The organism is Pannonibacter sp. CBAS1226 (genome assembly GCF_055685825.1).
Genome location: NZ_JBVOUO010000018.1, coordinates 1 through 42,177, shown reverse-complemented (window position 1 = coordinate 42,177; position 42,177 = coordinate 1). Strand labels below are relative to the sequence as shown.

Annotated in this window: 38 protein-coding genes, 1 tRNA gene, 1 pseudogene and 1 CRISPR repeat array; of the genes and pseudogenes, 18 read left to right on the top strand and 22 right to left on the bottom strand. The window is 61.9% G+C overall.

Going from position 1 to position 42,177, the window contains the following annotated elements; genetic code table 11:
- Nucleotides 1-99 precede the first annotated feature (99 nt).
- The 3 genes and pseudogenes from AC0CMF_RS24405 to pheT all read left to right on the top strand — a co-directional run.
- A pseudogene (locus AC0CMF_RS24405) lies at nucleotides 100-396 on the top strand (branched-chain amino acid ABC transporter permease); the annotation flags it as partial.
- Between the two features lie 484 nt (nucleotides 397-880).
- Complete coding sequence (gene pheS, locus AC0CMF_RS24400; RefSeq protein WP_374630624.1) at nucleotides 881-1,963, top strand: phenylalanine--tRNA ligase subunit alpha; 1,083 nt, start codon at nucleotides 881-883, stop codon at nucleotides 1,961-1,963.
- A gap of 72 nt (nucleotides 1,964-2,035) precedes the next feature.
- Nucleotides 2,036-4,453, top strand: a complete 2,418-nt coding sequence (gene pheT, locus AC0CMF_RS24395) for a phenylalanine--tRNA ligase subunit beta (protein ID WP_374630625.1) — start codon at nucleotides 2,036-2,038, stop codon at nucleotides 4,451-4,453.
- Nucleotides 4,454-4,543: 90 nt separating this feature from the next.
- Here the strand turns inward: pheT and AC0CMF_RS24390 are convergent, their stop codons facing one another.
- From AC0CMF_RS24390 to AC0CMF_RS24380, 3 genes are all read right to left on the bottom strand, one after another.
- Complete coding sequence (locus tag AC0CMF_RS24390; protein WP_058898073.1) at nucleotides 4,544-5,302, bottom strand: ABC transporter ATP-binding protein; 759 nt, start codon at nucleotides 5,300-5,302, stop codon at nucleotides 4,544-4,546.
- Entirely contained in the window at nucleotides 5,296-6,363 is a 1,068-nt protein-coding gene (locus tag AC0CMF_RS24385; protein ID WP_050474541.1) for a FecCD family ABC transporter permease, read from the bottom strand. The genes AC0CMF_RS24390 and AC0CMF_RS24385 overlap by 7 nt, the downstream gene beginning before the upstream one ends.
- Nucleotides 6,364-6,440: 77 nt before the next feature.
- Nucleotides 6,441-7,574, bottom strand: coding sequence for an ABC transporter substrate-binding protein (locus AC0CMF_RS24380; protein WP_058898074.1), 1,134 nt, complete (start codon nucleotides 7,572-7,574; stop codon nucleotides 6,441-6,443).
- Between the two features lie 119 nt (nucleotides 7,575-7,693).
- Between AC0CMF_RS24380 and AC0CMF_RS24375 the strand changes: the two genes are divergently transcribed.
- Nucleotides 7,694-8,503: a class I SAM-dependent methyltransferase gene (locus AC0CMF_RS24375; RefSeq protein ID WP_094463478.1), complete on the top strand. Its 810-nt coding sequence runs from the start codon at nucleotides 7,694-7,696 to the stop codon at nucleotides 8,501-8,503.
- Nucleotides 8,504-8,567: 64 nt separating this feature from the next.
- On the opposite strand, the gene pabB is transcribed toward AC0CMF_RS24375, so the two are convergent.
- The 6 genes from pabB to AC0CMF_RS24345 all read right to left on the bottom strand — a co-directional run bounded on the left by pabB (nucleotide 8,568) and on the right by AC0CMF_RS24345 (nucleotide 15,014).
- Nucleotides 8,568-10,358, bottom strand: coding sequence for an aminodeoxychorismate synthase component I (pabB, locus tag AC0CMF_RS24370; protein WP_374630630.1), 1,791 nt, complete (start codon nucleotides 10,356-10,358; stop codon nucleotides 8,568-8,570).
- 138 nt (nucleotides 10,359-10,496) lie between these two features.
- Nucleotides 10,497-11,471 (bottom strand): zinc metalloprotease HtpX, encoded by a 975-nt coding sequence (locus tag AC0CMF_RS24365; protein WP_374630632.1) that lies wholly within the window; start codon nucleotides 11,469-11,471, stop codon nucleotides 10,497-10,499.
- 70 nt (nucleotides 11,472-11,541) lie between these two features.
- Nucleotides 11,542-13,056: a methyl-accepting chemotaxis protein gene (locus AC0CMF_RS24360; protein WP_374630634.1), complete on the bottom strand. Its 1,515-nt coding sequence runs from the start codon at nucleotides 13,054-13,056 to the stop codon at nucleotides 11,542-11,544.
- Nucleotides 13,057-13,298: 242 nt separating this feature from the next.
- On the bottom strand, nucleotides 13,299-13,943 hold the full coding sequence (locus tag AC0CMF_RS24355; protein WP_374630636.1) for a hypothetical protein: 645 nt from the start codon (nucleotides 13,941-13,943) through the stop codon (nucleotides 13,299-13,301).
- Nucleotides 13,943-14,629: a peptide-methionine (S)-S-oxide reductase MsrA gene (gene msrA, locus AC0CMF_RS24350; protein ID WP_374630638.1), complete on the bottom strand. Its 687-nt coding sequence runs from the start codon at nucleotides 14,627-14,629 to the stop codon at nucleotides 13,943-13,945. Before msrA ends, AC0CMF_RS24355 begins: the two co-directional genes overlap by 1 nt.
- A gap of 64 nt (nucleotides 14,630-14,693) precedes the next feature.
- Nucleotides 14,694-15,014 carry a hypothetical protein gene (locus tag AC0CMF_RS24345; protein WP_058898081.1) on the bottom strand — a complete coding sequence of 107 codons (321 nt, stop codon included), beginning with the start codon at nucleotides 15,012-15,014 and terminating at the stop codon, nucleotides 14,694-14,696.
- Between the two features lie 357 nt (nucleotides 15,015-15,371).
- On the opposite strand from AC0CMF_RS24345, the gene AC0CMF_RS24340 reads away from it, so the two are divergent.
- The 6 genes from AC0CMF_RS24340 to AC0CMF_RS24315 all read left to right on the top strand — a co-directional run bounded on the left by AC0CMF_RS24340 (nucleotide 15,372) and on the right by AC0CMF_RS24315 (nucleotide 20,225).
- Nucleotides 15,372-15,461 (top strand) — tRNA-Ser (locus AC0CMF_RS24340).
- A gap of 363 nt (nucleotides 15,462-15,824) precedes the next feature.
- Complete coding sequence (locus AC0CMF_RS24335) at nucleotides 15,825-16,442, top strand: hypothetical protein (protein WP_374630640.1); 618 nt, start codon at nucleotides 15,825-15,827, stop codon at nucleotides 16,440-16,442.
- 360 nt (nucleotides 16,443-16,802) lie between these two features.
- Nucleotides 16,803-17,573 carry a helix-turn-helix transcriptional regulator gene (locus AC0CMF_RS24330; RefSeq protein ID WP_058898083.1) on the top strand — a complete coding sequence of 257 codons (771 nt, stop codon included), beginning with the start codon at nucleotides 16,803-16,805 and terminating at the stop codon, nucleotides 17,571-17,573.
- Between the two features lie 970 nt (nucleotides 17,574-18,543).
- Nucleotides 18,544-18,891 carry a hypothetical protein gene (locus tag AC0CMF_RS24325; RefSeq protein ID WP_163001189.1) on the top strand — a complete coding sequence of 116 codons (348 nt, stop codon included), beginning with the start codon at nucleotides 18,544-18,546 and terminating at the stop codon, nucleotides 18,889-18,891.
- 9 nt (nucleotides 18,892-18,900) lie between these two features.
- Entirely contained in the window at nucleotides 18,901-19,179 is a 279-nt protein-coding gene (locus AC0CMF_RS24320) for a hypothetical protein (protein WP_163001188.1), read from the top strand.
- 470 nt (nucleotides 19,180-19,649) lie between these two features.
- Nucleotides 19,650-20,225: a hypothetical protein gene (locus tag AC0CMF_RS24315; RefSeq protein WP_374630643.1), complete on the top strand. Its 576-nt coding sequence runs from the start codon at nucleotides 19,650-19,652 to the stop codon at nucleotides 20,223-20,225.
- A 28-nt stretch (nucleotides 20,226-20,253) separates the two neighbouring features.
- On the opposite strand, the gene AC0CMF_RS24310 is transcribed toward AC0CMF_RS24315, so the two are convergent.
- The 3 genes from AC0CMF_RS24310 to AC0CMF_RS24300 form a co-directional block, all read right to left on the bottom strand.
- Entirely contained in the window at nucleotides 20,254-20,520 is a 267-nt protein-coding gene (locus AC0CMF_RS24310) for an MFS transporter (protein WP_374630645.1), read from the bottom strand.
- The gene (locus AC0CMF_RS24305) at nucleotides 20,517-20,699 is read right to left on the bottom strand and encodes a hypothetical protein (protein ID WP_374630647.1); all 183 of its coding nucleotides are present in this window, start codon (nucleotides 20,697-20,699) and stop codon (nucleotides 20,517-20,519) included. Before AC0CMF_RS24305 ends, AC0CMF_RS24310 begins: the two co-directional genes overlap by 4 nt.
- A gap of 128 nt (nucleotides 20,700-20,827) precedes the next feature.
- A complete protein-coding gene (locus AC0CMF_RS24300) occupies nucleotides 20,828-21,775 on the bottom strand; it encodes an alpha/beta fold hydrolase (protein ID WP_122519182.1) in 948 nt (315 codons plus the stop codon).
- Nucleotides 21,776-21,852: 77 nt separating this feature from the next.
- Here AC0CMF_RS24300 and AC0CMF_RS24295 point away from each other — a divergent pair, with 77 nt between their 5' ends.
- Nucleotides 21,853-22,443 carry a TetR/AcrR family transcriptional regulator gene (locus AC0CMF_RS24295; RefSeq protein WP_374630649.1) on the top strand — a complete coding sequence of 197 codons (591 nt, stop codon included), beginning with the start codon at nucleotides 21,853-21,855 and terminating at the stop codon, nucleotides 22,441-22,443.
- 631 nt (nucleotides 22,444-23,074) lie between these two features.
- Here the strand turns inward: AC0CMF_RS24295 and AC0CMF_RS24290 are convergent.
- The 4 genes from AC0CMF_RS24290 to AC0CMF_RS24275 all read right to left on the bottom strand — a co-directional run bounded on the left by AC0CMF_RS24290 (nucleotide 23,075) and on the right by AC0CMF_RS24275 (nucleotide 25,389).
- Entirely contained in the window at nucleotides 23,075-23,902 is an 828-nt protein-coding gene (locus tag AC0CMF_RS24290; protein WP_374630650.1) for an APH(3') family aminoglycoside O-phosphotransferase, read from the bottom strand.
- A gap of 134 nt (nucleotides 23,903-24,036) precedes the next feature.
- Nucleotides 24,037-24,480 (bottom strand): VOC family protein, encoded by a 444-nt coding sequence (locus tag AC0CMF_RS24285; RefSeq protein WP_374630652.1) that lies wholly within the window; start codon nucleotides 24,478-24,480, stop codon nucleotides 24,037-24,039.
- A 41-nt stretch (nucleotides 24,481-24,521) separates the two neighbouring features.
- The gene (locus AC0CMF_RS24280; protein WP_374630654.1) at nucleotides 24,522-25,073 is read right to left on the bottom strand and encodes an SRPBCC family protein; all 552 of its coding nucleotides are present in this window, start codon (nucleotides 25,071-25,073) and stop codon (nucleotides 24,522-24,524) included.
- Nucleotides 25,074-25,077: 4 nt separating this feature from the next.
- Complete coding sequence (locus AC0CMF_RS24275) at nucleotides 25,078-25,389, bottom strand: ArsR/SmtB family transcription factor (RefSeq protein ID WP_058900546.1); 312 nt, start codon at nucleotides 25,387-25,389, stop codon at nucleotides 25,078-25,080.
- 366 nt (nucleotides 25,390-25,755) lie between these two features.
- On the opposite strand from AC0CMF_RS24275, the gene AC0CMF_RS24270 reads away from it, so the two are divergent.
- Nucleotides 25,756-26,013 carry an SDR family oxidoreductase gene (locus tag AC0CMF_RS24270; protein WP_206110527.1) on the top strand — a complete coding sequence of 86 codons (258 nt, stop codon included), beginning with the start codon at nucleotides 25,756-25,758 and terminating at the stop codon, nucleotides 26,011-26,013.
- Between the two features lie 328 nt (nucleotides 26,014-26,341).
- Here the strand turns inward: AC0CMF_RS24270 and AC0CMF_RS24265 are convergent, their stop codons facing one another.
- Both AC0CMF_RS24265 and AC0CMF_RS24260 read right to left on the bottom strand, forming a co-directional pair.
- On the bottom strand, nucleotides 26,342-26,740 hold the full coding sequence (locus AC0CMF_RS24265; protein ID WP_374630655.1) for a DUF6220 domain-containing protein: 399 nt from the start codon (nucleotides 26,738-26,740) through the stop codon (nucleotides 26,342-26,344).
- A gap of 3 nt (nucleotides 26,741-26,743) precedes the next feature.
- A complete protein-coding gene (locus tag AC0CMF_RS24260; RefSeq protein WP_374630657.1) occupies nucleotides 26,744-27,346 on the bottom strand; it encodes an NAD(P)H-dependent oxidoreductase in 603 nt (200 codons plus the stop codon).
- A 91-nt stretch (nucleotides 27,347-27,437) separates the two neighbouring features.
- On the opposite strand from AC0CMF_RS24260, the gene AC0CMF_RS24255 reads away from it, so the two are divergent.
- Nucleotides 27,438-28,346, top strand: a complete 909-nt coding sequence (locus AC0CMF_RS24255) for a LysR substrate-binding domain-containing protein (protein ID WP_472482506.1) — start codon at nucleotides 27,438-27,440, stop codon at nucleotides 28,344-28,346.
- A gap of 47 nt (nucleotides 28,347-28,393) precedes the next feature.
- Here AC0CMF_RS24255 and AC0CMF_RS24250 read toward each other — a convergent pair whose 3' ends face one another.
- From AC0CMF_RS24250 to AC0CMF_RS24235, 4 genes are all read right to left on the bottom strand, one after another.
- Entirely contained in the window at nucleotides 28,394-29,119 is a 726-nt protein-coding gene (locus AC0CMF_RS24250; RefSeq protein ID WP_472482505.1) for a hypothetical protein, read from the bottom strand.
- 279 nt (nucleotides 29,120-29,398) lie between these two features.
- Nucleotides 29,399-31,300: a TRAP transporter permease gene (locus AC0CMF_RS24245; protein ID WP_472482504.1), complete on the bottom strand. Its 1,902-nt coding sequence runs from the start codon at nucleotides 31,298-31,300 to the stop codon at nucleotides 29,399-29,401.
- 70 nt (nucleotides 31,301-31,370) lie between these two features.
- Nucleotides 31,371-32,369 carry a TAXI family TRAP transporter solute-binding subunit gene (locus AC0CMF_RS24240; protein WP_472482503.1) on the bottom strand — a complete coding sequence of 333 codons (999 nt, stop codon included), beginning with the start codon at nucleotides 32,367-32,369 and terminating at the stop codon, nucleotides 31,371-31,373.
- A 63-nt stretch (nucleotides 32,370-32,432) separates the two neighbouring features.
- Nucleotides 32,433-33,383 (bottom strand): dihydrodipicolinate synthase family protein, encoded by a 951-nt coding sequence (locus AC0CMF_RS24235; RefSeq protein ID WP_163001187.1) that lies wholly within the window; start codon nucleotides 33,381-33,383, stop codon nucleotides 32,433-32,435.
- Nucleotides 33,384-33,531: 148 nt separating this feature from the next.
- On the opposite strand from AC0CMF_RS24235, the gene AC0CMF_RS24230 reads away from it, so the two are divergent.
- The 5 genes from AC0CMF_RS24230 (at nucleotide 33,532) to AC0CMF_RS24210 (ending at nucleotide 41,869) form a co-directional block, all read left to right on the top strand.
- Entirely contained in the window at nucleotides 33,532-34,572 is a 1,041-nt protein-coding gene (locus AC0CMF_RS24230; RefSeq protein WP_058898099.1) for a LacI family DNA-binding transcriptional regulator, read from the top strand.
- A gap of 258 nt (nucleotides 34,573-34,830) precedes the next feature.
- Nucleotides 34,831-38,124 carry a type II CRISPR RNA-guided endonuclease Cas9 gene (gene cas9, locus AC0CMF_RS24225; RefSeq protein ID WP_472482502.1) on the top strand — a complete coding sequence of 1,098 codons (3,294 nt, stop codon included), beginning with the start codon at nucleotides 34,831-34,833 and terminating at the stop codon, nucleotides 38,122-38,124.
- A gap of 54 nt (nucleotides 38,125-38,178) precedes the next feature.
- On the top strand, nucleotides 38,179-39,138 hold the full coding sequence (gene cas1 / locus AC0CMF_RS24220) for a type II CRISPR-associated endonuclease Cas1 (protein ID WP_374630661.1): 960 nt from the start codon (nucleotides 38,179-38,181) through the stop codon (nucleotides 39,136-39,138).
- Nucleotides 39,135-39,500: a CRISPR-associated endonuclease Cas2 gene (gene cas2 / locus AC0CMF_RS24215; RefSeq protein WP_058898102.1), complete on the top strand. Its 366-nt coding sequence runs from the start codon at nucleotides 39,135-39,137 to the stop codon at nucleotides 39,498-39,500. The genes cas1 and cas2 overlap by 4 nt, the downstream gene beginning before the upstream one ends.
- 71 nt (nucleotides 39,501-39,571) lie before the next feature.
- A CRISPR array of direct repeats spans nucleotides 39,572-40,333; the repeat unit is 36 nt; unit sequence AGCTTATCAGTTCAGAAATCGCGGTCCAGCCGGAAC.
- A gap of 429 nt (nucleotides 40,334-40,762) precedes the next feature.
- The gene (locus AC0CMF_RS24210; protein ID WP_050475448.1) at nucleotides 40,763-41,869 is read left to right on the top strand and encodes a type 2 periplasmic-binding domain-containing protein; all 1,107 of its coding nucleotides are present in this window, start codon (nucleotides 40,763-40,765) and stop codon (nucleotides 41,867-41,869) included.
- Nucleotides 41,870-42,177: the final 308 nt, after the last annotated feature.

The window sequence follows — 42,177 nt, the reverse complement described above, 5'->3', positions numbered from 1 at the left end:
CCTTTGTATACTTACCCGCGAACTCTCGGAGGGCAGGCGGTCAAGGCTCCTGCGTTACGGGCCACTACGAAAGCGGCTTGGCCTTGAGTGATGAGGCCAGTTTCTCCGGATGCTGCCTTCTCTGCCAATGACTGGACGGCCTTCGTCATCTTCATCGTCGTCATCGGCGGCGTTGGCACGATCGAGGAGCCGATTATCGGCACGCTGATCTATTTCGCCTTGCGCGAAACACTCGCCGATCTGGGCACGGTCTATCTCATTGCCCTTGGAGCCGTTGCTATCGTCATCATGCTGAAAGCACCCACGGGCGTCTGGGGTCTCATTCGCAGACGCCGCGGCCTGGAGCTGTTTCCCATCAGCCGCCGTGTGCAGGGGCTGATGGGAAAGCGGAGCTGACCAGCCTGTCTATGCCTTTGTGCTGCCCATCAGGACAAGCCTGCTCACACACCACGGCCTGTGCGGGTACCGGAATGGCTCCGGCCGCCAACAGGCTTGCCATCGGGCGGCGGGCACGTATACTCGCGCTGCTTCCAAACCGGACTGCGGGATAAACGGCCGTGACACTGGCACCTTGCATCGCAAACATGACTGGCACCGCGCATGAGCTTTGCGCGCGCCGTTTTGCCGTGCGCCGTCTCCGCAACACCGCCGCGCAGGGCTCCGCCTGCGGACGATTTAGCCGCTCGGCCTGAGCCGGGCGCACGCAGCTTTTTCGCACCTGCCCAGCTTCCGGCCGCCATCAGGCCTGCCGCCCGCCACATCCCTGTGGCTTGGCTGTGGCATCGCCTGCCTTTTCTGCTAAAAGACCCGCAATCCTTGCATTCGCCTCAAGCCCGTGGCCCGCTCCGGCGGCCACAGCCAACCAACGACCGAAGAGCTCATGTCCGATATCGACAGCCTGTACTCCGAGATCTCCGCAGCCATTGCTGCGGCGGCAACCGAGGCCGCCCTTGAGGAGGTGCGCATTGCCGCCCTCGGCAAGAAGGGCAGCATCTCCGAACTGATGAAGACGCTGGGCTCAATGAGCCCGGAAGAGCGCCAGAGCAAGGGCCCGGCGCTGAACAGCCTGAAGACCCGCGTCACCGACGAAATCGCCGCCCGCAAGGAGGTGCTGAAGGAAGCTGCCCTTGAGGCGCGCCTGGCCAGCGAGCGGGTGGACGTGACCCTGCCGCTGCGGGCCGCCCCTGCCGAAACGGGCCGCGTGCATCCGATCGCGCAGGTGATCGACGAGCTGACCGCCATCTTCGCCGACATGGGCTTTGCCGTTGCCGAAGGCCCGGACATCGAGACGGACGAGCTGAACTTCACCGCGCTGAACTTCCCGCTCGGCCACCCGGCCCGCGACATGCACGACACGTTCTTCTTCAACCCGAAGGAAAACGGCGAACGGCTGCTGCTGCGCACGCACACCTCGCCGGTGCAGATCCGCACCATGCGCACGCAGACCCCGCCGATCCGCGTCATCATCCCGGGCCGCACCTACCGCTGCGACAGTGACCAGACCCACACGCCGATGTTCCATCAGGTGGAAGGCCTCGTCATCGACAAGGGCAGCCACATGGGCCACCTGAAGTGGATCCTCGAAGAATTCTGCAAGGCCTTCTTCGAGGTGAACGACATCAAGATGCGCTTCCGCCCGTCGTTCTTCCCCTTCACCGAGCCGTCCATGGAAGTGGACATCCAGTGCGACCGCTCCGGTGCTGAAGTGAAGTTCGGCGAAGGCAACGACTGGCTGGAAATCCTCGGCTGCGGCATGGTGCATCCCAATGTCATCCGCAACTGCGGGCTGGATCCGGACGAGTATCAGGGCTTTGCCTGGGGCATGGGCATCGACCGCATCGCCATGCTGAAATACGGCATGCCGGACCTGCGCGCCTTTTTCGATGCCGATGTGCGCTGGCTGAAGCACTACGGCTTCCGCCCCCTCGACCTGCCGACCCTGTTCGGCGGCCTGTCGAGCTGAGACCTGATTTTCTGACTGCGCCGGGCGCCCCTTCGGGCGGCAGCCGGGCGGCAACAAGATGAGATTGCACCGATGAAATTCACCCTGTCCTGGCTCAAGGAGCATCTGGAGACCGAGGCAACGCTGGACGAGATCGTCGAGCGCCTGACCATGATCGGTCTCGAAGTCGAGGAAGTCACCGACCCGGCGGCAAAGCTCGCGCCCTTCCGCATTGCCAAGGTCGTCTCCGCCGAGCAGCACCCGAACGCGGACCGCCTGCGCGTGCTGAAGGTGGACAATGGCTCCGGCACCCTAATGCAGGTGGTCTGCGGCGCGCCCAATGCCCGCACCGGCCTTGTCGGCGTGCTGGGCCTGCCCGGCGACTATGTGCCCGGCCTCGATGTCACCCTCTCCGTCGGCAAGATCCGCGACGTGGAAAGCTTCGGCATGATGTGCTCCGAGCGCGAACTCGAGCTGTCGGAAGAGCACAACGGCATCATCGACCTGCCGGAAGATGCGCCGGTCGGCATGTCCTATGCCGATTACCTCGGCCTCAATGATCCGGTGATCGAGATCGGCCTGACGCCGAACCGTCCGGACTGCACGGGCGTCTATGGCATTGCCCGCGATCTGGCAGCGGCCGGCCTTGGCAAGCTGAAGGAGCGCAAGATCACCCCGGTGCGCGGCAGCTTCCCCTGCCCCACGAACGTGACGCTCGACTTCGGCGATACGGAAGCCCTGTGCAAGGCCTTCGGCCTGCGGCTGGTGCGCGGCGTGAAGAACGGCCCCTCGCCGAAGTGGATGCAGGACCGGCTGAAGGCCATCGGTCTGCGCCCGATCAACGCGCTGGTGGACATCACCAACTACATGACCTTTGATCAGGCCCGTCCGTTGCATGTGTTCGACGCGGCCAAGGTTGCGGGCAATCTGGTGGTGCGCCGGGCGAAGGAGGGAGAGGAAATCCTCGGCCTCAACGGCAAGACCTATCAGCTCGACGGCAGCATGTGCGTCATCGCCGATGACAAGGGCGTCGAATCCCTGGGCGGCATTCTGGGCGGCGAGCATTCCGGCTGTGACGAGACCACCGTGGACGTGCTGATCGAATCGGCCCTTTGGGACGAGAACGGCATTGCCCGCACGGGCCGCAAGCTCGGCGTCAACACCGATGCGCGCTACCGCTTCGAGCGCGGCGTTGATCCAGACTTCATGATCCCCGGCCTTGAGATGGCGACGCAGCTGGTGCTCGACCTGTGCGGCGGCGAGGCGTCCGAACTCGTCACCACCGGCACCGTGCCGGAGAACGTGCGCATCATCGAATTCCCCTATGCGGAAGTGAAGCGCCTGACCGGGCTGGAGATTTCCAAGGTGGAAATCAACATGATCCTGAAGGCTCTCGGCTTCTGGGCCACCGGCCAAGGCGATGTGGTGCGCGTTGCCCCGCCGAGCTGGCGTCCGGACATCGAAGGCAAGGCGGACCTTGCCGAGGAAGTGGTGCGCATTGTCGGCCTCGACCGAGTGGCCCCGGTACCGCTGCCGCGCTCCGGCTCTGTCGGCGCCAAGGTTCTGACCACCGGCCAGATCCGCCGCTCCCGCGCCCGCCGCACGCTGGCCGCGCGCGGCATGGACGAGGCGGTCACATGGTCCTTCATCTCCAGGGATCAGGCGGAAGCCTTCGGCGGCGGCAATCCGGCGCTGGAACTGGCCAACCCGATTTCGGCAGACCTTTCCAACATGCGCCCCAGCCTGCTGCCGGGCCTCATCGCCGCTGCCCAGCGCAATGCCGACCGCGGCTTTGCCGATGTGGCGCTGTTCGAGGTCGGTCAGGTGTTCATCGATGACACGCCGGAAGACCAGCGCATGGTGGCTGCCGGCATCCGCCGCGGCACGGCCAAGATGACCGGCGGCGGCCGCCACTGGACGGGTGCCGCCGGGAGCGTTGACGTGTTCGATGCCAAGGCCGACGCAGAAGCCGTGCTCGCCGCCATCGGCGCGCCGGTGGACAAGCTGCAGGTCTTCACCGATGCCCCGGGCTGGTTCCATCCGGGCCGCTCTGGCGCGCTGAAGCTGGGTCCGAAGGTGGCGCTGGCCGTGTTCGGCGAAATCCACCCGCGCACCCTCGGCCTGATGGATGCGGAAGGCCCGATGGTCGGCTTCGAGATCCATTTCGACGCCGTGCCGGAATCCAAGGCCAAGGCAACGCGCTCCAAGGGCGCGCTGGATGTGGCCGACCTGATGCCGGTGCGCCGCGACTTTGCTTTCGTGGTGAGCGCGGATGTGAGTGCCGACAAGCTGCTGAAGGCGGCAAAGGGTGCTGACAAGGTGCTGATCAGCGACGTGACGCTGTTCGACATCTACGAAGGCGCAGGCGTCGGCGAAGGCAAGAAGTCGCTCGCCATCGACGTGACCCTGCAGCCCAAGGCCAAGACGCTGACGGAAGAGGAAATCGAGGCCGTGGCGAAGAAGATCGTCGCTGCCGTCGAAAAGGCAACCGGCGGCACGCTGCGCGGCTGACCGGGATAGTCCCTGAGATAAAAGACCCCGCCGGAGACCGCTCCGGCGGGGTCTTTGTTTTGAATTTAGCCAGCTAAATGAGCCTGGTTTTCACGCCACCAATGCCGCATCCACAATGATCTGCGGGCGGCCCTGGGTGCAGGGTTCGATCCGGGCTTCCACCTTGTAAATCTCGCGCAGCATGGCTGGGGTGATGACCTCCTGAACTGCGCCGCTGGCAACCAGCGTGCCTTTGGCAACCACCATGGCGTGGTCGCAGTAGCGCATGGCATGGTTGAGGTCGTGCAGCGCAATGAGCACGGCCATGCCGTCGCGAGCGGCAAGGTTCTTCATGAACTGCAGCACCTCGATCTGGCGGAAGAGATCCAGCGCCGACGTGGGCTCGTCCATCAGAAGCACGCGCGGCTTGCGAACCAGCGCCTGGGCGATGGCCACCAGCTGGCGCTGACCGCCGGAAAGCTGGCCAAGATCCCGGAACGCCAGGTCGGTAATCTTGAGCGCGTGCAGCACCCGGTCGATTTCCGCCAGTTCGCCCGCCTCGACCTTCCAGGTTCCGCCCTGCTTGGCGGCAAGAAGGACGGATTCATAGACCGTCAGCACCGCATTGGCACCCGTATCCTGCGGCATGTAGCAGACCGGCTGGTCCAGATTGTCCGCACCGCTCACGTGCACCACACCCTCTCCCTTGAGGAGCCCGGCAATGCGCTTGAACAGCGTGGACTTTCCCGCCGCGTTGGGGCCGATGACCGCTGTCAGTGCGCCGCCGTTGATGTCGCCCGTGGTGATATCCGAGAAAACGGTGGCCCGGCCGTATTTCGCGCCGAGCGTTTCAAGCCTGACGCTTACCATGCCTTCCTCCTGTTGGTGAAAATGAGGGAGAAGAAGAAGGGAACGCCAACCAGCGCCGTGATCACGCCGATGGGCAGGATCGCCCCCGGCAGCAGCACCTTGGAGACGACCGAGGTGGCCGACAGCAGCAGCGCGCCGCACAGGATCGAGGCGGGCAGGAAGAAGCGCTGGTCCTCCCCCACCACCATCCGGGCGATATGCGGTCCAACGAGACCGACAAAACCGATGGTGCCCACGAAGGACACCGGGATCGCAGCCAGCAAGCTGACCAGCAACAGCGTCTCCAGCCGGAGGCGCTTGACGTTGACGCCGAAGGAGGCAGCCTTGTCATCACCAAGGCGCAGGGCCGTCAGCGCCCAGGCCTGACGGGCGAAGAGCGGCGCACAGAAAAGGAGAACAGCCCCCGTGACCGCCACCTTGCTCCAGGTCGCCTTGGTGAGCGAGCCCATGGTCCAGAAGACGACCGCCGCAAGCGCCTGCTCGGACGCAAGATACTGCATGAGCGCCAGAAGCGCATTGAAGGTGAAGACCAGCGCGATGCCGAGCAGGATGATGGTTTCCACCGTCACGCCGCGCAGGTTCGAGGCACCATAGATGAACAGCGAGGCCAGCATCGCCATCAGAAAGGCATTGATGGGCACCATGTAGTGCAGCGCCGCCGGAAAGATCGCAACCCCGCCCACCAGCGCCAGCGCTGCGCCGAAACCGGCAGCGGCGGAGATGCCCAGCGTGAAGGGACTGGCCAGCGGATTGGCGAGGATCGTCTGCATCTGCGCCCCTGCCAGCGACAGGCAGCCGCCGACGGTCACCGCCATCAGCGCGATCGGCATACGGATGTCCCAGATGACGACCCGGAGCTGATCGGACACGGTGGACGGGCTGACGATGGCGGAGATCACCTCGCCAACGGTGTAGCGGGCGGGCCCAAGGCCCATGTCGAGGGCAAGGCTGAGAAGCAGAGCGCCCAGCATGGCTCCGAGAAACAGAAGGCGCCGGGCGGCAAGAGCGCGGTACTGCGCGCTGCCTCCGGCCGCAAGCTCTTCATCCACCATGACTGCCATGGATGACACTCCCTCAAGAATGCGGCCCGGCGCCGCGCAGGATGCAGGGGCGCCGGGCATGAGACGGGTGCGGGCGGTTATCCGGCGGACTTCAGCGAGGCGAAATAGCCCGGACGGTAGTCCACCGGCAGGAAGCGGTCATGCAGTTCCTTGAAGGTTGCATCCGCATCAAGATCCTTGAACAGCTCCGGATGCAGCCACTTGGCCATCTGCTGAACAGCCACGAACTGATAGGGGCTGTTGTAGAACTGGTGCCAGATGGCGTGGACATTGCCGTCCTGGACGGCCTTGATCCCGGTGAAGGCCGGGCGCTGCATCAGGTTGCCCAGCTTGCGCACGGCCTCCGTCTGGTCCGCACCCGGACCGACGCCGACCCAGCTGCCGCCCGGGACGTAAAGCTCCCAGTTGGAGCCGGTGACGATGATCTGGTCCGGGTTCGACGCAATGATCTGTTCCGGATTGACGGTGCCGAAGGTGCCCGGGATGAACTCGGTGCCCATGTTCACGCCGCCGGCCAGTTCCACCATCTTGCCGAAGTTCTCGTTGCCGAAGGACATGCAGCAGTCTTCGCTGTAGCCCCCCGCGCGTTCGACGAAGACAAGCGGCTTTTTCAGATCAGCCGCCTTCTCCAGCGTCTCGGTGACCTTGGCAATCTGCGCCTGTCGGAAGGCCACGAACTCCTCGGCCCGTGCTTCCTTGCCCAGCAGCTGGCCGATGATATGCATGGATGCATCGGTGTTCTGCATCGGCTTCTCACGGAAGTCGACGTAGACCAGCGGAATGCCGACCTTGGCCAGCTTCTCGATGTAACCGGCCTCTTCGGTCGCCGACTTGGCTTCCGTGTTCATGATGATCACGTCGGGCTTCAGCGCCACGGCCTGTTCAATGTCGAAGGTGCCGTCCTTCATGCCGCCGAAGGTCGGGATCTTGTCCATCCCGGGGAACTTTTCGAGATAGGCGTTGTAGCCGTCGAGATCCGCCTTCTTGAAATCGTCCCGCCAGCCGGCAACGCGGCCAAACGGATCTTCCGTATCAAGAGCGGCGACGAAATAGATCTGGCGGCCTTCGCCGAGAATGACGCGTTGTGCAGGCACGGATACTTCGACTTCACGGCCTGTTACGTCGGTGATCTTGATCTTTTCGGCTGCAATGGCGCCTGAAACCAGGGCGAGCGAAGCCATCGCGGCAAAAGCCACGTTCTTGAACTGCATCACGATTGCATCTCCTGACGGAAAATATAGACGAGCACTATTTTTTATGACTTTCAAAGTCAACTTTTATCTTTTAGAAGCTTTCCAGATTGACTTTCATCCTGCAGGAACAAGCCGCGATGAACGATGCTGCCTTTCGTACGAACCATAACCTCAGAGAAGAGATCCAGGCCTACTGGTCCTTGCGGGCCGAAACCTTCGATCTGCAGCCCGGCCATGAGATTTTCTCCGAAGCGGAACGGGCCGCCTGGCACGGGCTGTTGCGCAAGCATCTGGGCGAAGGGGCAGGACGAAGAGTGCTTGACCTCGCCTGCGGAACGGCCGTCGTCTCGCATCTTCTGGATGATCTCGGCTTTTCCGTCACCGGCATGGACTGGGCTGAACCAATGCTGGAACGGGCGCGGAAAAAAGCGCGCGAGCGCGGCCGTGCCATCCGCTTTCTCATGGGTGATGCAGAAAACACAATGGAGCCGGACGAAAGCTATGACGTGATCACCAACCGGCATCTGGTGTGGACGCTGGTGGACCCTCTGGCCTGCTTCCGGGAATGGCACAGGGTGCTGAAGCCGGGCGGCAGCCTCATCATCATCGACGGAGATTTCGTCAACCAGAGCCTGATCGCCCGGCTCGCCAGCCGCTGTGCGGCCTGGATCGCCAGCCGCACGTCCGCCCCGGATGCATCCCCCCGGAACGGTCCGGCCAGCAGTCAGATCGAAACCCACCGCAGCATCCTGTCCCGGGTGCATTTCTCGGGCGGAGCAAGGGCTGCCGAAGTGCAGCATCTGCTCCATGCTGCGGGTTTCAGCAAGATCACCATCGATACGGACATGCGCGCAATCCACCGGGCACAAAAGGCCAACTTCAGCTTTCTGAAGCGGCTGGAACGCCAAACCCAGCACCGCTACGTCATTTGCGCAAGGAAGGACTGAGACCAGGGCACCGGGATGCCGGCAGATCTCAAAGACTTGGTCTCAGGCCGGCTCCTCGAGGAGCTCAGTCCTCCGGCAGCACCAAATTCACCCGCACGAGGCCGCGCAGGGAGTTGCCTACATAGACAGGGGCGTCGGAGACAAGATCAGCGCGCGTCAGGTCGGCTTCTACGGCAAGCCTCTTGTCCAGCAGCGCCGCCCGCAGCGTGCCGGGCAGCACGCCGTGCTTCAGTGCGGGCGTCAGCAAACGCCCATTGCGGGCGATGAAGAGGTTGGTGAAGCTGCCTTCCGTCAGGAAGCCATCCTCGTTCTCAAACAGAATCTCCTTGAACCCCGCCGCCATCGCTGCCTTGAGGCTGTCGTCATAAAGCGCGCGGCGGGTGGTCTTGTGGAAGAAGAACCGGTCCTCGGCCGAAGTGCGTGCGGACGCGAGGGTGACGGGCCAAACCTCCTCCGGTGCCGTGGGCACGAAATCCGCATGGGACAGTGTCACCGCCCCATCCGCCGCCAGCAGCAGGCGCACCCGCTGCGGCCCCGTGAAGCCCCTGGCCAACGCCGCAAGCTGCGCCTCGACGCCGGCCGGATCGCAGGCAAAACCGAAATAGCGGGCGCTGTCTGTGAGCCGCGACAGATGCCGGGCAAGCAGCAGATAGCCATCCTCCGGCGTCCAGCCCAGCGTCTCGATCAGCTCGAAACTCTCATCGGGCGCCGTCAGAAAGCGCAGCTTCAGAAGGCATTCGTCATACTCGGGCGCAGCGCCGGAATCGAACACCACGCCCGAGCCGATGCCCGCCTCGCCAGTGCCATCCTCTTTCAGCACCAGCGTGCGGATGGCGACGTTGAAGCTGAAATCACCGGACGGCACAATGGTGCCGATGGAGCCGGTGTAAACGCCGCGCGGCCCCGTTTCCTGCGCCCGGATGATCTGCATGGCGCTGAGCTTCGGCGCGCCCGTGATCGAGCCGCAGGGGAACAGGCCTTCGATGATGGCGGGAAGCTCCATGCCAGGCAGCAGCCGACCGGAGACGCCGGTGACCATCTGGTGCAGGCTGCGATAGCGCTCCACCGCAAAGACATCATGCACGGCAACCGAACCTGCCTCCGTCACCCGCGACAGGTCATTGCGCATGAGATCGGCGATCATGACGTTTTCCGCCCGCTGCTTCGGATCGCTGGCGAGGCTTTCGGCAATCGCGGCATCTTCCGCAGTGTCGCGGCCGCGCGGGGCGGTGCCCTTCATCGGCCGGGTGCGCAGCGCCTCGCCCTTGCGCTCCAGAAACAGCTCCGGCGACAGGGAGAGGATGGCCCGGTCCTCCAGCTTGATGAAAGCCGCATAAGGCACCGGCTGGCGGCGCAGCAGCCGGGCAAATTGCGCTTCCACCGGCCCGTGATGGGCAAAGCGGGCGCGCATGGTGAGATTTGCCTGATAGATATCCCCCACCGCCAGATGGTGCTGCACGGCGGCAAAAGCCTCAGCATAACGCGCCCGGTCCATGTCGTAGGTGAAGCCGGAGACAGACGCCTCTGCCCCGCCGGAAGCCTTTGCCAGCAGCGCAAAGACCTCTGCCAGTGCCAGCTCCTGCGGCGCATCGTAAACGCCGAACCAGGCCAGCAGCTCCCCCGTATCCTGATGGCTTGCCGCCAGCTTCGGCTCGAAGGCAAAGCCGAATTCATAGGCGAAGAACCCGGCCAGATGCGCGCCGTCCTTCCGGGCTGCTTCAAGCTGTGCCAGGAACGCCGGAACCTCCTGCACTGCGCGGCAGGCGAGCACACGGCGCGGCGCGGAGAATAACGTCGCCCTGCCCGTCTTCAACGCATCCACCAGCAGCACCGTGCCGGCGGGCAAGGGCGCCAAGAAGTGTCCGGGATCTGTCGCGTGAGTGCCGGTCAAGGGAGCATCCGTCTGGTATGGAGGCGGATACATGCCGCGCTCATCCCGCAAGGGCAAGCCCCAAAGCGGCATTCCATCCCGCTTCTGCGTCAGCCGGCAGGCTCAGTACCACACCCCAAGCCCGCGGGCGCGGAAGCGCGGCTTGCCAATGTTGGGCACGAAGGACTTTCCGGCCACCGGTGCGCCGTGATCGAAAACCAGCGGATCGCCATGGAGCTTCAGTTCGCGCAGGCGCTGCACCCGCTCCTCGGTCTTCGGGTGGCTGCGCAGGATCGACGGCTCGGGGATGCGCGCGCCCGGCAGGGCCATCGCCTCCCACATGCGGCCCTGCACCCGTTCCAGCTTCATCAGGGCAAAGGCAAGGCCGTCCGGGTCGCCGGTCAGTTCCGCCGCGCCCAGATCGGCATCAAACTCCCTTGTGCGCGACAGCGCCAGCTGCAGCAGCGTGCCCACGGTGGGCGCTGCCATCAGCAGCACGATCAGCACCCACGGCACACCCGCACCGCCCGCGATCATCGACGGGATGTGGAAGAAGAACAGGAACAGACCCACGAAAGACATGGAGGAGGTGAGCCGCGCCACGATATCGGCCAGCGCCATCACCCGAACATCGCCATTGCGGATGTGGCTGACCTCATGCGCCATGACGCCCGCAAACTCGCGCAAGGTGAGCCCGCGGATCAGCCCGTCCGTCACACAGACGGCCGCATCCTCCGCCCGGCCCACGGCAAAGGCATTCATCATCCGGCTTGGCACGTAATAGAGCTTCGGCACGGCCGGCAGGCCCGCCCGGCGGGCGAGCACCGTCAGCACCTGATGGCCCTCGGGAAACACATGTTCCGGCAGATGCCGCGCCTTGTAGAGCCGCAGCACCAGCGCGGGCGACACATTCATCGCCCCGTAGAGCATGAAGCCACCGCCGCCCAGCGCCCACAACACGCCGGTCTGCCCGCCCAGCACATAGGCGCAGACCACAAGCAGCATCAGACTGCCTGCGGCAAGCAATGCCGTGTGCAACCGGTTTTCAAACCCGCGCCGCCTGCGCAGCGCCGCATCAAGGACTGTGTTCTGGCTCATGAAGAATAGGTAGGCGCATCGGCTGCCAAAGTCATCCCCTGACGCCAATCACCCTTGCGGAGGCCTTGCCTCACGCGGCAAAGGCGCCGTGGGTTCTGCCGTCCTCGGTTTCCAGCGCATCGCGCAGCTTTGCCGCCTGCGCTTCCAGCTCGGCCAGCCCCTGCTGCAGCGACGAGGCCGAGGCGCCGAGGCTGGCCGTCAGCGCGAAGAGGGCCCCGGTCTCTCCGGCAAGGCGGCTGTTGCCATCCAGCACATCGCGGGCGGTTGCTTCAAGGCGGGTGGCCGTTTCTTCCTGTGCGGCGATGGCACGGGCAATCTCTGCCGTGCTTTCATCCAGCGTGCCCATGACGGACGTGATCCCGCCGATGGCCTCGACCGCGCCCTTCGTCTCCGCCGCGATGGCGTTGATCTGGGCGGTGATGTCGCTCGTGGCCTTGGCTGTCTGGGTGGCGAGATCCTTCACCTCCGAGGCGACAACGGCAAAGCCGCGCCCGGCAGCACCGGCACGGGCTGCCTCGATGGTGGCATTGAGCGCCAGAAGATTGGTCTGCCCGGCGATGGCCTGGATCATGCCCACCACCTCGCCGATGCGGCCCACAGAACCGGCAAGGCTGGTGATGCGCTGGCTGGAGACTTCCGTGCCCCGCGCCGCCTCGGAGATGGCGCCCGAGGCCCCCGCAACCTTGCGCGCGATTTCGCCGACAGAGGCCGCCAGTTCGCCCGAGGCATTGGCGATCTTCTCGATCCGGCCCGATGTGGCACTGCCGGTGCCGCCCAGCCCGGCGCTGCCTTGGGCGCCCTCTCCGATGCGCGCGGCCAGCGCTGCCGCCTGACGGCGCAGATCCGAGATCTGGCCCGAGATCAGCGCAAGGCCCGTTTCCAGCTCGGCCCGTTTCAACGCAGAGGCCGCCGACAGCCCCCTCTCGGGCAGCGGCTCAGGAGAGGCAGGGGCAGGTAAAGGCAGGGCAGGCACGGAGGGTTCCGGCCGGCGCGCCATCGCCAGTTCTGCCTCCAGCGCACTGATATGCCGCTGAGCATCAGCCAGTTCGGCATTGTCCGCCTGCTCCAGATGCTGAAGATGCGCGAGGAAGCGGCAGAGCGCGCCCGTAAACAGGCCTACCACAGCCACATAGGCCAGCACCTGCGGCCAGCCGCTGCCTTCCGGTGGAACGGCCCAGGGGTAAAGGGCCGCTGCCAGAACATGCAGCGCAGCGCTTGCAGCGCCATAGGCCGCCGTCATGCGCCAGTCCAGCCCGGCCGCCAGCACCGCCAGCAGCAGCACACCGTAAAGCTGCGCCAGGTTCTGCCAGGCGGTGAAGGCCGGATCATCCGTCAGAGAGGCCATCAAGAGAAGCGACAGGCAGGCCATGACGACGGACGCGGCCATGCGGGCCGCCGTGCCCTGCTCCGCCCGCAGCCACAGGGCCGTGGCGCAGGCCCCCAGAATGAGCGCCGCGCCCGAAACCATGGAAGCAGAGGTCTGCGGATTGAACCAGCCAGCCGCCGTCACGGCCAGAACATTGGCCCAGAGGAAGAACATCAGCAGCCTGAAGCCTGCAGCACGCAGGCTGTCGTAGCGGATCATGCCGTTCTCGCCTTCAGCGCACCCTCCGGGTTGCGCTCGCAGCAGCCGTCATCCGGCAGCGGTTTTCACAAGGTTCGGACGGGGAAAGGCTGACGGCACCGCCAGCCGGACGAAAGACACGCCCCAGCCAAGATAACGCTAGGCTGATCATGCTTAACGATGTGTGAATATAACGCAAACTGCAAGCGGACGAAGGCAGGATTTACCGGCTGGCTGCAGCGCCCGGCCTTTGTCTCATCCCCTCAAGGGCCCTGCACAGCCTCGGCCGTCGCCACGGCCTCAGCCTCGGGCAGGAGCCCGGCCCAGGCCAGCACATGCTGGATGAGCGCGATCTGCGCCTGCCGGCGCTGCCAGCGGGCTTCAGCCTCACCTTCCTGCAGCAAGGGGGCATCCTGCCTTTTCGTCTCGTCAGCTGCCTTGCGCCGCAGCTTGCGCAGATAGGCCTTGCAGCGGGCCTCATCCGCCTGAAACGGCGCCAAAGACACCGCATCCCCCTCGCAGCGGCGCAGCAGCGCGTCTGCCGCCGCCGAGAGTTCGGCCAGGGCCGCAGGGTCCGGTGCCGTCTCAACGGCCAGAAGACGAGCCAGATGCTTCATGGCGCGGGAGGCGGCCTGCAGCCGGGCCGCCCGGGCCGGATAGGCTGGGCCCATGGCCTTGCGGAAGACCTTGAAGCACCAGCGCGCTTCCCTGAGTTCCCGGCGTGCGGCGGCCATGGCCTCGCGGTCCGGCTGCCCCTTCAGCGCCGCACGCGCGGTGATCACCCCGTCAAGAATCATCGCTCGCAGAATGACGCCCGGCGGCGCGCCCTGGGGGGCTGCCAGCCCGTTCTGCGGGCTGCCGGTCAAAAGGTAAGTTCCACCTGCAACGTCCCGGGTGCGGTCCAGCATCAGGCCCCGCTCTCCTCTGCGCTTTCCGGCATGTGCGCTGCGGGCGAACAGACGACGCCCGTGCCGCGCAACCCGCAGTAGCCGTTCGGATTTTTCGCCAGATACTGCTGGTGATAGTCCTCGGCAAAATAGAACGGAACGCCGGTGGCCAGTTCCGTGGTGATGGCGCGTGTGCGCCCGGCCGCCCGCAGATCGCCCGCATAGGCCGCGCGCGAGGCCTCAGCCTCAGCCAAAGCGGCCTCATCCGGCAGATAGATCACCGAACGGTATTGCGTGCCCACATCATTGCCCTGACGCATGCCCTCGGTGGGGTCATGCCGCTCCCAGAAGAGCTTCAGCAGCGCGGCCAGCGGCAGAACCCTGGGATCATGCACCACCAGCACCACCTCCGCATGGGCCGTGCGGCCGGTGCAGACCTCGTTATAGGTCGGGTTCGGCGTGTGCCCCCCGGCATAACCGGCCGCCGTGACATGAACGCCTTCAAGGCTCCAGAAGGCCCGTTCCGCCCCCCAGAAACAGCCCATGCCGAAGCAAACGGCCTGCATCCCCTCCGGCCAGGGCGGTGTCAGCGGACGGCCCAGCACCGCATGCGGCTGCGTCAGGCGGACAGGCTCGGCCCGGCCCGGCAGGGCCTCGGCCGCCGATGGCAGAACGAATTTCCGGCTCAGCATGGTCATGAAGGACATGTCTTGCACTCCCTGTGAGACAGATGGCGGCGGCCCGGTCGAAACAGGACAGCCTTTCACGGCATCAGATGATCTCGCGGCGCGTGCGGGCGGAGCCTGCCGCCAGCAGCAGAAAGGCTGCAGGCATCGCCACCGCCCAGACGGGCAGGGACAAGACGGCGCCGATCACCCAGTCCCACGCCCAGGACCCCACATGGGTCACGACTGCCTTGCCGGCAAGGGCGAGGCTTTCGGCGGAAAACTCGGCCCAGACTTCCGCCAGCGGCGTGAAGGAGAAACCGGACGCCGCCACGGAGCGGCTTCCATCCACCACCGCCGCGACCACGGCAACACCGAGCAGAAAGAACCCGGCCAATCGCAACACCAGGCGCAAGAGGGCAAACATGCGTCCAGAGCCTCCCATTTCCACGGCCGGGCACTGCGGCCACCGGTCCGGCGCGGCCTCGCCTGATGCCCGCAGCCCAGCCTCACTGCTTTTTTCAGATTTTGCTGCAAAAGACCATCCCGCAAAGCAGATGAAGCTGCTACGGCAAAGTTTTCCCCGGCCCTGAAGGCTCTGCACCCCGCCTGAACACCTTCAAAACACCGCAGCTTTCCGCCACTTTCTGCGGCATCCCGCGACCCTTTGCGGCCCCGAAGCAGCAACGCCCTGAAAAGCTGGAAAAAATTTGCCGCCGGTCCTTGCACTCCGCGTCCATCTGGGTATATTCCGCCCACTCCAAGCGGCAAGCCCGCTGCGGACGGACAGGTGGCCGAGTGGTTGAAGGCGCACGCCTGGAACGCGTGTATACGGGAAACCGTATCGAGGGTTCGAATCCCTCTCTGTCCGCCATTCTACTTTCACTCGACAAAAAATCCCGTAACACCTTGAATGGCAAGGTAGTTTTCGGTGTTCGAAAACCCGATTCACGCGTGTATTCCAGACGCTCGGTATAGGCCAGTTTCAGCACGATTTTCTTGGCTGCTGCGCTAGGATTTTTCCAGATATTAGAATCACTTGAGAGAAACGCGCTGGCGTGTTCGAACATTTCCTCAAAGCTGCGCTTCGGACCGGGCTTCTGACCGAGCTTTTCAGCCGCCATCAGCTTCTCCTTTGCCAACTTGGCGATTCTGGGCTCGTAGACTGGAGCAGCGTTTCAAACTCGCCCTCGATCTTGTCGCGGGGAATCGACCTGAGTGTTGCCTAGATCGCGGCATGGTTCGCCGTTACCGAAAAACTGGTCAATCAGCGCCTCGCCAGCGGAAATCCTTGTGGGCACTGTTCAAGAAAAAGGGCGGCAGGGTTTATGCCGCTATCACGCAGGACGGGGAAGCTACCTTCCATGAGGACTGGCTGACCGAGAAAGAAGCACGGCAACAGGCGAAGGGATCGGTAGACGGTGCGGACGAGCCGATCACGCAGAACGCGCAAGTCTACTTTGCGCGCAGGCGCTCGCTCGCCGACATTTTTCAGTCGCTCCTGACAATGGAGGATGAAACGGTCCTGCGCGTCCTGTCCTTCGTCATGGCCGAAACGCTCGAAGCGCACACGGATATGGTGGATACGCTTGGTGGCTTGATCGGCACCGATATGCGCAACTGGTGGACGCCGGACGGCACGTTCTTCGACTTTTTGCGCGACAAGGCCGCGATCAATGGAATGGTGCGCGAGATTGCGGGCGGCCATGCCGCCGATGCACATACCGTCTCGACCGCCAAGGTGCAAAAGCAGATCGTCAATGACTGCTTGAGTGACCAGCGCCGACCAGAGGTCAAGAACTGGCTTCCCCGTTATATGGCGTTTCCAGCCAGCGGCCGTACCGAGCGGTATTGATCCCGAGCAAAAAACGCGCCGCCACCCCGGCCGGAGTGGCGGCGTTTTTCGTGCCCTATCTTGATGACTTCCACCCGGCTCCGCAGGGCTCAGATTCCATTGTTGCCCGCCACCTGCGATAAGGTATGTTGGCTCGTGCCACATGTACGAGCCGAGGCGAAAGCCCAAAGGTTGCGGCTCGGCTTCTGCTTGGAGCATTCGCATTCCCCGATCTGGTCAAACGGGATTTGCCTTACGTCGCTATGTCGAACATGGTGATAAAGGAATGGACTGACGCTATGTCAGTTGCCATGAATATTCCGTGGTGACAATCCGGCGTTCTACCAGAGAAATGGAGCGCATCGCAGGGATAGGACAGACATGAACACTTTGGGGGACAAGGTTTTTCTGATCCAGTCGGCGGACTCGCAGGATGAGGCATTTGGAACGTTCAACGCACTCATGCTGGATTACGGCTATGACAGCAATGTCTACACACTGCTGACCGATCATCCATCCATCGGGGAGAAATCCACACACGGCCTTGCCGCTAGCTACCCGCAGGACTGGCTCGACTTCTATAACGCCCGGCAATATCAGGGCATCGATCCGGTTTGGCAGCGTCTCTTGCAAAGCCCGACCCCGTTCTTTTGGGGGGACGTATTGGACCGTTTGCGCGGGGGCAGCGGCCTGACGGACGAGCAGGTGCGAGAATCCCTGCGCATGATGAATGAGGCGGCGGAAGCAGGCGTGGCCGACGGGATCGGCATTTCCTATGTCAGCCCGCTGGGCGAGATGGCTGCGGTGGGTCTTTCGCGCACGAAAGGCGAGAAGGAACGCCGTTACGAAGATATGGCCGAGGTCTTTCTTCTCGCGACCTTCTTTCATGAAAAATACATGAGCTTCTATGAGAGACCGCAGATCCCTCCCCTCACGCTCCGCGAGCGCGAGGTTCTGCTATGGGCGGCCGAGAACAAGTCGGATAGCGACATCGGTCAGATCCTGGGCGTATCCCCTGCTACCGTTCGGTTTCACTGGAAGAACATCTTCGCCAAGCTCGGTGTGAACGGGCGCTTGCTTGCTGTCATCAAAGCCATCCAACTCCAGTTGATCATGCCGCAACTCATCAAGGCACCCTATCAGACTCGATAGTTATGAGATTCCCCGTCGCCCGTTAGATTCAAGGTTCGGGTGAGCTTTGGGCTGCATTATGGCAGGGTCTGCCGCTCCCCGATCAGGTCAGGGGGGTATGTTCGGAAAGAATATTGTTGGCTCAATATTGGGGATTTCGCTAGAGACTGCCGTGCTCTCTGCGTGCTCAAATAGAGCAGAAGGATTATCCACCGGTAATTTTGTTTGGCGTGGGGATGTTTTTGAATTTGTAGTTGCGAATTCATCCGAGAAGAGCGGCGACGTGGTTTCTTGGTTTGAGCAAAATGGCGCTCAATACTGCGAGTCTATATTTCATATGCCCGCCAATTCTCGAATAGTCGTAACGAGGTCTTGTAATGCTCCCGTAGGGGAGCTCGACCATATAACGGGGTGGGCCGACAAGAATCGAAGCATTGCCGCCGTTTCGAGACGCATAAACTAGAAAATGGAACTCTCGCAGACGAATAGAGCAGAAGGCGCGGGTCATGAAGGCGTGGATTGTCAATACAATTATTATCTATCTCGGCCTGTGCACTTTTTTGCATTTTCTCTATCCGCCAAGCCAACATTTTGACGATTCAGTACGGCGATGCGGCGGTAGAACGCCGTTCTGCATGTGCCAAGCTCAAGGCATTATTGACCAAAGAAACTTCCTCACCCAACCGCTTCTCTTGCTAGATTTAATACAGATCAGGAGCACTGCGGCTCAATGCGCACATCTACGGCTTAGGTGAATCTGCCAATTCTCCCCATCCCCGATTAGAATGCAGAGACTCCGAATTGGTCTTAATTAATCTTTTAGACAACCTTCACCCTATCAAGATTGATGGTTGTCTTTCAGTTTTATTTAGATTTAACCACATACGAACATGAACCAAACTCAAAACCTTAGTACTTAATGCATTTATTTTAATTTCTAATAAAAATATGTAAAACATAGGCAACAAACACATGAAAATAGGAGGATAACATGCGAAAAACACTACATCTATTTATGGCCATGCTTTCTGTAATTGCGCTACCCTTTGACGCATCTGCGCAGAGGTTAAGTGATCCTCATATGAAATTCATGGCTTGTACGGACGTTCAGGCCACCAAGCTTTACTACAGTGGCCTCTCTGCGGAAAAAGCCCTCGAAAGCGGAATCGCCAGCTGCGAAAGTGAGCTCAAAAGATACGTCAATGAGCTTGTAGAGCAAGTCAAGTCGCGGCACGGATGGCGTTCGGTTCAATCAGAAGTTTACACTGAAGTCCGAAATAACGTAATCCAAACGACTATTGCAACAATGAAGCCCACTTACACCGCTCAAAAGAGATAGGGGAAGGCCATGCGTATTTCAATTTTTGCTGGACTTCTTGCCAGCGCGATGAGCTTTGCCTTCAATAACGCCGCACGAGCCGAGCCAGACATTGCCATACGAGATGCAGCACGGATAAATCAACAGAACCTCAATGAGGTGAAGAAAGCAGCAAAGGGTGACCCAGGCGTTGATGCTGGAGCCAAGGAGTTAGCCAAAGAAATTACAAAGAGGGCCGCTGGAATAAAACCGTCGCATCCAGTTGCTATTTTCTTCAAGGTACTTGTAAAGCCCAAACCCGCTTACTGAATAAATTAGCGGATTTTGACATCCTGAAATGCAGCTCACGCGAATGTCTCGTGTCAATGGCTCTGGAGACGCGTATCCTGGTATGATGAAGGGCTTTTGTAGGTTTAACCCTCTACCCGAGACAGCAAATCAAATGAACGCACTTTAGGCGGCCACACCCATCAGGGTGGGCCGCCTGTCAGGGAATTACTGTCTCAGGACATCGCTGGCATTCAGTGCACGCCCGCAACTTCCGTGCGCTTATTCCCGAACTGGCCAACGAGCAACAATCAGTCAACGGCATGGCGGCGCATCAGCCGATTGCGCTCGATCTGTCCGACGATATGCGGCCAACTGCAATGACAACGGCCATTTCCGCACCGGGCCTGTCTAGCTAGACCCGCGGCATCTTCCAATCGAGGGCGTCCCTTCGACCTTATCTCTGATCCGCATTCGCCTGTCCGCAACACGCTACAGCAAAGGAGACAGCTATGAGCAAGGACAACTATCTACAAGACTACCATAAAGCCATGGGACTTGGCGCAAGCGGGAACCCGATGGCCGACGAACGCGCCAGAATAGAAAAGGAACTTGAGAAAGACAGGCTAAAAGCCGCTCAAAAGGCCGCCTCGTCATCATCACCGAAAACCGAAAAGAAAGACAAAGTGATCTGCACCGAACTGGTACGGCAGGGCCTGTTCGACCGTGCCGACTATCTCCTGGGCGCGCGCTATGTCGAGGAGCATCTGACCGAGCGGCACGTGCGCGGCTATCACGCATGGGGATTGCCCGTTGTCCGCAAAATGCGCCGCTCGCCGCGCGCGACGGCTTTCTGGCGGAAACTGGCTCAGGCGAGAGCTGACCATATCGCCTTCCTCTATGGCGATGCGTCCCGACGAAACCGGCTCGGCGCTGTCCTTTGCGCCATCGGGCATCCGGCCTGCTATCTCATTGGCGGGATGGTCGGAGAGCAGGAAGGCATTGAGGATGCCAAACCCGGCGGCGATCAAGAAAACCGCGCGCCATCCGAAAAGCTCTCCGAGGTAGCTTCCCGCTGCGGCCCCTGAGATTAGAGCCACGGGGACCCCGAGAAGATCAGCGATAACGCGCGGGGGACATGCTTTTCGCGAACGAGCCGCATCGAAGGCGCCGCCGCGAGAACCCAGAACCGCCGCCAAGTGCAACGCCGAGAAGAACGCGTGCGGCAAGAAGGACCGGCAGGGTTTCGGCCATCGCGACCAAGACGCTCGACAGGATCAAGAGCGCCGTGAAGGCCAGAGGAATCAGCCGCCGGTCAGTGCGCCGCAGTACGGATGGAACTATCAAACCCGACAACAAGGCGACACCGGCGGTGGCGGTCACGGCCTGTCCTGCCTGTCCCTCGCTGATCGCGAGGGCGTCAGCAGGCTGACGGGCAGGTATTCGGCGACCACAAGGCCGAAGATGCCCATCGCCAAAGAGAGGACCGCAGACCAGTTGGAATCTATGCCGGACGTATCGTCGGGCTTCCCGTCGCGGACGGAGGCGGGTGCGGTTGTCATCGTCGTGATCTCGGGGGCTGTGAAAAAAGGGGTAGACTGCCCGCCCCGGAGCCCTTACGGGCGGCGGCGGGCCGAACTTTAGGGGTCCGGCACAGGCGGGGTGCCGCGTGTGCCGATCATCCGCCGGCTCAGGCTGCGGCTCTGCGGTAGGGCTCTAGGAACGGCACGAGCAGGTCGAGGAGCGCCTCAGGGGTCTCTTCAGGAACGAAGTGCCCGCAATCGGGTATGATGTGGCATTCGACGTCGTCCGCGACTGTGCGAAGCTGGTCTTCGACCGCTCCGGCGCAGGCAAGCGCCCCGGCGAAACCAAGGACCGGCATCGGCAACATCGTCTGCATTCGAGCCTGGTTTGCCGGAATGTCCTCGTCGATCGCGCGGTAGTATTCGAAGCTCGCCCGGAGCGTGCCGCGATCGCGCTTGATGAGATCGATATAGAAGGTCCTGATATCAGCCGGGATAGGGTTGGGCACCGGGATCTTGGTGAACTGGTAGTCGAAAAAGATTTCCTCGCGGCCCGCGACCAACTCTTCGTTTATCCCGCGCACGCGGCAGAAGTTATTGTGCCACAAGAAATCATTAAGCATCCGGTCTTCGGCGATCAATGGCGGAGAGACGGCCACACCCGGAACGATTGCTTCGCCTAATGCGACACGGTCGATCCGTTCAGGCTGGTCCGCCGCCATGGCATAGCCCGTCCACATGCCACAGTCGTGTCCAACCATGGCAAAACGCTCGTGGCCAAGGGTTGACATCAGGCCGAAGAGGTCGCGCCCCATGGTGCCGGTGTCGTAGCCGCCTTCGGGCTTGTCGGAGATGCCAAGGCCGCGCGGATCAGGGGCGATCACGGTGAACTGCCGAGCCAACGGCAGCATCACTTCGCGCCAAATGTACCAGTTCTGCGGCCATCCTCCCAGCAGAAGGAGCGGCGGGCCTTCACCGCCAATGACCGCGTGAAGGTCGATCTCGCCGGTGGGCACCTTGTAGCTGTCGAAGGTGCCGGCGAACCCATGCGGCAAGCTCGGCACGCCGTGGACGGAGCCGAAGCCAGAAACGGTGGGAAAGGGAAGTTTGCTCATGGATTGATCCTTATTTGTAGGGATCACTACATTTAAGTGAATTGACATCCTGCATCAAAAAGTATTTAGTGATCACTATGGATAAGAAGACGACACGCCGGTCTTCCGGCCCCCGCAGCTTTGATCGTGATGAGGCCATTCAGACCGCCATGCGCCTGTTCCGCCTGCATGGGTACGAGGGGGTTTCCATTTCCGAGCTTACCAAGGCGATCGGCATCGCGCCGCCCAGCCTCTACGCCGCGTTCGGCAACAAGGCGGGCCTCTACCGCGAAGCGCTTGATCATTACTCCACCTTGTCGGGCGCCCTGGACGGGATCGAAGGGGCCGAGACGCTTGAGCAGGCCGTGGAGGGCTTGCTCGATGCCGCGGCCCGTGCCGTGACGACGGAAGAGCGTGGATGCATGATTTCGACGGGCCTCGTCGAGTGCGCCGAGGAGCACAAGGCTCTCCATCACAACCTGGCCGAGCGACGCAGGGGCCTGCGCGACAACATGGCGGAGGCTTTGGGCAGGTGGCTAGCTCCCAAGGAAGCAGCGCAACTCGCATCCCTTCTCTTCGCCATTCAGCAGGGAATGTCGATCCAGGCGCGAGACGGCGCAACACTGGAGGACTTACGTATCATCGCCAAGGAAGCAACTGCAGGGATTTCGGCCAGATCACTGGCGTAAGATCAGCGCCGTATACGCTTCGTGAAACCAACGAGCGCGATCGCTCGATGACGGACTGAACAAACCCGAAGGGCATGCGGCGATGGAGCAGGAAGAAAGCGCACTTTTACCATGCGCACATATTGCGGGCGTGGATAACAGTGCCGTGTGAAGGCAGATAGCCCAAGCCTTTGGTGAAGACTTCTTTGTCTGCATTATGCCGATCTATCCTGGCCTCGTGAGCGTCCGCTTCGTTGATCTGGCATAAGCACAACCTTCAACCAACTGAAGGAAAAGCTTATGAAAACGCAGCCATCTCGCGCGAACGGATCTTTGCCAAACCGGATCAACCATGCTGACCACTTCGCCGAAGTCATCGAATCTGAAGGGTACAGCAAGGGGTCGATTGCTAAATACAGGTCAAATGCACAAGCGCTCAGGGATGCCTTGGTATCGGAAAAACTCACCCCCTGCTGACTTAACTGATGAGCTCATGGACGGCTCATCGGCACCACCGCCGACCTGAGCCATAACCCCGGAAAATTCCAGCTCACGCTGGCCCAAAGTCGGGGTGCACTTCACCCGCTCGGCTTCGGAAAATCCACTGCGGTGAAATTCAGGGGAGCAGGACACGGATAATCCGAAGCTGAACTCAGAAGAATTCGTCGAGGATCTGATAGTAACGAATGCGAGTTTCGTCGTAGTGGCAACCATAGATATCGAAGAAGGTTCGAACCCACTGCCGGCCCAGCCGGTCCTCGATGCTTCGGGCGATCAAGGCAAGGTCCCGATATCGATCGGCAACGCCTAGCCGGCCGCAGTCGACAAAGCCTGAGAAGCGGCCATCGCATTGCATGAGGTTCTCGAAGGTGGCATCGCCGTGGGTCACCACCAGTTCCTCTGCGCGCGGTCGATGCGCGATCAAATCCTCAAAAACTGAACGTGCAGTTCGCCCCATGCGCTCGGCGTCAAAATCGGTCTCGTCCACGAGGTTCATTTCGACGCGTTCGCGCGCCAGATCAATCCGGCGGTCAAGCCGCTGATCAAACGGACATTTGGAAGGGTTCAAGGCGTGCAGCCGGCGGAGACCTTCTGCGGCAATGGCTACAACCTCGTTCGGAGCGAGTTGCATCGACGTAGCGACATCCCTTCCGGTCACCTCGCTCGACAGCAGCCAAACGCTTCCATCGGTGGTCACTTGCTCGATCACCTCCGCACAAGCGATCCCTTCGCTCTTGAGCCAGCGCAGGCAGCTGGCCTCCGCCTCAATCTCAGCGGCGCCTTCCCCGAACCCGTGTTTGAGAAACAACGCCGGCACCCCGGACCCGGCCATGCGGAAGACATTCGCGGACGAACGCCCGGTCGAAATTGCTGTGCCCGAATAGCCTTTTAGGCGCTCGTGTAGCACGTGCGGAAGATCGCCGCCCGGCAGTCCTCCTGCGAATACGTCTGTCAGGCCCGCAGAAAGCTCCATTGCCATACGGCTCCTCTCTATGCGTTTAACACGACGATATCTGCATTGCTCGGGGCATTGGGGCTACATGCCAAGTTCATGCACTGCCGGATATGCAATGCCTGAGGTCGCGCCATGAAGTCACCCACGATCGAAGCCAGTCATCCGAATGCGTCAGCTGCTTCCGATCTTTGCAGCGGGAACACCAGCTCCCACAGATAACCGTCGGGATCAGTCACGTAACCGGTATAGCCTCCCGACGCCTCATCAATCGCCGGCCGACCTGACACGGAACCGCCATGGGATGGGGCGGCCTTCATCATTGCATCAACAGCATCTCGGGTCGTCATCGCGCAACTGATGATCGCGCCGCAATCTGCACCGGGAAACTGAACGCCACGACCGGCTTTCCGGCTGTAAGCTTCAAAGGCGGTTCTTTCCATCAGAAACAGGGAGAGACTGGGGAGTTCGAGGGCGATGATCCCGTCTTCAATCGCGGCATCGCGATACCCGAACACGTTTTGATAGAAAGCAAGGCTGCGGCCAGGGTCGCTAACCGGCAGGCAGAGAACCGTGGTTCTTATCTTCACTTGGCCGGAGTTCATTTTCTTCTCCTGTCAATGAGAGGTCTCTGAGCGCCGAGAAACTAAGCTTGCGTTGTGTTGTCCAGCGCTGCAGCAAGAATTTCCGAATAGGCTTCGTGGAGATCCTGCCAGCCAAATTCCATTGCTGCCTCGCCGACGATTGGCCCGACCGGGTTACCGTCAAGGAAACGGACCATGACGTCGATGCAGATGTGCCAACCAGCAGCAAAGCTGGCAAAATGCTCCGGAACGTTCGTGCGATGACGCAATGTCAAACGCGTGCCGCTTCCTCTGGGTTCGAGTTCCCAGGTCAGGACGTCATCGCCCCATGTGTATTGCAACAGGCGCGCAGGCTCGGCTTTCAAGACTTCTGCAGCACTTTCCCCGGCCTCTTCATGATCCGTCATGCGCAGAAAGAAAGGGCCGGGGGTTCCAATGTCGCGGTCCGAAACGAACGGCATCCATTCAATCTGTTCATTGGGTTGAGTGAGCGCACGCCACACTTTCTCGGGTGGATGGGCGAGGTTGCGCCGGAAAATCAAAGTTGCTTCGCCGTCACCGGACTCCCGCCTGACCTCGGCCAGTGGGCCACACTTAAAATCCTTGCGCCCCATTCGATCAGTCCTCCATCGTGTCGAGATGCCGCTCCAGGGCATCCAACGATTTTGTCCACATTGCCCGATAGGGGGCCAACCATTCGTCGATGGCCCTGATCCGCTCTGGCTCGAGCCGATAGATCCGCCGTTGTGCCGCAACCTTGCTGCTGACGAAGCCGGCCTCGCGCAACACCCTCAGGTGCTTCGAGACACTGGGTTGCGGCAGATCCAGCCTGTCGACGAGGTCTGTCACGCTGGTTTCTCCCAAACGCAGCTGGTCGAGGATGTTGCGTCTCGCGGGCTCGGCAAGAACTGAGAATGGATCTAGGTGCATGGCTGCAATATGCCGATCAAGGTATATACCTGTCAAGGCATACGACAGGCATCGCTTCATGAATGCGCGAGAGGAAGCCCGGTTGGCTGTTCCACTCGTCCTTCGGCATCAATACCGCCAGAAATGATCCGAATCCGCGCTGAGGGGCGGGAAGACCAAGCGTTCCCCCAAGAAGCCTGCATGATTCCGAACGGCTGTGTGTCACTTGATGGCGATTGCGCGGACACGTGGCTTAATCCGCAAGCTTGGTCAGAAGGTTATCCCCGGTTGCACAGCTGATCAGAAAGCTGGCCTTGTTCGATGGAAGGCTGAGGCGTTGAGCGCTTTTCCACGCTGTCTGTTTCGACCGGTTCACGCTGAAAGCGCTTGTGCCAGCGCAAGGGCATCGCGCCCTATGCGCTGAGCAAGCCGGCCCTGCAGGGCATAGCGCGCGGGCTGGCCCGCGATTTCGGCCCGCGCGGCATCACTGTCAACGTCGTGCAGCCAGATCCGATCGGCACAGACGTGAACCCGGCGAACGGGCCGTTGAAGGATCTGCTGCACAGCTTCATGGCCATCAAACGTCATTGGAGGCCGGAGGAAGCCGCCGGGCTTGCCGCCTGGCTGGCGAGGCGGGATTCGTGACCCGTGCCATGCATACGATCGACGGAGCATTCCGCGCCTGACCCCGCGCAACCGGGTGACGGGCAAACGAGACGATGAATGGTTTGGATCGCGTGCCCCCGAAAAGGGGTGGGTTTCCATTTGTGTCTCATCGCACGAACCATTGCCCTGGACGCAAATCAAGTTCGGCATGACGCACACGCACCCGAGCAGACCTCTCGTGCCCAATCTCAAGCTTGCGCCATTATTCTGCTTTCGCAGATAACTTTCTCCCCATATCTAAAGCTGAGTGTTTGTGGCCATCTGCTGTGAGAGCCCAATGCCATATCTGCGAGCTGACACCCACTCGTCATAGGTGATGGCTGCGCCGCCTCTCCACCTTGAACAGGAGGATGAGGGAAGCCGTCAGCAGGAGAGCCGCATTGAACGGATGAAAGGCAAGTGCCGCTGGCCCCCCCGCACCGAGCAGAACCTGCAGGATATATAGCCCCGCGATCAGGGCGGCCCACCAGCCGAACCCGCGCAGATGACGAAAAGCTGTGGCCCCGGCGGCAAGAACAATCACGGGCAGAGCAGCAAGGCCACCCAACGTGCCATGCATCTCCCAGGAATGGCCGCCGAAGAGGGCTTGTCCGGCAAGCAGGAACTGCCCTGCAATCATTACAGGCAGAAGCCGCGCCGACCAGAGAAAAACCGCAGGTGTGCCACGGCCGAGGTGCTGAAGTGTATCGTGCGACAGTCTGGTCATGGTTCAGACTCCCTCATTTTGCAGGATTGAAGGTGAAACCGCGACCGGCGCCGGAGCCCACGCGGCAAAACGCTTCAGCGCCGCGACGTAATGTGCGGCAGCGTCCGCAAGGGCCCCGTCTGACAGGTGCCCCGCTGCAAACAGGATGTGAGGCGCATGCCAGAGCAGACCGCACCGGTGGGCCATGGCTTTCAGCGGCGTCATGATTTCGCTGATCGTATAGTGGTTCTGCCCGCCAGGCCCATAGGCTTCGGCCACGTTACCTGCAGTCGCCGCAATCATCAGCGGCGTCCCGGCCAGCCGGGCTCCCTCTGTGCTGGCCTTGACATAATACATGCGCGTCAGAACCGCATCCTGCCATGCCTTGAGGAGCGCAGGAGACGAGTACCACTGGATCGGGAACTGCAGCACGATGCGGGAGGCGCCGAGCAGCATCTCAGCTTCTGCTGCACCATCGGTAAACATGCCAACCTGACCTCCGGGATAGCGCGCCTGCATGTCGATGACTTCCGTATCAGGCAGTTGCCGCGCTGCCGCCGCAAGGGCTGCATTCGCCCTCGATTTGGTGATGTCCGGGTGAAAGAGAAGAATGAGAGTCCTGTTCATGTCTGCCTCCTGTGTGTCTGTGACGACTTGAGGGTAGAGGCAGCTGGAAAATCACTCCAATTGATGATCGATATATGTCATTATTTGTTTCATGAATTTAAGATCCATCGACCTCAACCTTCTGGTTATTCTCGACGCCCTGCTTGATGAGGCGCATGTCTCGCGGGCGGCGCAAAGGCTGAACCTTTCACAGCCTGCCGTTTCCAGTGCGCTGCAGCGTTGCCGGCATCTCTTCGGGGATGAACTGCTCGACCGGGGAAAGGGCGGGATGCAGCGCACCCCGCGCGGCGACGCCTTGCGTGCTCCGCTGAAGTCGGTTCTTGCCGGGGTGCTGGATCTGCTCGCCCCCGGTGATATCCCCTTGCGGGATGTGGAGCGGACTGTCCGCATCACGACCGCCGATCATCCGGCGGCCATGATGACAGGCCCGTTGCTGGAAGCATTGCGGCAATCCGCTCCGGGGGTCACGGCCATCATCCAGCCCTGGCATGGATCGGATGCAGCGGTCTCGGCTCTGATGAATGGTGATGCCGATCTGGCGATTTCCGTGTTCATGTCCGAGCCGGAGGACATCATGCGCGTTACGCTGCTGCAGGAGACCTATGTGGTTGCCATGCGCAAGGGCCATCCGGCTGAAGGCCAACTGGATCTCGACACGTGGCTTGCCTGGCCTCATGTCACGGTTTCCGGCAGGGGGGATCAGCGGACCCCGGTCGATGCACAACTGGCAGCCATGGGGAGGAGCCGCCGCGTCGGCCTTGTTGTGCCAACCTTCCAGCTTGTTCCGGATCTGCTGACGCGAACCGATTTTCTGGCGCTGCTGCCCAGCCATAGTTTTGCCTGGCAGAAGGATGGCAGCCTCGTCAGCGCAACGCCGCCGATTGCCGTTGATGGCTTTCCACTTCATCTCGCCTGGCACAGGCGGCAGAACGGCGATCAGGTGCTCTCGCACGTTACGTCAACGATCCGCCAGATCTTCAGCGCGATTGCTGCCGGCTGAATCAGCGGCACTCAGGCTTGTTGTCTTGCCGCGGATCCCGGCCGGCCTTATCCGGCCCGCTCCATGCAATCCGTATCCAGCTGCAATGCCGCCTGCCACAGGGGTGTTTTCGTGAACACGGCCCCGCTGAAGCGGAAGTTTCCGGCGTCTTCTGTTTTCTGCAAAAGCCCTGCCCAGCAAAGCGGACGCAGAACGTTGATGTAGAGGCCGCTCATCACGTAGTCATGCTGCCAGGCGGGGCCTGATTCCGGTTCGCCGAAAAACACGCGGCGCAGCTCGCCGCCGGTGGCGCCATTTTGTGTCTCGACATTCAGAACGTTCAGAAACACATCCCAATTGACCAGAGGAACAGCCTCTTCATTGCGGGCGGACAGACTGGCGTGATTGAGGTGGAACAGGAAGACCGGAACCATGGCGCTGAAGATCAGCCCCGGCCGGCCGGCGAGATCCTGACCGGCTTTCGTCAGCCTGAATTCACCCTTGTAATGACGGCCAAGCCGCATGGCGAGCATGAGGCCGTGCAGCATATGCAACGGCATGAAATCGGCCTCATTCAGCACCTTGCAGACGGCAAAAAGCTCATCTGCCGTGTGCCCCGGCCAAGCAAACTCAGCCGCCGCCCAATGCACGAAGGAGCGCTTGAAGGCCTTGGCCGGCGTCAGCGGAATGCCGCCGTGCTCCGCCATCCACCCAAGCGTCTTTTCCACCCCGCGCACCAGCGGCGACAGGCTGAGCGCCGGGTTCCGGTCGTCCAGATCGCAAAACGTGATCATGCCGGATGCCTCCCATGCCTGCTTTCTCGCAGCATTTGGCATACCACGAGCCGGAATGGAAACAGCCCAAATGAAAAGCGGCCCCCGGAGGAGCCGCCCAGTTCTGCTGCCTCTCGCGTTTCAGCGTACACGAATATGAAAATTTCGTCTTTTATTTCAAATAATTGTTAGGATACCAGCTTATCAGTTCAGACGCCTCGGTCCGGCCGCCCCCCCCTGACGGGCATACCTGCCCCGCACCATGCCCGCCCCCGCGTTCGCGCGGGCGGGCTCGCTGTGTCACTCGGCAGGTGCCGAGAAGAGCAGGCCGGAGGAGCTGGAGCGGGCGGCAAGGGCCAGAGCTGCGACCAGCAGCCATCCCGCAGAAATCGCCCCAATCCACCAGAGCGAGCCGGAGGGCGCGATGACGGCTATCAGGCCCAGCGCTCCGATGACCGCCCGTGATTGAAGCGACAGCGGCCGTCCGCACCAGCCACCGAAGGCAATGGCCCATAGCGCGGTGGATGCAAAGAGCGCCAGACCGCCCAGAATGATCTCAGCCGCAGTGCCTTGCCAGAGGATTGCCGGATCAAAGATGAAGCTGAAGGGCACGAAGAAGGCCACCAGCGACAGACCGAAGGCAGAGAAGCTGGTTTTCATCACCGGCGCCTTGCCCACGGCAGCGGCGGCAAAGGAGGCAAGGGCAACGGGCGGCGTCACCATCGACAGCACACAGTAGTAGAAGATGAACATATGCGCCGCGAGGGGCGGAATGCCCAGATCCTTGATGGCCGGGACGAACAGCACCGCACCGATGATATAGGCGGCCACCGTCGGCAGGCCCATGCCCATGATGATGCAGCCGACCATGGCCAGCAGCAAGGAAGCAAACAGGGAGCCCTCAGCGACGGATGCGAGGGAACCGGCGAACTTCAGCGCCAGATTGGACTGTACGGCCACGGCAATGACCACGCCGATGACCGCAATCGGCACGGCAACCTCCGCAGCCTGCCGCGGCGCTTCCTTGAGCGCCTCGGCCACAGCCTTCCAGCTGTAGCGCGTGTTCTTGCGCAGGAACGGCACCACGAAGCAGGATGCCGCGGCAACCACGGCCGAATAGGCAGCGGAAAACCCGCTCATCAGCGCCCCGATGAGGATCAGCGGCGGCAGCAGCAGGTGCAGGCGCGGGCCGATGGCCTTGGTTGCCGCAACCTCATCCGCCGTCATCGCCCGCAGGCCATCGCGGCGGGCCATCAGATCCACCACCAGAAGCAATGCAACATAGAAGGCCAGGGCCGGAATGAGCGCAGCCAGAGCCACCTGTGCATAGGGCACATTCAGCATCTCGGCCATGATGAAGGCCGCAACGCCCATGACCGGCGGCATGATCTGCCCGCCTGTTGACGCGATGGCTTCGATGCCCGCAGCGCGGTGGTCCGGAAAGCCCGTCTTCTTCATGAGCGGAATGGTGAGGACGCCCGTGGAGACCACGTTTGCCACCGCGCTGCCGGAGATCGACCCCATGAGGGAGGAGGAAATGATCGCGGCCTTCGCGGTGCCGCCATTGGCCCGGCCTGCCATGCGGATCGCCAGATCAATGAACAGCTGACCGCCGCCAACCGCCGCATAGGCCGCGCCGAACATGATGAAGTAGAAGATGAAGTTGACCGATGTCGACGTGGTGATGCCCAGAACACCGGCTGTCGTCATGGTGGTGATTTCGATGGCCGCGTCCAGATCAAAGCCGCGGAAGGACAGCCAGCCCGGCAGAAGATTGCCCCAGAAGGCATAGGCGATAAAGGCGAGCAGAACCCAGACCAGCACCATGCCGACCGCACGCCGCGCCCCTTCCAGAAGCAGCAGCACGAAGACGCAGCCGGCCGCAATGTCCTGCGGCAGCACCGGTGACACATTTTCCATGCGGGTGGTCAGCCGGTCATATTCTGCGAGGTAATAGGCGCCAACGCCCAGTGTTGCCAGGATCAGCGCTGCATCCACAAGCGCCCTTGGGAAGGTGCTGCGGCCATCCTTCTGCAAGGGCGACCAGAGGAACAGGAGGATCAGCGCAATGCAGACATGGGCCGGCCGCTCGAACAGCGGTTGCTGCGGCACAAGAATGATCCAGAGCTGAAACAGGATGAAGAAGACACCCAGGACGAACCGGGTTGAACTCACAACCGAGCGGACAGACAGGGTTTGCATTTTTCGGACCTCCTCCCAGGGCGCGAACAGACAGGTCGCCGGTGCCGGGGCGGCACCGGCTGCGGCGGACTTACATCCAGCCGCGTTCCTTGAAGTAGCGGACGGCACCGGGATGAAGCTCGATCCCGACCGCCTCGGACTTCCAGGCCGTCTCCGGCTTGAACTGTGCCCAGGCCGCGTGGGATTTCGCCAGAACCTCGGCATTCTCGCAGAGGGTCTTGGTGATCAGATAGGCCTTCTCCTCGTCAAGCGAGGCATGGGCGACCAGCATGGTGCCCAGATTGGCTCCGGCCGTTTCGCCGGTCTGGCCGTCGAACCACGGGCCATAGGTGCCCGCCGTCATGCCGCTGGCCGCCATCACCTCCAGTGCCTTGTGCGGGATGTCGAGGAAGGCCATCGGCGTGGTCAGGGCCACTTCCGAAATGGTCGGATGTCCCTTGACCACGGTGTCGATGTAGATATCGGCACCGCCGTTGCGCAGCACATCGGGGATCTGCGGCGTATCGAGCTGAACAATGTCGCCGCCATCCGCCTTGATTTTCTGCGCACTGGAGCCCAGCGCCTCCAGGATCATGTGTGCCGCGGGCACCGCGCTGGAACCGGCCGGCTTCATCAGGATACGAACCGGCTTGCCGGAAGCGAGAATGGCCTCCAGATCGCTTGTGCCCATCTGGTCCACAAAGGCCTTGCGTGCGATCACGCCGATATAGACATCGTTGAGCCCGCCCACCAGCGCCCGGATATCCGGTGCGGAGGCGCCTTCATAGACCGGATGCCCGTCGCGGGCCCAAACCGCCGAGGCCACATTGGACAGGGCAATCTCGGCTCTTCCGGCCTGAACCACCATGGGATTGGCCACGCCGCCGCCACGCGCCACAACCTCAACCGAATTCGGCCCAAGCACCGGTTCGATCATCTGTTCCAGAGTGGCTGCAAAGACATACCACGAGGTGCCTTCGCGCATGGCGCCGATGCGGATGTCCTGAGCCTGGGCCAGCGATCCGAAAAGAACCGCGGCGGCGAGTGCTCCGGCACCGGCCTTCAGGTGCCTGCTGACAAACTTGATCATGTCTCCTCCTCCCTTGCTCCCCTGAGGCAAAGCCCCCGCGCCTCACCGCGGGGGCTTTGTACCTTATTCTGCGGCCAGAAGCTGCTGATCGACACGGCCGATGCCGGCCGCCTCGAAGGCTGCGAAGATTTCCTGCTCCGCCTTTTCACCAAGGTCCTTGAGCGGCTCGCGGATCGTGGCGTGATCGAGAACGCCGCGATGGACGAGGCCGAGCTTCAGCGCCACGGTGCCTTCCATATGCGAACCGCGGTGATAGACGGCACGAGTGACGGGCAGAAGCTGCTCGAAGATCTTGCGGGCTTCGGGGTAGTTCTGCGCCTTGCCGGCCTCAATCAAGTCGATAAGCAGTTCCGGGGCGATGTTGCCATAGCCGACCAGCAGGCCGTCCACGTCGAACATGGTCGGCAGCAGCCATTCGTCATGGCAGGACAGGATCTGCAGATCCGGATTGGCCTTCTTCAGCTGCGGAATTTCGACGTACCAGCGCTTCATGTTGCGCACGCCGTTCTTCGTGGCGACAACGCCTTCCTGCGTGGCGATTTCCAGCTGGGTGTCCAGATCATAGCTGGCCTTGGTGGCATCGGGATACTGGAACAAGATTTCCTGCAGGCCGGACTCCTCCCAGATGGCCTTGTAGCGGCTCTGCGGAGCACCCTTCTGGTAGCCGAAACGCAGCCAGCCATGGTTCGGATACACCAGCGCACCGGTTGCGCCGGCGGCCTTGCACTTGCGGGCCTCGGCTGCCGCCACCTTGGTGCCTTCGCCGGTGATGCCGGCAATGATGGGGATCTGGCCGTTCACGGCTTCCACATAGACTTCGATGAGCTTCAGGCGCTCTTCCTCGGTCAGGAAGGTGCCTTCACCGGCATGGCCAAGGATCACCAGGCTCTTGACGCCCTTCATCGAGGCCAGCCACCGGGCAATGCGGGCATTGGCGGCATAGTCGACGTTGCCGTCACGGTCAAACACGGTCACGGGGGCGGGGCTGAGGCCGCGCAGATCCATCGGGTTCATTGAGTTTCTCCTCCTCAGACTTTGCCGCAGACAGCCGTCCATCAGCAAAGGGAACGATATTGGGAACGTTCCCAATATCCGTTTGATCGCCGGTGCTGTCAAGTGGTAGAACGTCAAAATCCCGGCGCGAGGGACAGAGGGCGATTCGATGAAAAGTGACAGACGCGATGTGACTTCCCCTGTGCGCGTCACGATTCTGGACGTGGCGAAGGCCGCTGGTGTGTCGAAATCCAGCGTCTCCCGCTTCCTGGATGAGCGCATGCCGAAGTCGGACAGCGAGACGGCCCGAAGGGTCCGGCAGGTTGCAGCAGACCTTGGCTATGTGCGGGATGTTTCCGCCTCATCGCTGCGGCGCGGCAAGACCGGCATGGTGGGTGTGATTGTTCCGCGGCTGACGGATACGGTGATGGCCATGGTCTATGAGGCCCTGTCCCGTGCCGCGGCAAGAGCCGGCCTTTTCACCATCGTGGCAACAACCGAAGACGAGCCCGGCGCCGACAAACGCGCCGCCGATGCGCTGCTGCGGCGGGGCGTGGATGGCCTGATCCTGGCGACAGCGCGCGATGGCGAGGAGCTGACCGGCGAGCTCATGGACCGGAACGTGCCCTTTGTGCTCACCCTGCGCACCAACGGGCTGTGCCGGTCCTCCGTTGGCGATGACGCCCTTGGCGGCTATCTGGCCACGCGCCACCTGATCGACCTCGGCCACCGGCGGATCGGCCTGATCGCCGGTCCGGCCTTTGCCTCAAGTGCAAGAGGCCGCACCGAAGGCTACCGCAGCGCCATGGCGGAAGCGGGCCTTGAGGTGAACCCCGGCTGGGTGCGGGAATCGACCTTCGGCATTGAATCCGGTGGGGAAGCGGCCCGTGCGCTGATGCAGCTGAGCGACTGCCCGACCGCCATCTTTGCGATCAATGACAACACGGCCATCGGCGCCATGTCGGCCCTCAGCCGCATGGGCCTGTCCGTGCCCGGCGATGTCTCTCTTGCGGGCTATAACGACATCCCCATCGTCAGCCACCTGCCGACACCGCTGACATCGGTCAAGGTTCCCTTCGACCAGATAGCCACCGTCGCCTTCGAGCTTCTGGCCGCCGAAGACCTGAAGCCCCAGGACCTCATCCGCATGGCCACCCCAACCCTGATCCCCCGCAAGTCAACCGCACCGGCGCCGCAAAACGGCAAATGAACCACCGTCAGCACCGGCGGCGGAAGCCACCGCAGTTCAGGCCACGCAGCGATGCTCTGCACCCATGCTTGCTGACCGCCCGGGGCAGCTGCTGCGCAAATGAAAAGCGGCCCCCGGAGGAGCCGCCTTATTTGGTGCTGTCTAGAGCGTGTTATCAACCAGACCGCGATTTCTGAACTGTTAAGTTCGCTCAAGTTGCAATCAGATCTACAGATTGTCAAGATGCAGTGATGAACCATGGGCTCATAGAGGTTGAAATTGCAGCGTCTGCTCTTCTCCTTCGACATCGGCACAAATTCGATCGGCTGGGCCGTTCTGGCTCTCGATGGCAATGGCGACCCGGTGCGGATTATCGATGCCGGGGTGCGGATCTTTTCGGACGGGCGCGATCCGAAGTCCAAGGCTTCGCTGGCTGAAGCGCGGCGGATGGCGCGGGCCATGTCGCGGCGGCGGGACCGGACCTTGCGGCGCAAACGGGCGACGCTGCGCACGCTGGCCGAGATTGGCCTGATGCCGGACACATCCTCCGCACGGCAGGCGCTGCTGCGGGAGACTTCTGATCCGAAGTCCAGCTCAGGCCTGCTCTCCCGCAATCCCTATGCCCTGCGCGCCCTTGCGCTTGAGGAGAAGCTGCCGCTCTTCCACATTGGCCGTGCGCTGTATCACCTTGGCCAGCGGCGGGGCTTCCAGTCCAACCGCAAGACGGACCGCAAGGACAACGACAAGGGCAAGATTGCCCTTGGCATCGAAGAGCTTCACGCCGCCATGCGGCAGGACAGGGCGCAGACCTATGGCCAGTGGCTCGCCCGGCGCCATGCGCAGGGGCAGACCGTGCGGCTGCGCTCCGGCGCGCTGGATCTGGAGGGGGAGGGCTATGCCTTTTACCCTGAGCGGAAGCTGCTGGAGGATGAGTTCCACCGCATCTGGGAGGCGCAGGCCCGCCATTATCCGGACATTCTGACGCCCGAACGGCGCGATCACCTGTTCACGGTCATGTTCTTCCAGCGCCCGCTGAAAAAGCCGAAGGTGGGCAAATGCTCCTTCAACAATCAAGAAGAGCGCCTGTCGAAGGCGCATCCGCTGTTTCAGGAGTTCCGCCTCTACAAGGAGGTCAACGAGCTTGAGATCGTCGAGCCGGATCTGACGCACAAGAAGCTGACGCTGGATCAGCGCAATGCGCTGGTGAAGAAGCTGCAGGTCAGCCGCGAGGCGAGCTTTGCCGCGCTACGCAAGGTGCTGAAGCTGCGCCCAGACCAGCGCCTCAACAAGGAAAGCGAGAGCCGGACGAAGCTGAAGGGCAATGAAGTCTATGCCGTGCTGAGCGACAAGACCCGCTTCGGCCCGCGCTGGGGCACCTTCAGCCAGGCGGAGCAATGGGCCATCATCGAGCGGCTGAAGGAGGAGGAAGACCCCGTCCGCCTGTTCGCGTGGCTGCTCAGCGCGTTCGGCATCGAAGGTAAGCAGGCGGCAGACATTGCCAATGTGCATTTGCCGGAAGGCCATGGGCGGCTGGGCAAGACGGCACTGGAGGACATGCTGGAGGAGCTGAAGGAAGCGGTCATCCCCGAGGCCGAGGCGGCGAAGCGTTGCAGCTATGATCATGCCCGTCTAGGCGGCGGCAGCGACGAAGGCGAGGACGAGCTGCCGCCCTATCAGGAGATCCTGCAGCACCGCATTCCGCCGGGAACCAACAACCCGGATGATCCCTATGACATTGAAAAGGGCCGCTTCACCAATCCCACGGTGCATATCGCCCTGAACCAGCTGCGCCACGTGATGAACGCGCTGATCCGGCGCTATGGCAAGCCGGCGCAGATCGCGGTGGAACTGGCACGTGATCTGAAGCTCTCTGAGCGGCAGAAGGAAGAGGTCAACCGCACCATTGCCCGCAACACCCGCGATGCGGAACGCCGGGGCAAAACGCTGGAAGAGAACGGGATTCCGAACACCGGATATAACCGCACCCTGTTGCGGCTGTGGGAAGACCTGAACCCGGCTAAGGTTGAAGACAGGTGCTGTATCTACACGGGCAAGCCGATCAGCGTTTCCATGCTGTTTTCCGGTGAGGTGGACATCGACCACATCCTGCCCTGGTCCCGCACGCTGGATGACAGCCATGGCAACAAGCTGCTGTGCCTGCGCGAAGCAAACCGGGTGAAACGCAACCGGGCCCCGGCTGATGTGACCGAATGGCGGGACCGCTATGACGAGATCCTGTCCCGCGCCGCCCGCCTGCCGAGGAACAAGCAGGAGCGCTTCGCCCCCGATGCGATGGAACGGTTCGAGAAGGCTGGCGGCTTCCTCGCCCGTCAGCTGACGGACACGCAATATCTCTCGCGGATGGCGCTGGAATATCTCGCCTGCCTGTTTCCGGCAGAAGAAGCCGGTGAGGCAGGGGACCTGAAGCGGCGCAACCATATCCGCATCTCACCGGGCCGCCTGACCGAAATGCTGCGGCGGAACTGGGGGTTGAACAGCATTCTGGCGGACAGCCAGCTGGGCGAAACGGCGCAGGAGAAGAACCGCAAGGACCACCGGCACCATGCCATTGATGCCATTGTCATTGGCGTCACTAGCCGCAGCCTGCTCAACCGCATTTCTAACGCTGCCGGCCGGCTGGAGGCGCAGCAGCTGGAAACGCTGGTGAAGGCGGCGGCTGCGACGAACAAACCCTGGGACGGCTTCCGGGAGGATGTGGCAAAGGTGGTGGGCGGCATCATCGTCAGCCACAAGCCCGACCACGGCACCGCTGGCCGCAAGGCCAAGGACCCGGCCCGCCAGCAGACGGCCGGGCGGCTGCACAATGACACGGCCTATGGCCTGACCGGCGAAACCGATGCACGCGGCAACACCATTGTCGTGCGGCGCAAGCCGTTCCTGTCACTCACCTCCAAGGACATTCCGTCCATCCGGGATGAGGCCCTGCGGGCGGTGCTGGAGCAGCATCTGCGCGGCATTCCCGATGGCAAGGCGTTTCAGGCGGCGCTGGATGCCTTCCGCAAGCAGAAGGGCTTCCACCATTATCACGGCATCCGCCATGTCCGCCTGACGGAGCCGCTTTCCGTCATCGGCATCAAGGACCGGGACGGCAAGGTCTACAAGGGCTACAAGGGCGATGCCAATCAGCGCTACGATGTGTGGGAAACGCTGGACGGCAAGTGGCATGCGGAAGTCGTGTCCATGTTCGACGCGCATCAGCCGGGCTGGCAGTCCCGCTTCCACGCGGAAAACCCCACCGCCCGCCGGGTGCTGAGGTTGCAGCAGGATGACATGGTGGCTCTGAACGCCCCTGACGGTGGACGTATCCTGGCGCGTGTGGTGAAGTTCCGGCAGAACGGCGAAATAACCTTTGCCGGGCATAACGAGAGTGGCAACCTGAAGGCTCGCGATGCGGCTGACAATGCGCAAGATCCCTTCAAGTACATAGCCCGCGTGGCAAGCGGCCTGAAGAGCAGCGGCTGCCGCCAGGTCCGCATCGATGCAACCGGCAAGGTGTTTGACCCTAGCCCGCAGGACCGGGCGTCCAGACTGCAAAAGCAATCAATGCGATAAACTTTAAGCATATCGCTTACAGGTTGATTTACTTGCCTGTGCCAGCCTTGGCGCATGAACAGGGTGTTAGACATTTCCAGCGATGGACTGCACCTCGCGGTCCATCGCGGTTTTCTCACGGTTTCGGACAGCGGCGCCGAAATTGGCCGTATCGCGCTGGACGATATCGGCGCCGTGATCGTGCATGCGCACGGCACCACATGGTCCAATCATGTTTTCGTGCAGATGGCGGAGCGCAATGTGCCGGTGGTGCTTTGTGCCTCCAATCATGCGCCGGTTTCGGTGATCTGGCCACTGGCAGGCCATCATGCGCAGGGCGGGCGCATGCAGACGCAGGCCGCTGCTTCAAAACCTCTCAAAAAGCAGCTCTGGCAGCAGGTTGTCACCGCCAAGGTGCGCATGCAGGGCCACGTTCTGGCCTGCAACGGGCAGGAGGCCGGAGCTTTTTCCCTGTTGGCCCGCAAGGTGCGCTCAGGCGACCCGGACAATATCGAGGCGCAGGCAGCGCGGCGCTACTGGCAGGCACTGATGGGCTCCGGCTTCCGGCGCGACCAGAATGCGGAAGGCGCCAATGCCATGCTGAACTATGGCTACACGGTGCTGCGTGCCATCGTCTCCCGCTCCATCTGCGCCTCCGGCCTGCATCCCGGCCTTGGCATTTTCCACGCCAACCGGGGCAATACCTTTCCCCTGTCAGACGATCTGATGGAGCCCTACCGGCCCCTTGTCGATCAGCTGGTGCTGAACCTCATCCGGCAAGGCATCACCGAAGTGGACCGGACCGCCAAGCAGAGGCTGGCGGCGCTGGCGGGCTTCGACCTGCAGACGCCGGAAGGCACAAGCCCGCTGTCCGTGCAGGTGCAGCGGCTGACCCATTCCCTTGCGGTCAGCTTCGAAACCGGCCTCCCCGTTCTCGCCCTGCCCGCCCTGCCCCAGCCCGGCGAGTTGCAGACACTCGGCAGGCCCCGGGAGCCAGAGCCAGAAGCTGACCGGGAGGATGTGGAGGAGACATGAACAAGCGGAACCTCAGGGCCAACAGCGGCGCAACCCATTTGAGCGGATACAGGATCATGTGGATGCTTGTGACATTCGACCTGCCGGTCGAGACGAAGAAACAGAGGCACGCGGCTACCAAATTCCGCCAGTTTCTGCTGGATATTGGCTTCGAAATGAGCCAACTTTCCAACTACCTGAGATTCTGCAGCGGCAAGGAAAAGTTTGACGTCTATGTCCGCCAGATCGAGCAGGCGCTGCCGGAATGGGGCGATATCTACATCTTCCAGTTCACGGACCGCCAGTATGAAAACATCGTCCGATTCTCGGATCAGGCCCGCAAGAAGCGGAAGAAAAACCCGGAACAGCTCGCCCTGTTCTGATGGTTCTGGCAGTTTTGCGCACAGTGAACTGCCCAATTCCCCTTTCATTTCAAGGAATTGGACAGGCACCTAGCTTATCAGTTCAGAAATCGCGGTCCAGCCGGAACTCAACCACGCCAACACCACCGTAAGCCAAGAGCTTATCAGTTCAGAAATCGCGGTCCAGCCGGAACTACAGGACGCGCCAGCGGCAAAAGTCGCTTAGCTTATCAGTTCAGAAATCGCGGTCCAGCCGGAACCAGCCGCGACGATGATGACGACGAGGATGAAGCTTATCAGTTCAGAAATCGCGGTCCAGCCGGAACTGCGGTGGTGGTGCCATCCGTCTTTACGAGAGCTTATCAGTTCAGAAATCGCGGTCCAGCCGGAACTCATCGTCCTCGGAGTCGTCGAAGCGCTCTAGCTTATCAGTTCAGAAATCGCGGTCCAGCCGGAACACGTCAGCAGCGAGGCACGGGCGCCCGAGAAGCTTATCAGTTCAGAAATCGCGGTCCAGCCGGAACTTGTCGCCCGCCGACGCGAGATACTCGGCAAGCTTATCAGTTCAGAAATCGCGGTCCAGCCGGAACCACAGCTGGGAAACGTCGATCTGTTCCGCTAGCTTATCAGTTCAGAAATCGCGGTCCAGCCGGAACGGCGCGACCGGCTTCCCCCTTTTGTCGAGGAGCTTATCAGTTCAGAAATCGCGGTCCAGCCGGAACCTGCGGGCCGGTTTTTCAACGTCAGCGCCAAGCTTATCAGTTCAGAAATCGCGGTCCAGCCGGAACTTCTGCTGCCACTGATAGGTGTAGGTCTTGAGCTTATCAGTTCAGAAATCGCGGTCCAGCCGGAACGGCAGGCGGGATTTGCGGCGCAATATGGGCGTCCCCGTTTAAATCTGGCTAAGGAAACGTAACGGGGCTTTCCTGTCCTGAGGGCTCAACAATAACCATCGGGTAACGCTGATGTTTGATTCACGCCCTCAATATGTCGCTCCGCCGCCTTGCCGGATGCACTTCACCGCCCGGGCCGAGGCCTTGAAGATGCTTGACCTTGGCCGCACGATCTTTCACAACATTCTTGGTGCTCCAGCGAAGAGCGGGGTGATCTGAAGAGAACATCACGCATGGAGCGCATCTTTTTACAATCCGGACAGGTTCCGGACAGGAAAGATGCCTAATGATCCGGAGCCTTGCCGGGCTTTGGAGGAGATACCAAGCGCGGTGGCGCGCTCGCCACAGGCCATGTCCGGCAGCGCTGTAACGCATCTACGGGAGGACTGAATGATCAAGGACCTTAACATCACGCGCCGTATGGCTCTGGGGCTGGCGGCTGGCGCCATGGCTCTTGGACTGGCTGGCCCGGCTGCGGCAGAGGTCAATTTCGCCGGCAAGACGATCGAGTGGATCATTCCGTTCTCCGCCGGCGGCGGCTCCGACACCTGGGCCCGTTTCAACGCACCGCTGCTGACGAAGTACCTGCCGGGCAACCCGGTGGTTGTCGTGGTGAACGAGCCGGGCGGCGGCTCCACCAAGGGCACCAACCTGTTCGCAGCCCGCGGCAAGCCGGATGGCCTGATGATCCTCGGCACCTCCGGCTCGACCCAGTTCCCCTATCTGCTGGGCGACCCGCGCGTGCGCTATGAATACAAGGACTGGAAGATCGCCATGGCCGGCCCGACCGGCGGCGTCGTCTACACCACGCCGAAGCTGGGCCTGAAGGGCCCGGAAGACATTGCCATGCTGAAGGACAAGGATCTGGTCTATGCCAGCCAGGGCGCGACCTCGCTCGACCTTGTGCCGCTGCTCGGCTTCCGCCTGATGGACTTCAAAGTGCAGCACGTGTTCGGCTTCAAGGGCCGCGGTGATGGCCGCCTCGCCTTTGAGCGCGGTGAAGTGAACATCGACTATCAGACCTCGTCTGCCTATCTGAAGAACGTGCAGCCGCTGGTCGATGCAGGCCAGGCCGTTCCGCTGTTCAGCTGGGGCGTCCTCAATGAAGCGGGCGACGTGGTGCGTGACCCGACCTTCCCGGACCTGCCGTCCTTCGTCGAGGCTTACGAGACCCTGACCGGCCAGAAGCCGTCCGGCCCGGACTATGATGCCTACTTCGCCTTCTTCACCGCCGGCTTCCCGGCCCAGAAGATGGTGTTCCTGCCGAAGGGCACCCCGGACGAGATCGTTGCCGCCTACCAGAAGGCCTTCGAGGACATGAAGGCGGACCCGGACTATCAGGCCAATGCAGAGGCCGTTCTGGGCACCTACGAGCAGGTCACCGGCCAGCTGGCCCAGGCTCTGTTCGAGAAGGGCACGACCATTGCTCCGGACCTGCGCACGCAGGTGGCCAACATGCTGGCGGCCGACTACGGCGTGAAGCTGGGCGCCGAATAACGCCTCCCCTCGCCTTGCATCAGACGGGCCCCTTCCGGGGTCCGTCTCTCATCTTTTTGTGGATGCCGCTTCCTTGGCGGCAGCGCGGCCCCTGACGGGGCTGTATGAGCCCGGCGCACCGGGCATTGCTCAGGCCTCTCTTGCCTTCCGGGCGCCTGCAGCCTGAGCCTGCCGGGGCATGATACGCCCGTATTGCTGCGCCATGGCATAACACGGAAGCACCCGCCGTGATTGACACGTTACTGTCTGCGCTTGGCACGCTTTTGTCTTTCCAGCACCTGTTCTACATGCTCATCGGCGTGTCCGTC

What these genes read in the sequence shown, in the direction of transcription:
- AC0CMF_RS24385 (WP_050474541.1), bottom strand. Translation starts at nt 6,363, where the DNA reads ATGGCAGTCATGGTGGATGAAGAGCTTGCGGCCGGAGGCAGCGCGCAG.
- AC0CMF_RS24335 (WP_374630640.1), top strand. Translation starts at nt 15,825, where the DNA reads ATGGTTCGCCGTTACCGAAAAACTGGTCAATCAGCGCCTCGCCAGCGG.
- AC0CMF_RS24380 (WP_058898074.1), bottom strand. Translation starts at nt 7,574, where the DNA reads ATGCAGTTCAAGAACGTGGCTTTTGCCGCGATGGCTTCGCTCGCCCTG.
- pheS (WP_374630624.1), top strand. Translation starts at nt 881, where the DNA reads ATGTCCGATATCGACAGCCTGTACTCCGAGATCTCCGCAGCCATTGCT.
- AC0CMF_RS24275 (WP_058900546.1), bottom strand. Translation starts at nt 25,389, where the DNA reads ATGCACCTAGATCCATTCTCAGTTCTTGCCGAGCCCGCGAGACGCAAC.
- pheT (WP_374630625.1), top strand. Translation starts at nt 2,036, where the DNA reads ATGAAATTCACCCTGTCCTGGCTCAAGGAGCATCTGGAGACCGAGGCA.
- AC0CMF_RS24325 (WP_163001189.1), top strand. Translation starts at nt 18,544, where the DNA reads ATGCGAAAAACACTACATCTATTTATGGCCATGCTTTCTGTAATTGCG.
- AC0CMF_RS24260 (WP_374630657.1), bottom strand. Translation starts at nt 27,346, where the DNA reads ATGAACAGGACTCTCATTCTTCTCTTTCACCCGGACATCACCAAATCG.
- msrA (WP_374630638.1), bottom strand. Translation starts at nt 14,629, where the DNA reads ATGTCCTTCATGACCATGCTGAGCCGGAAATTCGTTCTGCCATCGGCG.
- AC0CMF_RS24285 (WP_374630652.1), bottom strand. Translation starts at nt 24,480, where the DNA reads ATGAACTCCGGCCAAGTGAAGATAAGAACCACGGTTCTCTGCCTGCCG.
- AC0CMF_RS24250 (WP_472482505.1), bottom strand. Translation starts at nt 29,119, where the DNA reads ATGATCACGTTTTGCGATCTGGACGACCGGAACCCGGCGCTCAGCCTG.
- AC0CMF_RS24245 (WP_472482504.1), bottom strand. Translation starts at nt 31,300, where the DNA reads ATGCAAACCCTGTCTGTCCGCTCGGTTGTGAGTTCAACCCGGTTCGTC.
- AC0CMF_RS24230 (WP_058898099.1), top strand. Translation starts at nt 33,532, where the DNA reads ATGAAAAGTGACAGACGCGATGTGACTTCCCCTGTGCGCGTCACGATT.
- AC0CMF_RS24360 (WP_374630634.1), bottom strand. Translation starts at nt 13,056, where the DNA reads ATGATCCGCTACGACAGCCTGCGTGCTGCAGGCTTCAGGCTGCTGATG.
- AC0CMF_RS24345 (WP_058898081.1), bottom strand. Translation starts at nt 15,014, where the DNA reads ATGTTTGCCCTCTTGCGCCTGGTGTTGCGATTGGCCGGGTTCTTTCTG.
- AC0CMF_RS24305 (WP_374630647.1), bottom strand. Translation starts at nt 20,699, where the DNA reads ATGACAACCGCACCCGCCTCCGTCCGCGACGGGAAGCCCGACGATACG.
- AC0CMF_RS24315 (WP_374630643.1), top strand. Translation starts at nt 19,650, where the DNA reads ATGAGCAAGGACAACTATCTACAAGACTACCATAAAGCCATGGGACTT.
- AC0CMF_RS24320 (WP_163001188.1), top strand. Translation starts at nt 18,901, where the DNA reads ATGCGTATTTCAATTTTTGCTGGACTTCTTGCCAGCGCGATGAGCTTT.
- AC0CMF_RS24300 (WP_122519182.1), bottom strand. Translation starts at nt 21,775, where the DNA reads ATGAGCAAACTTCCCTTTCCCACCGTTTCTGGCTTCGGCTCCGTCCAC.
- AC0CMF_RS24365 (WP_374630632.1), bottom strand. Translation starts at nt 11,471, where the DNA reads ATGAGCCAGAACACAGTCCTTGATGCGGCGCTGCGCAGGCGGCGCGGG.
- cas1 (WP_374630661.1), top strand. Translation starts at nt 38,179, where the DNA reads ATGAACAGGGTGTTAGACATTTCCAGCGATGGACTGCACCTCGCGGTC.
- AC0CMF_RS24330 (WP_058898083.1), top strand. Translation starts at nt 16,803, where the DNA reads ATGAACACTTTGGGGGACAAGGTTTTTCTGATCCAGTCGGCGGACTCG.
- AC0CMF_RS24210 (WP_050475448.1), top strand. Translation starts at nt 40,763, where the DNA reads ATGATCAAGGACCTTAACATCACGCGCCGTATGGCTCTGGGGCTGGCG.
- cas2 (WP_058898102.1), top strand. Translation starts at nt 39,135, where the DNA reads ATGAACAAGCGGAACCTCAGGGCCAACAGCGGCGCAACCCATTTGAGC.
- AC0CMF_RS24235 (WP_163001187.1), bottom strand. Translation starts at nt 33,383, where the DNA reads ATGAACCCGATGGATCTGCGCGGCCTCAGCCCCGCCCCCGTGACCGTG.
- AC0CMF_RS24290 (WP_374630650.1), bottom strand. Translation starts at nt 23,902, where the DNA reads ATGGCAATGGAGCTTTCTGCGGGCCTGACAGACGTATTCGCAGGAGGA.
- AC0CMF_RS24255 (WP_472482506.1), top strand. Translation starts at nt 27,438, where the DNA reads ATGAATTTAAGATCCATCGACCTCAACCTTCTGGTTATTCTCGACGCC.
- AC0CMF_RS24240 (WP_472482503.1), bottom strand. Translation starts at nt 32,369, where the DNA reads ATGATCAAGTTTGTCAGCAGGCACCTGAAGGCCGGTGCCGGAGCACTC.
- AC0CMF_RS24295 (WP_374630649.1), top strand. Translation starts at nt 21,853, where the DNA reads ATGGATAAGAAGACGACACGCCGGTCTTCCGGCCCCCGCAGCTTTGAT.
- AC0CMF_RS24265 (WP_374630655.1), bottom strand. Translation starts at nt 26,740, where the DNA reads ATGACCAGACTGTCGCACGATACACTTCAGCACCTCGGCCGTGGCACA.
- AC0CMF_RS24355 (WP_374630636.1), bottom strand. Translation starts at nt 13,943, where the DNA reads ATGCTGGACCGCACCCGGGACGTTGCAGGTGGAACTTACCTTTTGACC.
- AC0CMF_RS24375 (WP_094463478.1), top strand. Translation starts at nt 7,694, where the DNA reads ATGAACGATGCTGCCTTTCGTACGAACCATAACCTCAGAGAAGAGATC.
- AC0CMF_RS24280 (WP_374630654.1), bottom strand. Translation starts at nt 25,073, where the DNA reads ATGGGGCGCAAGGATTTTAAGTGTGGCCCACTGGCCGAGGTCAGGCGG.
- AC0CMF_RS24390 (WP_058898073.1), bottom strand. Translation starts at nt 5,302, where the DNA reads ATGGTAAGCGTCAGGCTTGAAACGCTCGGCGCGAAATACGGCCGGGCC.